The following is a 55816-nucleotide window of genomic DNA, read 5'->3' as shown; positions in this document are numbered from 1 at the left end:
TGAGCCGCTTGCAGCGCTTGCTGTTGTTCCTGCAATTGCTTCTGCAACTCGGCAATCTGCTTGCGCAGTTCTTTCACCGTATCCGATTCATCGCTGCTGGAGCTGCTGTCACCCGACGGTGCAGCACCACCGCCCGCCGCCACTTTGCTGGTGTCGGCCTTCACACCGGTACTGGCCGCTGCTGTGGTCGAGGTGTCATCGCCCGTGTCGGCAATCGAGGTTTTGCTGGTGGGTGTGGTGACGGTCTGATTGATCGAAACAGACGTGATGCTGACCATGGGAAATCTCCAATGACGGTTATGAATAACCGGCCATCGGCGGCGGCCTGCACGAATTGAGATCGACTGTGTACCGACTCGGTAACCGGGCCGGTACACAGTCACTGGCGGGTCAGACGCTCAGGCGAGCGGTGACATCGTTCAGTTGGCCGGACAGACCGTGCAGGTTCTGGCTGGCGCTTTCGGTGCGCTGCACGTTGTCGAGGTTGGTGCTGGCAATCGACGTGATCTCGGTCAGGTTGCGCGAGATGTCTTCGGCCACCGACGTTTGCTCTTCAGCCGCCGTGGCGATTTGGCGGTTCATGTCGCGGATCGCTTCCACCGCATGGGTGATGCGCTCGAGCATGGCGCCGGCCTGGGTCACTTGCTCGACGCTTTCGTCGCTGCGGGTCTGGCCGCTGTCGATGGCGTGGGCCGCATCCACCGCGCCGGTCTGCACGCTCTGGATGATCTGGTTGATCTCGATGATCGACTCCGCCGTACGCTGCGCGAGATTGCGCACCTCATCGGCCACCACCGCAAAACCACGCCCGGCTTCACCGGCCCGGGCCGCTTCGATGGCGGCGTTGAGCGCCAGCAGGTTGGTCTGCTCGGCGATCCCGCGAATCACTTCCAGCACCTTGCCGATGCGACCGCTGTCGGCTTCCAGACGACGGATCACTGTGGCGGTGTTGGCGATTTCGCCGCGCATCTGGGTGATGCTGTGGATGGTGCTCTGCATGACCTTCTCGCCCTGCTGGGCGGACTGGTCGGCATCGTCCGCAGCACGCGCTGCGTCGGCCGCATGACGGGCGACTTCCTGGGCGGTGGCGGACATTTCGTTCATCGCCGTGGCTACCTGATCGGTGCGGTTGAACTGCTCGTTGGTCCCGCCGGCCATCACGGTGGCGATGGCGTTCAACTCGCCGCTGGCGCTGTCCAGATCCTTGGCGCTGCGCTGCAGGTGGTTGAAGGTTTCAGCGAGGAAGTCGCGCAGGGTGTTGGCGGCGGCGGCCAGGTTGCCCAACTCGTCCTGACGGCTGCTGGACACACGCTCGACCAGACGGCCCCTGCTCAACTGGGTGACGTAGTCGATGAGTTTGCGGATCGGCTCGACCAGGTTGCGGTTGACCAGCCACAGGCTCAGCAAACCGATCAACAGGCCGGATGCGAGCATCACCAGAATCCCCAGCAACACGGTGCGATCAGCACTGGCACTGATCAGCGCCGACTGTTCGGTGCCCTGCTTGCGCAGTTCGCCCACCAGTTCGCTCATCTGGTCGCTGGCGGCGCGGTCGACGCCTTTGACGGCGGTGTCGCCCGCGGTCGGATCGGCACCGGCAGCTACGTAGGCATCGCGACCTTTCTGGTAGGCGGCGCCGAGCAGACGGTGTTCTTCACGCAGACGTTCGATGCGGGTTTTCAGCGAAGGCTCGAGGCCTTTCTGATTGGCCAGTTCACCGAGGATGTTCTGCACATCGCGCTGGCGATCTTCGAACTGGCCCCAGTACTTGGCCAGGTCTGCCGGTTGCTTGCCGCGCAGCAGGACGTTTTTCCACTCCTGCACCTGCACCTTGAATTGCAGGTTGGCTTCGTCGATCAGTTGCGACGTGTGCAAGGGGCCGGCAATCAACTGGCTGTAGTTCTGCACGCCGTTGGACAGGAAATGAAAGCAGGCCAGCGCGATCAACAGCATCGCCAACAGACTGCCGCTCAGCAGGGCGAGAATTTGCGCTCTCAGGGATTTTTGCAACATCGCAGGTACTCATGACAGGGATGAGGCACGTCCGGTAAGACGTGAATTGTGGCCGGACATCCGTGTCGGCGAACCTTGGCTCTTGGCCGAAGGCGCGCAACCTAACTCATGCGTGATCGGCGTGCCAGAGGGCTTCTTGAGAAAAATCCGACCGCCGGTAAGGCATTGATTCTGGCGTCATTTAGCTGTCACCAAAACGTCACACTGCATTGCAATGATGCGGCTCAGGTGAATCTGCAAATCCCGCGACAGACGCCCTCCTCCCAGCGAGACTTCATGAACCACAGCCTCGATATCAGCCATCGCGATCCAGACCTGTTCGGTTTGCTCTACGGTTTTCGTTTTCGTCCCGGCGAGCGTGGTCGCGAAGTCGACTCGGCGACTGCCCTGCGCTGCCTGCAAGACGACAGCGATGGCGATGAGTTTCTCTGGCTGCACCTGAACCTGGCCCACGCCGCTTGCGAGCGCTGGATGAAAAGTCATCTGCAATTACCCGAAGAGTTTTTCGAAGCGCTGCATGAAGGCTCGCGCTCGACCCGTATCGAGCATGTCGATTCGGCGTTGCTGGCGGTGGTCAACGACGTGGTGTTCAACCTCAGCAGCATGGTGTCGTCGGACGTGTCGACGCTGTGGGTCTGCGTGCGCAGCAAACTGATCGTCAGTGCGCGCCTGCAACCGCTGCACTCGGTGGACAAGCTGCGTTCGTCGGTGAAGGCCGGCGAGTGCTTTCGCTCACCGTCGGAATTGCTCGTGCACTTGCTGCGCGACCAGGGCGAAGTGCTGACCCAGATCGTGCGCAAGACCAGCATGAGCGTCGATCAGGTCGAGGACGAGTTGCTGTCCTCGCGACTGTCGACCAACCGCGCCGAACTCGGCGCCAACCGTCGGGTGCTGGTGCGCCTGCAACGACTGCTGGCGCTGGAGCCGGGTTCGCTGCTGCGCCTGCTCAATCGGCCGCCACCGTGGTTGCAGAAGGAAGACGTGAAGGAGCTGCGCAAGTCCACCGAGGAGTTCGCGCTGATCATCAACGACCTCACGGCACTCGGTGAGCGGATCAAGCTGTTGCAGGAAGAGATCGCCGCCAACCTCAACGAGCAGAGCAACCGCACGCTGTTCACCCTGACCGTGGTGACGGTGCTGGCGCTGCCGATCAACATCATTGCCGGTTTCTTCGGCATGAACGTCGGCGGTGTGCCGCTGGCCACTGATCCGGAAGGGTTCTGGATTCTGGTGGCGCTGGTGGTGACGTTTACCGTGATTGCCGGGCGCTGGGCGTTTCGCAAGCGCGGGGATTACTGAGCGCTGCCGAGCGCCGACACGCTCGTTCCCACGCTCCGCGTGGGAATGCATCAGGTGACGCTCTGCGTCACAGGGACGCGGAGCGTCCCGGGCGGCGTTCCCACGCAGAGCGTGGGAACGATCAGTCACTATTAAGCAAGACCAGCGGCGCGGCTAATCCGCCAAACACTGATCTGCCGCAGTCTCTCTGTAATATTTAGCAACGATCATGGGCAACACTCCTTCCCCCGCTCAGGATTGTCCTCCCATGGCTACTCCCTCCCTGACCGCCAGCCCGGCCTCCGCCCCCAGCGGCAGGCCGGCGCTCGACAAGAAAACCGGCCCCTTCACTTACGTGGTGTTCTTCGCCGTACTGGCCATGGGGATGCTGTTCACGGCCTACAGCCTGATGCACGACATGCACGAACTCGGCACGGTGGTCACCACCTGGACCCCGTTCCTGCTGCTCGGCGTGGCGCTGTTGATTGCGCTGGGTTTCGAGTTCGTCAACGGTTTCCACGACACCGCCAACGCCGTGGCCACGGTGATCTACACCCACTCGCTGCCACCGAATGTGGCCGTGGTGTGGTCGGGTTTCTTCAACTTCCTCGGCGTGTTGCTTTCGAGTGGCGCGGTGGCGTTCGGCATCATCGCCCTGCTGCCGGTCGAGCTGATTCTGCAAGTCGGCTCGTCCGCCGGTTTCGCGATGATCTTCGCCCTGCTGATCGCCGCGATCCTGTGGAACCTAGGCACCTGGTGGCTGGGCCTGCCGGCCTCGTCGTCGCACACGCTGATCGGTTCGATCATCGGCGTTGGCGTGGCGAATGCCCTGATGCACGGTCGCGACGGTACCAGCGGTGTGGACTGGGCCCAGGCCACCAAGATCGGTTACGCACTGCTGCTGTCGCCGCTGGTGGGTTTCGGTTGCGCGGCGCTGTTGCTGCTGGCATTGCGCGCGTTCGTGAAGAACCGCTCGCTGTACAAGGCCCCGGAAGGCAACACCCCGCCGCCGTGGTGGATTCGCGGTCTGCTGATCCTGACCTGCACCGGCGTGTCGTTCGCTCACGGTTCCAACGACGGCCAGAAAGGCATGGGCCTGATCATGCTGATCCTCGTTGGCACCCTGCCGATGGCTTATGCGCTGAACCGCACCATGCCGGCGGATCAGGCGTTGCAGTTCGCCGCCGTGGCTGAAGTCACCCAACAGGCGCTGGTAAAAAGCGCACCGCTGCCGGCCCCGGCCGATCCGCGTCCGGTGCTCTCGGATTACGTGCGCAGCAAGCAAGCCTCGCCGCAACTGGTTCCGGCCCTCGCCGCACTGACCGGGCACATCGGTGAAGAAGTCAAAGGCTACGGTTCGCTGTCGAAAGTCCCGGCCGAGGCCATGGGCAACGTGCGGAACGACATGTACCTGGCCAGCGAAACCATTCGCCTGATGGACAAGAACAAGGTCGGCACCTTCGACGCCGACACCACCAACAAACTGCAATTGTTCAAACAGCAGATCGACAACGCCACCCGGTTCATCCCGCTGTGGGTGAAGATCGCCGTGGCGATTGCGTTGGGGCTGGGCACCATGGTCGGCTGGAAGCGGATCGTGGTCACGGTCGGCGAGAAGATCGGCAAGACGCACCTGACTTACGCCCAGGGCGCGTCGGCTGAAACGGTGGCGATGCTGACCATCGGCGCCGCCGACATGTTCGGCTTGCCGGTGTCGACCACTCACGTGTTGTCCTCGGGCGTGGCCGGGACCATGGTCGCCAACGGTGGCGGCCTGCAGATGAAGACCATCCGCAATCTGCTGATGGCGTGGGTGCTGACGTTGCCGGCGGCGATTCTGCTGTCGGGCAGCCTGTATTGGTTGTTCACCCAGATCTTCTGATCAACCGAAATCCCCGTGAGAGCCTTTGCTCCCACAGGGATTTGCGGCAGGAATCAGAGCGTCGAACGAATCAACTCCCCCAACCAGTCCATGAACACCCGCACCCGCAACGGCAAATGCCGCTGCCGGGCGTACAGCAGTGAAATGCCCATCGCCGGCGCGGTGTATTGCGGCAACACGGTCACCACCTCACCGGTGTCCAGATAGGTATTCATGCCGGTACGCGGCACCTGAATCAGACCAAATCCACCCAGGCACGCCGATTCGTAGGCATCGGTGCTGTTGACCGTCACACTGCCCGCCATCGGCAAGCGGTAGATCTGTCCGTCCTGCTCATAGACAAACCCTTCCGATCGCGAACCCAGCACACCGACGTAATGCACCAGTCGATGCTGCGCCAGATCCTCAAGGGTCTGCGGCACACCGTAGCGCTGCAGATATGCGGGGCTGGCGCAGTTGATCATGCTGAAATCCCCCAGATGTCGCGCCACCACCGACTGATCGGGTTGCGCGCCGATGCGCACCACGCAATCGAAGCCTTCGGCGAGCAGGTCGACCCGGCGATCGGTGCTGCTGATTTCCAGTTCCAGGTTCGGATGGCGCGCAATGAATTCGGGCAACTTCGGCATGATCAGCCGCCGCGACAGAATGTTCGGCATATCGACCCGGATCCGCCCGGTCAGCGACGCTTCGTCCTGACGGAACAGGTTCTCGATTTCGTCCATGTGCGACAGCAGATCCTTGCTGCGCTCATACAACGCAAGGCCGTCCTGAGTCGCCTGGACCTTGCGCGTGGTGCGTTGCAGCAGACGCGTGCCGAGCAGGGTTTCCAGCGCCTGCACCTGCTCGGACACCGTCGAGCGCGGCAGCCCCAGACTCTCCCCCGCCATCGTAAAACTCGACAATTCGCTGACCCGGACGAAGGTGCGCAGCAGTTCCAGTTTGTTCATGGGCCACCTTTTGATTGTTCGGACATACCGACCAGTGATTCCGGTTTCAGTCTGTTTATCACCCTGCAGCGGATAAATAAACTTTGCTGCATCAACCGTCACTGCTCTCGAGGAAGACCCATGAATCGCAAAATCGCATTGATCACCGGTGCCAGCCGTGGCCTCGGCAAGAACGCCGCCCTGCACCTCGCCGCGCAAGGCGTGGACATCATCGGCACCTACAACAGCCGCGCCGATGAAGCGCAATCGTTGGTCGAGGAATTGAAAACACTCGGCGCCAACGCCGTGATGCTGCAACTGGATGTCGGCCGCAGCGAAGGCTTCGCCGATTTCGCCGTGCGGGTCGGGCAAGCGCTGCAACAGCTCGGACAGTCGCGCTTCGACTTCCTGATCAACAACGCCGGGATTGGTGTGCATGCGTCCTTCGCCGAAACCACGCCGGAGCAGTTCGACCTGCTGATGAACGTGCAGTTGAAAGGGCCGTTCTTCCTGACTCAGCAACTGCTGCCGCTGATCAACGATGGCGGGCGGATCATCAACATCTCCAGCGGTCTGGCCCGTTTCACCCTGCCGGGTTATGCCGCCTACGCGGCGATGAAAGGTGCGATGGAAGTGCTGACCCGTTATCAGGCCAAGGAGCTGGGTGCGCGGCAGATCGCCGTGAATATCCTCGCACCGGGCGCCATCGAAACCGACTTCGGCGGTGGTGCGGTGCGCGACAATTCGGCGCTGAACGCCATGGTCGCCAGCAACACCGCCCTGGGCCGTGCCGGGCAGCCGGATGACATTGGCGGTGCACTGGCGCTGCTGCTGTCGCCGGGCGCGCAGTGGATCAACGGTCAGCGGATTGAAGCGTCGGGCGGGATGTTTCTCTAAACCCGGCAAAAATCCCGGACAAAAAAAATCGCAGCCCTCGCAGGCTGCGATTTTTGTTTTCAGTTCTGGCAGACGCTGCGCATCACCAGCCGCTCGCGCACCACGTCATAACCCCAGTGATAGACGTAGGTGTACGGCAGGAAGAACAGCAGCACGCCAATGTCGAGCAGGAACGCCTGCCACAGGCTGACCGACAGCCACCAGGCAATCAGCGGCACGCCCATCACGATCAACCCGCCCTCGAACAGCAGCGCGTGCACCACCCGCACCCAGGCGTTGTGGGCGATGTTCCAGCGTTTGAGCAGACGGTCGAAGAAGCCGTTGAACACCACGTTCCAGCCCAGGGCCAGCAACGCGATGGCCATGGTGACGGCACCCATTTCGACCAGCGGTTTGCCCATGATCCACGCCAGCAACGGCGTACAGATCAGAATTGCCAGCAGTTCGAAACCGATGGCCTGGAAGATACGTTCAGTGATGGATTTGTTGGCAGTCATGGCCGAGTTCCTCTGTGAAGATGGTTGCCATGTTCCAGCACCACACCGATACTTCATAACCAATAACCATCGATCAAGGCGATAGTTCATGGCCTCTCAGGAAGTGTTGCTCGCGTTTGTCCAGGCCGCCACTCAAGGCTCTTTTTCGGCAGCGGCGCGCAAACTCGGGCGCAGTCAGTCGACGGTGAGTGCGGCGGTGGCCAGTCTTGAGATCGATCTGGACTTGATCCTGTTCGACCGCAGCAGCCGCAAACCGGCCCTGACTCCGGCCGGTCACGTGATGCTGCAACGGGCCGAGGCGATTCTGTCGGCCACCAGCCGCCTGGAAATGACCGCCCGGCAATTGGCCCAGGGCGTCGAGCCGAAACTCACGGTGGCGATTTCCGACACTTATCAGTCCGACCGTTTCGAGGCGGCACTGGTGGGCTTCGAGCAGCGCTATCCGGATCTGGAGCTGGAATGCCTGATCGCCGAGTGCGATGACCTGATCGAACTGGTGCAACGCGGTCGGGCGCACCTGGCATTCGCCGAGATGCAGGACAACTACCCGCCGGACCTGGCGACCTCGACCGTCGCCGAACGCACTGAAATCGCCCTGTTCGTCGGCCGTAATCATCCGTTGGCGACGCAGGAATCCATCGATCAAACAGTCCTTGAACAGCATCGCGAGCTGCGCCTGGCCACCATCGTCAATCCCTATGACAGTCGCGGCAAAGGCCGGGTGTGGTCGGCGCCGAGTTATCTGATGCTGCTGGAGATGGCCGAAAAGGGCTTCGGCTGGGCACCGCTGCCGCGCTGGCTGGTGGAGCGTTTCGGTAACGATCTGCTGGTTGAGCTGAAGGTGCGCGGCTGGCCGAAGCCGGTGTTCGTCGATGCGCTGTGGTCGCGGCTGTACCCGCCGGGGCCGGCGGGGAGCTGGTTGCTGAGCAAGATGCTCGAGTGACGATTCAAGCGGCAATCGCCGGCGGCCGATTGTGTTGAAAGTACTCATGCAACCCGCGCATTGCCGGCAATTCCAGCGCCTGCGCCGCGTAGCACAACCCCACCCGCCGGGTCGGCGCCGGCAGGTGCAGCGCACGTACGACGATGCGTTCATGCCCGCTCACCAACGACTGCGGCAACATCGCCACGCCGACACCCGCCGCCACCATGTGCAACGCCTGTTGCAGTGAACCGGCATGCCCCGCCACCGCTTCCGGCGAGCGTCCGTAAAGCGCCATCAACCGCTGATGGGACGGATGTTGCGGGCAGGTGATCCAGTCCTCGATCGGCGCCCAGCCTGCCTGCGCGTTGGCCATCGGATGGTCGAGTGGCAGCGCCATCACGTAAGACTCTTCCCACAGCGGCAGAAACAGTTCGTCCTCGCAGCACATTTCCTCGACCGCCAACCGGCCATCGCCGTGGCAGCCTTCCTCAAGCGTCAGCAGCAGATTGGGCAACGCCTGATAGGCCATGCGCACAAAGGCTTCGATGTGACTGGCGGCGATGTCACCCTCGATGCCGAGGGTCAGCGGCGCGCGGTTTTCGCGGCCGCGAAACATCCGGCTCAAGGCCTCGGATTCGGCCACCATCCGTCGCGCCTGCGGGTACAGCAGCCGCGCTTCGGCACTGACTTCTACGCCACGGGGCTGACGCACGAACAGCGTCGCGCCGAGTTCTTCTTCCAGCTGTTTGATGGTCACCGACAACGTGGGCTGACTGATGAACAGCCGTTGTGCGGCAGCGGTGATGTTGCGTTCCTCGAACACCGCGAGGAAGGCTTTGAGATGGCGGATATCCATAGGAAATTCCGATAGCAGACAGAGGAATAAGGCATTTTTCAGCCTCCAGCGGGCTAAATATACTGCGCTTCGAATCTGGTCATTTGTTTTTCTTATCTCAGGAGTTCAACCATGAGCAAGCCATTGATCATCATCACCGGCGCCAGCTCGGGCATCGGCGAAGCCACCGCACGGCGCTTGAGCGCTGCCGGTCACCCCCTGCTGTTGCTGGCGCGCCGTATCGAACGCCTCGAAGCGCTGGCACTGCCGAACACCCTCAGCCGCCGCGTCGACATCACCGACCGCGCCGCGTTGCTGGCCGCCGTTGCCGAGGCCGAAGCCCAATTCGGCCCGGCCGATGCGCTGATCAACAACGCCGGGGTGATGCTGTTGGGCGAGATGAGCAAACAGGACCCGGCGCAGTGGGACCAGATGCTCGACGTCAACGTGAAGGGTCTGCTCAACGGCGTGCACGCGGTGGTCGCCGGGATGATCGAGCGCAAGCACGGCACCATCATCAACGTCAGCTCGGTGGCCGGGCGCAAGACGTTCCCGAACCATGTGGCGTATGTCGGCACCAAGTTCGCGGTGCACGGGTTGTCGGAAAACCTGCGCGAAGAGCTGTCGCCGCATAACGTGCGCGTGACCACGATTGCGCCGGGTGCGGTGGAGACCGAGTTGTTGAGCCACACCACGGATGAGGCGATCAAGACCGGGTATCAGGCCTGGAAGCAGGACATGGGTGGGACGGTGTTGAGTGCCGAGGATGTGGCGACGGCAATTGCTTATGCGTATGGGCAGCCGCAGGGGGTTTGTATTCGGGAGATTGTGATGGCGGCTACGCGCCAGCAGGCCTAAAGGCGAAAGGCAAAATCAAAAGTTCCCTCACCCCAGCCCTCTCCCGGAGGGAGAGGGAGCCGACCGAGGTGTCTTGCGTCTTACATCGACCTGAAAAATCGAGTCGATTATGGATTTAGAGCAAATCGCTCACGTCAGCACCGAGGTGTCTTGCGTGATACGCCGACCTGAAAGATCTGGTCGATTATGGATTCACGACGAATCGTTCAGGTCGGCGTATCTCTCCAATATCCCCGGATCGGTCCCCTCTCCCTCCGGGAGAGGGCTAGGGTGAGGGCAAGCGATCCAAAGCCGAAAGCCGCCCTTCAATAAACCGCCGCTCCGGCTCCTGCCGAGTCAATTCCAAGGCCCGCCGATAAGCCGCCCGAGCCTCCTCAACCCGCCCCAACTGCCGACAAAACTCCGCCCGCGCCGAATGCGCCAGGTGGTAGTCCTGCAGCTCCCCACGGTCCAGAATTCCTTCAATCAAGGTCAACCCGGCCAGCGCCCCATCACGCTTGGCCACCGCCACCGCCCGGTTCAACTCGATCACCGGCGACGGCACCGCCCGCAGCAACACCTCATACAGCCCGACAATCTGTTCCCAATCCGTCTCCCCTGCCGTCGGCGCTTCGGCATGCACCGCCGCAATCGCCGCTTGCAGGCAATACGGCCCGAAGCGTCCGGTGGTCAGCGCCCGCTCTACCAGATCGCAGCCTTCGGCAATCAGTTCGGTGTTCCACAATCCGCGATCCTGATCATCCAGCAGAATCAGCTCACCGCTTGGCGTCGACCGCGCCGAACGCCGCGACTCATGCAACAGCATCAGTGCCAGCAAGCCCATGACTTCCGCATCCGGCAATAACTCCAGCAGCAGACGCCCCAGACGAATCGCCTCACGGGTCAAATCCTCGCGGGTCACCTGGGCGCCGCCGGACGCCGAATAACCCTCGTTGAACACCAGGTAAATCACCCGCAGCACACTGTCGAGGCGCTCGGGCAACTCGCTCAGGCTCGGGACTTGATAAGGGATTTTCGCATCGCGAATCTTCGCCTTGGCGCGCACGATGCGCTGGGCAATCGCCGCCGGGGCCGAGAGAAATGCGCGGGCGATTTCCTCGGTGGTGAGATCGCAGACTTCGCGCAGGGTCAGCGGCACTTGCGCGTCCGCCGCCAGTGCCGGGTGGCAGCAGGTGAAGATCAGGCGCAGGCGATCGTCTTCCACGTCTTCAACGTCCCATTCGGACTGTTCCAGCTCCTCCAGTTGCGCCAGCAACAAGGGCTGCGACGCCTTGAACCGTGCGCGCCGACGCAACACATCAATCGCCTTGAAGCGCCCGGTGGACACCAGCCACGCCCGCGGATTGTCCGGCACGCCGTCGCGTTGCCAACGCTCGACCGCGACGAAGAACGCCTCGTGCAAGGCTTCTTCGGCGAGGTCGAAATCGCCGAGCAGACGGATCAGGGTCGCGAGGATCCGCCGCGAGTCTTCGCGATAGACCTGCGCGACCCGAGCAGCGACCTCAGACATTCAACTGCCGCACGGGACGCACTTCGACACTGCCGACCCGGGCCGCCGGAATGTTGCCGGCGACCTGGATCGCTTCGTTGAGGTCCCGCGCGTCGATCAGGTAGAAACCGGCCAACTGCTCCTTGGTCTCGGCGAACGGGCCGTCGGTGATCGACAACTTGCCGTTGCGCATGCGCACCGTGGTGGCGGTCTGCACCGACTCCAGTGCTTCGGCGGCGACCATCCGGCCGCTGCCCTGAATCGACTCGGCGTAGGCCCAGCATTCGGCGTCTTCCGGGCTGTCGGGCGACGAATGCAGCAGGCGCTCATCGCTGTAGACCAGGCATAAATACTTCATGGCGTTCTCCTGAATCGGACGGATCAACTATGGCTGAAGATCAGGGTTTCACATCAAACAGGGTCGAGCCAGTCATCGGATCGAACGGCGCCGACCAGTGTTCGTGGGCGATTTTCCACGCCCCGTCGACCAGCCGATAGCAGGCGGTGGCGCGCATCCAGCAACTCTGGGTTTCGCCTTTTTCATTGGTGCCGCCGCAATTGGCGACCCAGTGGGCGAAGGCGATGTTGTCCCCGGTCTCGATGGCGATTTCGTGGAATTCGAAGATGTGCGGGCCAGGGCACATTTCCATGCAGGCCACCCAGTGGGCGCGGTAGGCCTCCTTGCCCTTGAATTGCAGGGCCTTGATCGCATCGAACGAGAGGATGTCGTCGGCGTACAGGGTCATGACCTTTTCCACGTCCTTGGTCATGACGGCCTGACGGTAGGTGTCGATCACGGCTTGAATCTGCGCTTGCGTACTCATGGGTTTTCTCCCTGGTTTTTGTTGTGAAGACACACTTGGTCGCTTGGCGATTGGCCGGATCGACAGCTGAAACAAAAAAATTCCAGAGAACGCAAAATCGCTAGAATCCGAGGCTCATCTTTGTAGGAAAAAGGAAATTCCCGTGTCAGCCCGACTCGTGCCTTACGAAAGCCTGAACACCACCCAACGCCAACAGGTCGAGGCCATTGAAATCCACGCCGAGCAGATCAAGTTCTCCGGCGACATCCACGGCGCCCTGCACACGCTGCTGTCGAAACCCGGCCCCGGCGTGAAAGGTTTTGCGCTGCTGGCCGAAGACGTACCGGTGGCCTTCCTGCTGCTCAAGCGCCCGCCGGTGTTGCCGGAATGGGCCGATGAGCACAGCGCCACCCTGCATGCGTTGCAGGTCGATCACCGGGCCCAGGGCAAGGGTTATGGCAAGGCTTGCCTGCTGGCGCTGCCGGACGTTGCGCGCCAGGCCTGGCCGGAAATCAAAGGGCTGGAACTGTCGGTGGACGCTGACAACGATGCTGCGATTGCGCTGTATGCCAAGTACGGTTTCGTCGACAGCGGCGAAGCGTACAAGGGGCGCATCGGTTACGAGCGGCGCATGGGCCTGTTCTTTTAATCGTCGAGGGAGCAACGATGATCGATTCAATCGAAGCACTGGAAGCTATTTACGGATTGCCCCACGAACGGGCGGTGCGCAAGCAGATCGGTTTTCTCAACGAGGACTATCAGGCGATGGTCCGGGTTTCGCCGCTGGTAATTGTCAGTTCGGTCGGTGCCGACGGCATCGACGGTTCTCCGCGCGGTGATGCGCCGGGGTTTGTGCGGATTATCGACGAGCGCACCCTGGCCCTGCCGGATCGCCCGGGCAACAACCGCATCGATACCTTGCGCAACGTGCTGCACGATCCACGGGTATCGCTGCTGTTCATCATCCCGGGGATTGGCGAAACGTTGCGGGTCAACGGCACCGCGACCATCAGCGCTGATCCGGAGTTACTGGAAAGCTTCGCGGTCAACGGCAAGCCGGCGCGCACGGTGTTGCTGGTGACGGTGGAGGCGGCGTTCTTTCATTGCTCGAAAGCATTCGTGCGTTCGGATGCGTGGAATCCGCAAACCCACTTGCCGCGCTCGGCGCTGCCAACGGCGGGCGCGTTTCACAAGCGTCTGAATGAAGGTCAGTTCGATGCCGAGGCCTACGACCGTGAGGCCCCGGCGCGGGTGCGTGAAACCCTTTACTGACGCCGCCCATCGATCGTTCCCACGTCGAGGCGTCGAACCGTCTGCGTGGGAATGCAGCCTTTGACGCTCTGCGTCATGACGGTGCCAGGCGTTACATCAGCGGTGCGGCAGGAACGCGGAGCGTCCCGGTATGCATTCCCACGCAGAGCGTGGGAATGATCATGGGTCAGAGGGTCAGAATCATCTCGTGCCACGCCATCCCGCCGTGGTCGGACTCGGACGGTTTGATGTAGGCAAAACCGAATCCGGCGTACAGCGGGATGTGCCGATCCTTGCACATCAGGTGAATCGTCGCCTTGCCCTGAGCGCGCATGCGCTCGATGAATTCGCCCAGCAGACGCTTGGCCAGGCCCAGGCCTTGATAGTCCGGGTGCACCACCACCGACATGATCACCACGTTCGGCCCCGCCGGATCGTGGCCGATCAGTTCCTTGAACGCCTCGTCGGACATCTGCACCTCGAACGCCGCGCCGGAGTTGATGAAGCCGGCCACCTGCCCGTCCACCTCGGCGACGATGAAACCGTCCGGCCAGGTGGCGATGCGCGTGGCGATCTTCTCGCGGGTCGCGGCTTCGTCGCCCTCGTAGGCGAGGGTTTCGATGGCGTAGCAGCGATCCAGGTCGGCGGCGGTGACGTGGCGGATGACGGTGTTCATGGCGGCTCGAAATCAGTGGAAACAGGGCCGCCAAGGATAAAGGAATAAGGTGTTCATATCGATCCGCATGGGCGGCGTAAAGCCTGCGTATAAGCGCTTTTCTTCGGATTCGGGACGGTTTATTCCTGAGCACTGTCTCTGATCACCCGAAGGGGAACAGTTTATGAGCAGCATGGAAATCGGTTTGTTGATGGTGTTGGGTATCAGCTTTTTCGGCTTCATCACCCTGGGCATCGACCTGTTGCGGGCACGACGGATCAAGGGCAAGTAAGGCTTGATCGGCAGCGCGAAGCGGGTTCGCGCTGCCGGTCGTTCATCAGGTTTTCTTTTCCACCGGGACGCAGATTTCCAGCTTGCCGGCATTGGTTTTCGGATTGAAATCGGCGCTGTAGCGTTCCAGCTCCGGGGCGTTGAGGCCCTTGTATTCAGATGCCGGCAGCCAGGTTTTGTAGATGTACTCGATGGTCTGCGGCAGAAGATCCAGCGAACCCTTGTGCTCGAACACCGCGTACTGGCGAGGCAGGATTTCGATCCACGGATACTTTTCCTGCGGGAAGTCATCCAGCTTGCGGATTTCGACCCCGGCCATGTAATCGAAACCGCCGTTGCCGTCGAAATTGCTGCAGACGCCGTAGGTCACTTCGCCCTTCTGCCCCGGAATATTTCCGATGTGCGGGATCAGTTTCTCCCAAAGCGCGGGGATGTCCTGGACGGTCTCTTTGGTGAAACGATCGCGAAAACCTGCAATCAGCAGGAAGTGTCCATGTTCGAAGCGAGGTTCAGCCACTTCGACGCGTTTTTGCTCATCCATGACTCGACTCCTTGGAACGAAAAAAGTGGGTTCGGCTGGGAGTATAGAAGCCAAACCCGATTCGCACATTTACAGCGTGTGCAGGGCCTCGACGGCACCGGAACCGACGAACTCGTTATAACCGGATACGATCACGTAGACCGCGAAATAGCAGAAGATCGCCGCCGATGCCATGTAGGAATAGCGCAGCAGTTTGTCACCCAGCAGTTTGCCGCCATGGCTCGCCGCAAAGCACAGACCCGCCGACCACAACAGCCCGGCACACAGGAAGCCGCCAAGGAACAGCGCCGAACTGAGCGGACCGCCGCCACCGGAACGGGCGATCAACGTGCCGCCCACGGCCGCGAACCACAGGATGGCGCTCGGCGACGACATGGCGAGAAAAATCCCACGGAAGAATTCCTTGCGATGGGAGTTCTGGCCGACCTCCGCCGTCTCCGCCAGCAACGCTTCGTGGTGGATCGCCGAATAGATCATCTTCGCCGCGAAGTAGATCAACAGCGCCGAACCGCCGATCCACAACACCCAGCGCACGGTTTCGTATTGCAGCAGAACGGTCATTCCAGCCAGGGCAAGAACGGCGTAAATCAGGTCGCCGACGCAGGTGCCGAGGCCCAGCGCGAAGCCCTGAAAATAGCCGCGCTGCATGGCCAGGGTGATCATCGCGATGTTGGCCACGCCGATGTCCAGGCACAGCGAAAGGCTCAGCAAGAAGCCGCTGGTGAATTCCATTAACCGTTTTCCTTGGGAAAAAATTGTTGTCGTGCACGCTGGACAGTCTGCCATCGCTGCCCTTATCTTCCGCCACAGGTCACCGCAGTGACCAGCGTCGCTCGGACGGTTCCGGGCGCTTACGTTATCCGAGGCAATAATGGCTGAACAAGGTTCGCCGCGCCGCTTTGCGCGCATAGATCGACTCCCCCCTTACGTTTTCAACATCACTGCCGAGCTGAAGATGGCCGCCCGACGTCGTGGCGAAGACATCATCGACTTGAGCATGGGCAACCCCGACGGCGCCACGCCGCCGCACATCGTTGAAAAACTGGTGCAGGTTGCACAACGCGAAGACACCCACGGTTACTCCACGTCCAAGGGCATTCCGCGCCTGCGCCGGGCGATTTCCAACTGGTACAAGGAACGCTACGAGGTCGATATCGACCCGGAAAGCGAAGCCATCGTCACCATCGGTTCCAAGGAAGGCCTGGCGCACCTGATGCTGGCGACTCTGGATCAGGGTGACACCGTGCTGGTGCCGAACCCGAGCTACCCGATTCACATCTACGGTGCCGTGATTGCCGGCGCCCAGGTGCGGTCGGTGCCGCTGGTGCCGGGCGTGGACTTCTTCGACGAGCTGGAACGGGCGATTCGTGGCTCGATCCCGAAACCGAAGATGATGATCCTCGGCTTCCCGTCCAACCCCACCGCGCAGTGCGTGGAACTGGATTTCTTCGAGCGGGTGATTGCCCTCGCCAAACAGTACGACGTGCTGGTGGTGCACGACCTGGCCTATGCCGACATCGTCTACGACGGCTGGAAAGCCCCGTCGATCATGCAGGTGCCGGGCGCCAAGGACATCGCGGTGGAGTTTTTCACCCTGTCCAAGAGCTACAACATGGCGGGCTGGCGCATCGGTTTCATGGTCGGCAACCCGGAACTGGTCAACGCCCTGGCGCGGATCAAGAGCTACCACGACTACGGCACCTTCACCCCGCTGCAGGTGGCCGCGATTGCTGCGCTGGAAGGCGATCAGCAATGCGTGCGCGACATCGCCGAGCAGTATCGCCAGCGCCGCAACGTGCTGGTCAAAGGCCTGCATGAACTGGGCTGGATGGTCGAAAATCCGAAAGCCTCGATGTACGTCTGGGCGAAGATTCCCGACGCCTACGCGCACCTCGGCTCGCTGGAGTTCGCCAAGAAGCTGCTGGCCGAGGCCAAGGTCTGCGTCTCGCCAGGCGTCGGCTTTGGTGAATACGGCGACGATCACGTGCGTTTCGCACTGATCGAGAACCAGGACCGGATTCGTCAGGCCGTACGCGGGATTCGCGGGATGTTCCGGGCGGATGGCCTGGTCACCAAGTAACAGCCTCCGCAACCTGATCGTTCCCACGCTCCGCGTGGGAATGCCTCAATGGACGCTCTGCGTCCGCTTTGGGACGCAGAGCGTCCCGGGCTGCATTCCCACGCAGAGCGTGGGAACGATCCAGGCACAAAAAAACCGCATCGCTGCGGTTTTTTTGTGTCTGGCGTTCGAGGTTAAACGAACAGCGACAGCAGCAGGATAAAGCCCAGCGCAACCACCGACAGGATGGTTTCCATCGCGGTCCAGGTCTTGAAGGTTTCCGCCACGGTCATGTTGAAGTACTGCTTCACCAGCCAGAAACCGGCGTCGTTGACGTGGGACAGGATCAAGGAACCGGCACCGGTGGCTAGCACCAGCAGCTCACGGTTCACACCCGGGATCATCCCCACTACCGGCACCACGATGCCCGCGCCTGTGATGGTCGCCACGGTGGCCGAACCGGTCGCGATGCGGATCACCGCCGCCACCAGCCACGCCAGCAGGATCGGCGAGATCTGCGCGCTGACCGCCATGTGGCCGATCACGTCGCCCACACCGCTGGTCACCAGCATCTGCTTGAAGCCGCCGCCGGCACCGATGATCAGGATGATCGCGGCGGTTGGCGCCAGGCTCGCATCCAGCCATTTGAGCATCTGCTGAGAACCGATGCCCTGCTTGGCGCCGAAGGTGTACAGCGACAGCAGCAACGCCAGCAGCAGCGCCGAGATCGGGTGACCGATCATGTCCATCCAGGTGCGGAAGAAATGACCGTCCGGCAGCGCCACATCAGCGAAGGTTTTCAGCAGCATCAGGAACACCGGCAGCAGCACGGTGACCAGGGTGATGCCGAAGCTTGGCAGCTTGGCCGAATCGGTTTCACGGGCCAGTTGATCAACCAGTTCCTGGTTCGGATGACCCGGGATGTGCTTGGCGATGAACGTACCGAAGATCGGACCGGCAATGATGGCGGTCGGCAGCGCGACGATCAGACCGTAGAGAATGGTCTTGCCGATGTCGGCACCGAACACGCCAATGGCCAGCAGCGGGCCCGGGTGCGGTGGCACCAGGCCGTGCACGGCGGACAGGCCGGCGAGCAGCGGGATACCGATCTTGATGATCGACACACCGGTGCGGCGGGCAACGATGAACACCAGCGGAATCAGCAGCACGAAGCCGATTTCAAAGAACAGCGGAATGCCCACCAGGAACGCGGCGAACATCATTGCCCACTGCACGCGCTCTTTGCCGAACGCGCGGATCAGGGTCTGGGCGATCTGATCGGCACCGCCGGATTCGGCCATCATTTTGCCGAGCATGGTGCCCAGCGCGAGGATGATGCCGACAAAACCGAGCACGCCACCGAAGCCGTCCTGGAACGCTTTGATGATGGTGCCGATCGGCATGCCGGACGTCAGACCGAGAAACGCGGCGGCGATGGTCAGGGCAATGAAGGGATGGAGCTTGAACTTGGTGATCAGGACGATAAGCCCGATCACCGTGACCACTGCATCGAGCAGCAGGTAGGCGTCATGGGACATGCCAAACATTGGGGGTGTCTCCTGGTTTGTTGTTGTTATTAAAGCGGGTTAATCAGAAGTCGAAAGGACAGCGCTATCTTCGCAATCACACTCATACCGCCTGTTTCAGGCCATGGGCCTGCCACCAGACGTGGGCTTGCGACGCCAGTTCTTCAACGCTGTGGATCGAAGCATTCAGGGCCAGGGTCAACGGCTCGCCCTTGGGCGATTCGAGGGTGGCGAACTGGCTTTCGATCAAGGTGGCCGGCATGAAGTGGCCCGGACGATGGGACACACGTTCGGCGGCAACTTCAGGCGTCAATTCGAGGAACACGAAGCCCAGGCCCGGCAAGGCGCTGCGCAGACGTTCGCGGTAAATGTGCTTGAGGGCCGAGCAGGTCAGCACCGGGCGTTCGCCCAGGGCATCGACGCGACGCAGCTCATCGCACAGGCTGTCGAGCCAGCCGGCACGGTCTTCGTCGTTCAGGGGGATCCCCGCGCTCATCTTTTCGATGTTCGCGGCCGGATGGAAAGTATCGCCTTCAATGGCAGTGGCGCCGCTCAATTGGCACAGGGCCTCGCTGACGCACGTCTTGCCGCAACCGGCAACGCCCATGATGACCAGGGCGGTGATGGGATGATTCATGAAACACCTCAGCGCGCAGACAGCGCTACCTTTGCTAACTATGACTCTAGTGCACAGGCAGAAATTGCCGACGCCTTCTTGTCGTTTTTTTGGGTTGCAGCAGGTTGGGTCCCAACGCCAAAAAGCGAGGATCAGGCAGGACCTCGCTTACGCATTTGCAGCTGCATAAGGACAGCGCTACCTTAGTGCCTTGATTTTTGTTTGGCAAGCCGCCCGATGACCACCCCTAAAAACGATAAAAACACCCGCACCACCGGCCGTCCCACCCTCAATGAAGTCGCCCGACTGGCCGGGGTCAGCCCGATTACCGCCTCCCGCGCCTTGCGCGGGGTCAGCACTGTCGCCACCGAGCTGGTGGAAAAAGTCCAGAAAGCCGCGCTGGAACTCAACTACGTGGTCAACCCCGCCGCCCGCGCCCTGGCCTCGGCCCAGAGCCATTCGGTGGTGGTCCTGGTGCCTTCTTTGGCCAACCTGTTGTTCATCGACACCCTGGAAGCCATTCATCGGGTGCTCACGCCCAAAGGCTTCGAAGTGCTGATCGGCAACTTCCACTATTCCCGCGATGAAGAAGAAAACCTGCTGCGCAACTACATGGCTTATCAGCCACGGGGTTTGCTGCTGACCGGTTTCGACCGCACCGAAACATCGCGGCGGATGATCGAGGCCAGTAACATTCCCTGCGTGTACATGATGGAACTGGACAGCGCCGCCGGGGTGAACTGCGTCGGCTTCTCCCAGCTCAGCGCCGGGGAAACCGCCGCCGAACATTTGCTGTCCCGTGGCCGCAAGCGGCTGGCGTACATCGGCGCACAGCTTGATCAGCGCACCCTGCTGCGCGGTGAAGGTTTTCGCAAAGCGTTGCAGAAGGCCGGTCGCTACGACCCGGATCTGGAAGTGCTGACCCCGCGTTCTTCGTCCGTGGGCCTGGGTGGCGAGTTGTTCCTGCAACTGCTGGCGGCGCATCCGGACGTCGATGCGATCTTCTTCGGCAACGACGACCTGGCCCAGGGCGCCCTGCTCGAGGCCCTGCGCAACGGGATCAAGATCCCCGAGCAAGTGGCGATCCTCGGCTTCAACGACCTGCCGATGTCCGAGCATATGGTGCCGCGCCTGAGCAGCATCAACACCCCGCGTGAGGCCATCGGCCGGCGTGCGGCGGAACAGATGCTGACCCTGATGGCCGGCAACAGCGTGGCGCGACCGGTCGAGGACATGGGCTTCGAACTGAAGATCCGCGAAAGCACCTGACCTCCGCGTTCGGCTCTGGAAGGGACGCGGAGCATCCCGGGCTGCGTTCCCACGCAGAGCGTGGGAACGATCACCGGCCGAGTATTTCAACCAATGCCGCCGCGCCCTTCTGCAACGGCTGGCTCTTGAGCCACACCGCGTGCACCGGCAGCACCAGACCGTTCTCGATGTTGCGGAAGTTCAGCCGTTTCAATCGCCCCGAATCGAGCCACGGCTGCACCACCGACAACGGGAAATTGCCCCAGCCCAACCCCGCCTCGACCATCTCCAGCGCCGTCTCCAGGCTGTCGGTGCGCCAGTGGGATTCGGCCACCAGCGGCCGGGTTTCGCTGATCGGCAAGTCGCGACTGCCGACGACGATCTGCCGCACATGCACCAGATCTTCGAGAAACAGATCCTGCCCCTGCAACAGCGGACTGTCCGCCGCCAGCGTGGCGATCATCCGTTCACTGCCGACAAACTGAAAGCGCTCCAGCACGTTCACGCTCAACCCGGCGAACGCCAGGCACACGCTGACCCGGCCACTGTGAAGCATCGCCAGCACGTCATCCTGCGGCGCGGTCAGCACTTCGATGTCGAGCAGCGGGTGGCGCTCACTGATGTCCTTGATCGCCGCCAACAACCGTCGACGATCGATATCCGCCGCCACGCCGATCGACAACTTGCTCTCCAGCCCCAGCGACAACTGCACCGCATGCACCTGCAATTGCTTGAGCTGATCGGCGATCAGTCGCGCATGGGGCACCAGCGACAGCGCCATCGCCGTGGGTTGCGGTTCGCGGTGACTGCGATCAAACAGCGGGTAGCCGAGTTCGGCCTCCAGATTGCCGATGGCCATGCTCACCGCCGACGGGACTTTGCCCAATGCCCTGGCTGCGGCGGAAAACGAGCCGCGCTCAATCACTGCGAGAAACAGCTCGATGCTTTCGCTGTTGAAATTCACATCATTTACCTATCAATAAAACTGAAAGCTACTGACTTTTTCTGTCATCGCCATTGAAGCTATCTTTCGTCGCCTTCGCCAGCCCCACTGGCCACAAGTCGCAAGAAAGAGGCAATTCCCCATGCAAGGCGTCAAACGCAAACTGGTCTACGTGTCGCTCTATGAAGTGATCGGCATGACCTTCTCGGCCCTCGGCCTGGCTCTGTTGTCCGGCACCTCGCCCGGCAGCACCGGCCCGCTGGCGGTGATCATCACCACCATCGCCGTGACCTGGAACTTCATCTACACCTCGCTGTTCGAGCACTGGGAAAGCCGTCAGGTGTCGCGCACCCGCACAGTCAAACGCCGTATCGCCCACGCGGTCGGCTTTCAATTGACGCTGATCGTGTTCCTGATTCCACTGATCGCCTGGTGGATGAACATCAGCCTGGTGCAGGCCTTCCTGCTGGATCTGGCGCTGATCGTGTTCATCCCTTGCTACACCTTCGCCTTCAACTGGCTGTTCGATAAGGTGTTCGGTTTGCCGGCCTCGGCGCTGCCGGATCCCGTGCCCGCAGCATGAATCGCTAATTGGTAAGTGGATATTGCAAGAAATCGGCGGTTTTCCCGTACCAACCGCCGATATAAACAATCCTTGATTTCCGATAGCAGGCTAAGCTTTTCCATCATAAAAAAATGGATCGGCCCATGACTGCACACGCCCCCGCCCCCGCGCAAAGCGATGGCATCGACCCGATACGCGCCGCACAGGTTTCCGCCCGCATCGACCGTCTTCCGGCGGTCGCCACGATCTGGCGGCTGGTGGCGCTGCTGTCGATCGGTGGTTTCTTCGAACTCTACGACCTGTTCCAGACCGCCTATATCAGCCCCGGCCTGATCCGCGACGGCATCTTCGCCACCGGCAATCAGGGCGTGTTCGCGTTCTCCGATCAAGCCGCGTTCGCCTCGGCGACGTTCCTCGGTCTGTTTCTCGGCGCCAGTCTGCTCAGTCCGTTGGCGGATCGTTTCGGGCGACGGGCGATCTTCACCTTCGCGCTGGTCTGGTACACCGTGGCCACGGTGCTGATGGGCGTGCAGAGTTCGGCGCTGGGGATCATCTGCATGCGTTTTCTGGTGGGCATCGGCCTCGGCATTGAGTTGGTGACCATCGATGCCTACCTCTCGGAACTGGTGCCCAAACGCATGCGCAGTTCGGCGTTCGCCTTCGCGTTTTTCGTGCAGTTCCTGTCGGTGCCGGCGGTGGCGCTGATGTCCTGGTGGCTGGTGCCGCAGGCGCCGTTCGGGGTGTCCGGCTGGCGTTGGGTGGTGCTGGCCAGTGCGGTGTTTGCGCTGTTCATCTGGTGGCTGCGCAAACGGCTGCCGGAGTCGCCGCGCTGGCTGGCCCAGCATGGCCGCTTCGATGAAGCGAACCGGATTCTCGATGACATCGAGGCGCGCTGCGAGAAAGATCACCGTCAACCACTGGGTGCGCCGGAAGCCGTGGCCGTCGACGTCGAAGGCAAGGGCCGTTTCGCCGATATCTGGCAGCCACCGTACCGGCGCCGGGCACTGATGCTGATCGTCTTTCACATTTTCCAGGCCATCGGCTTCTTCGGTTTCGGCAACTGGTTGCCAGCGTTGCTTTCCGGTCAGGGCGTCAGCGTCACCCACAGTCTGATGTACGCGTTCATCATCACCCTCGCCTACCCGCTCGGGCCGCTGCTGTTCGTCAAATTCGCCAACCGTTTCGAGAACAAATGGCAGATCGTCGGCTCGGCGCTGGGCGCCATGACCTTCGGCACCTTGTTCGCGTTGCAGACCAGCGCCTTCGGCCTGATCTTCTGCGGGGTGATGATCACCTTCTGCAACGCGTGGCTGAGCTTCAGTTATCACTCCTATCAGAGCGAACTGTTCCCGACCAACATCCGCGCCCGGGCGGTGGGGTTCTGTTACTCGTTCAGTCGCTTGTCGACGGTGTTCAGCAGCCTGTTGATCGGTCTGTTCCTCGACCACTTCGGCACGCCGGGCGTGCTGGCGTTCATTGTCGTCAGCATGTTGATCGTGATGCTGACCATCGGCTATTTCGGCCCCCGCACCCGCAACCTGGCGCTGGAAAACATCGCCCATCGCTGACGGGCAACGGTCATCTTCTGCCGCCGGACGGCAAAGGATGACCGCTTCCGAAAACTGGAAATTCCTTAACCTGCTGAATTCATGAGACTTATTCTGACGGCACGGTAATTGCTGCTTTACCGCCAACAGCAATTACCACAAGGTCCTCAATCATGTTGGTCAGCTCGAAACAGGCGAATTTGATTCATCTGCCCAAGCGCATCACCGAAGACACCACCGCTTCGGCGGCTGCCGGTCTGCAAGGCGGGCTCCACGGCGCAATGCTGCAATCGCTGCAAAACCAGGCGCAGGGGCAAACCACTGACGCCACCAACCAGATTCAAAGCTCGGCCACGCAACTCGCCACCCAGCAAGTCAGCGAAGCCACACGCATCAGCGACAACGTCGATGAAGCGTTCGCCAAGACCCGCGTCGGCCTGCAGACTTCTGACGCTTCGCAGACCAAGGCCACCGGCACTTCCGCCACCGACGAGTTCAAGGACTACATGAGCAAGTCGCCGGAACAGCGTCTGCGCGACAGCATCCTCAAGGAAATGGGTTTGACCGAGGACGACATCAAAGCCATGCCGCCAGAGAAACAACTGGCCATCGGCAAAGAGATCGCCGATCGCCTGCAGGACAAGATGAAACTGGCCGAAGCCGAAAAGCAGAACAAACAAGACGCCAACTCGGTCAAGATCAGCGACCAGTCGGCAGACAAGTTCCTCGCTTCGCTCTGACTCGCAGCGCAATGAAAAAAGGATCCCAAGGGATCCTTTTTTTTCAGCCGTAAACCGTCAGTTCAACTGCAACGTCTCATTGAACTGGCTGATCGCATCCACCACATGCCGCGAGCCCTGCTGAATCTCGCGGATCGCGTCGCCCGCCTCGTTCGCCAGTTCCACCCCGAGCCCGGTGCGGCTCAGGCTCGACTGCATGCTCGACACCGCACTCAGTGACAACTCATGGTTCTTGCGCACCACATCGACGATCTCCAGGGTCGCCTGACTGGTCCGCGCCGCGAGGCTGCGCACTTCATCCGCCACCACCGCAAAACCGCGTCCGTGCTCACCCGCCCGCGCCGCTTCGATGGCCGCGTTGAGTGCCAGCAGGTTGGTCTGGTCGGCAATCCCGCGAATGGTCTGGACGATGGTGCCGATGATGTCCGACTGCTTGCTCACCGCATCGATGCTCAGCGCCGCTTCGTTGAGGTCGCGGGAAATGTCCTGAATGATCTGCACCGTTTGCTGCACGACCTGTGAGCCTTTTTGCGCGCAGGCGTCGTTTTGTACCGAGGTGCTGTGGGCCGATTCCGCAGCGGTCTGCAAGGTGGTCATCTGGTGGGTGATGTCGCTGGCGAACTTCACCACTTTGTACAATCGGCCCTTGGCATCGAACAACGGGTTATACGAGGCTTCGAGGTAAACGGTCTGCCCGGACTTGTTCTTGCGTTCGAAGCGGTGCGAGTGATATTCGCCGCGATTGAGCGAGGCCCAGAACGCTTTGTATTGCGCGGATTCGGCTTCGGCGCGATGACAGAACAGGCTGTGGTGATGGCCGACAATTTCGTTGAGCGAATACTGCATGGTCTTGAGGAAGTTGTCGTTGGCCGAGATCACATTGCCTTCCGGGGTGAATTCGATCACGGCCATCGAACGGCTGATGGCGGCGAGCATGCTCTCCTCTTCTTTTTCCTTGTTCACGCGCGCCGTGATGTCCGACGCCACTTTGATCACGCTTCTGACTTGTTTGTCCGGGCCATACACCGGCATGTAACTGGCCTCGAGCCAGATCTCCTGACCGCGCTTGTTCAAACGCAGGAAAGTCCCGCTGAGTGGTTCACCACGGGCCAGATCACGCCACAACTTGGCGTATTCCTCGCTGCGGTAAAACGCCTCTTCGCAAAAGACCCGGTGATGTTTGCCACGCACTTCCTCGGCGCTGTAGCCCATGGTCTTGCAGAAGTTCTCATTGGCATCCAGAACGATGCCCTCGGGGGTGAATTCGATCATCGCCATCGAACGGCTGATCGCCTCCAACTTGGCGTTGGCTTCGGTCAGGGCACAACTGAAGCGTTCGATTTCCTGCAGGTCAGCCTTGTGATGTAGGTTGAACATGTCTCTATCACCTTCCGCGCGGTCTTTTGATTTGATGAAAGTTCAGGTCTTTCAGAATCCACCACTACGTTCCACAGAACAGGCACACGCATTCCTCCACAGGAGGAAGTTGTCAGGTGATCAACGATGATTAATCAAAGAGTCCATGCAGCGACGCTCTAATCAAGACATCCTTCTCTTGATAGCCCGCGGGCGGGCCATTCCTAACGTGCAGAAGAACTTCCATTTAAAAACATGCTCCTTGTCGGTTCAGTGTCGGTGCCTTGGATTGCGCACTCTGGCAGCTTTGTTCATGACTAACCGATTGCCGTCGAGGCGCATTGGATGGCGGTCGACATAGTTAGTTACGTGTGAGCATAGACAGCGCAAAGCCTTGCGCAAGGCCACTAGTCGGCCAGTACCACGGGGAGTTTGGACAAAAAACGGACAAGAATCGGTTCAGCGGCGGGGGTGTTGGTTGCCATTGCGACAGACTCGCAATGGCAACTTTTGAAACTACGCAATTATCGGATAAGTACTACAGACTGCCACTGACTTTATTCGCCACTTCACCCGGCACCCACGATTTCCACACTTGCGGTTGATCGCGCAGGAAGGCTTCGGCGACCTGACGTGGCTGCTGACGTTTCTCGCTCATCCCGGCCAGGGTCTGGTTCAGCAGATCGATCGGCAAATCGACCTTTTCAAAGAACGTCACCAGTTCCGGATACTGCGCCTTGAACGGTGCAGACACGCCAATCGCCAGGCTCGCCGGCATCGAGCGGGTGCCTTTCGGATGGGGGTTGTTGGCGTCGGCCAGGGTTTTCCAGGCTTCGGCGTCGAACGGTGGCTCTTCCAGCTTCACCAGTTTGAAGCGACCGAGCAACGGTGTCGGCGACCAGTAGTAGAACAGCACCGGTTTGCCACGCTTGATCGACGACGCCACCTCGGCATCCAGCGCCGCGCCGGAACCGGTGCGGAAGTTGACGAAGCTGTCGTTCAGCGCATAGGCCTTGAGCTTCTGGCTGTTGACGATTTCCGAGGTCCAGCCGGTCGGGCTGTTGAGGAAACGCCCGCGACTCGGGTCTTCCGGGTCCTTGAACACATCCTTGTAGCGCGGCAGGTCGGCCACGGATTTCAGCTCCGGCGCCAGCGGTTTGATCCCGCGCTCGGGGTCGCCCTTGATCACGTATTCCGGCACCCACCAGCCTTCGGTGGCGCCCTTCACCGTGTCGCCGAGCCCGAACACCTTGCCCTCGGCGGCAGCCTTGACCCACGCCGGACTGCGCCCGGCCCACTCTTCACCGATCACTTGAATGTCGTTTTTCGCCAGCGCCGCTTCGAGGCTGACGGTGCTGCCCGGCAGCGTGTCAGTCGGGTAGCCATAACCTTTTTCGACGATCAGGCGCAGCACTTCGGTGATGAAACTGCCGCTTTCCCAGGTGATGTCGCCGAAGTGGATAGGCGCGGTTTTTTCCGCTGCCACGGCGTGGCCGGCCGTCAGGGTCAAGGCCAGCAGCGAACTGCCGAGCAGGGTTTTGATCGATCTCATGCGGACCTCTTGTTCTGGGAGGAAATCAGGGTTTGGTTGGCGCTGTGGCGGTTGCACAGGGCCTGGGAACGGGTCATGTACATGCTTACCGAACGCTGGGAGATGCCCAGTTCGGCAGCGATTTGCGGGTAGGTCAGGCCGTCGATGCGCGCCAGCAGAAAGGTCGAGCGGACTTTGCCCGGCAGGCGCTGGAGCGTCCGGTCCAGATGCTTGAGGCTCTGCGACAGATCTGCCAGATCTTCGGGAGACGGCGCGTGATCGAGGTCACTCTGTTGCAGTTGATGCAGATGCCGACGCTCCAGATCGCCCCGCCGCCAGCGCTCATACAGCAGCCGCTGGGCGATGGTGGTGAGCAACGCGCGGGGTACGCGGATGGCGGTCAGGCCCGGTGCTTCGAGCAGTTGCGCGAAGGTTTCGGCGGCGATGTCTTCGGCGCTGGCTGCATCATTCGATTGCCGGCGCAGACGTGTGCACAACCACTGGTAATGGTCGCGAAACAACGTATTCACATGATTGCGATGGGATGAGTCGGCGCCGGACATGGGGGCTCCTTGGTCAAGGGTCGCTGAATGTCCGGTCGTCCGGTGGTGCGATCCTAGCAAGGTGCCTTATGCGTTAAAAATACTTAAAAAGAATTTTTATATTCCATTAGTGAATTAATGGAAATCGCTAACGCAAGCGGCCGTATCCCAGTTCTTCGGCCTCGCGTTGATAGTCCAGCAGGACGAGGTAATCGCTTTCGCTGGCAGGCAGGACTTCGGGCAGGCCGAGGATGCGGGCAATGTCGGGCAAGTCTTGAAGGCTGCGGTTGATCGCCCGGCGCAGCTGTTCGATCTGCGTGTCCGAAGCACTGGCAACGGTGATGAAGGGCAACGTCGGGCTGAACGCACTGCGCGCCACCACCCGCAAGCCGCTGACTTCTTCGGCGGCGTGCTGCGCCAGGTAGGCAAAGGTCACGCTGTCGATGGCCGCCAGATCGGCGCGGTCTTCGCGCAACCAGCGCAGGCTTTCGCGATGGCCGCCACTGAGGCCGACCGAAGCGAAAAACTGACCGTCCCGCTGCAGTGGCGCCAGTCGCTGGCGCAACAGGTTCATGCCGCTGTTGGAGTCTTCGCTGTTGATCACCCCGCGACTGTCGAAGAACTCCGCCAGACTGCGGCGTGGATCATCGGCGCGGGAAAGGATCAGGCTGCAATGATTGCCTGCAGTGGCGTCCGGCAATTCGTAGCGCGGACGGCCGACAATCCGGACCTGACCACGCAGCGCGGTCATCAGCGGATAGCCACAGGTTTGGGTCAACAGCAACTGCGGCGACAGCCAAAGGTCGGGCAGCGACAAGCCTTCGGCCTTGAGTCGCGAGCGGCCCAGGTGATCGAGAATCCGCGCCAGCCACTGTTCGTTCGCCGCGCGGATCGGCTCGGGGGCGATGTACATCAACAGCTCTGCGTAACCTGACGTCATGGTGGCCTCAAATAAACGGATGCTGCGGACTGTCGATCGGTTTGATGCCGTGCCGACGCCACAGTTGCCCATAACCCTGCACCAGAAATCCACCGCTGCGCGCGACCCATTGCTCCCGACGCATGCGGTAGGCCTTGGGCAAGTCGTACCACGCCAGCTTCGGCAAATCGTGGTGCACCAGATGGAAATTCAGGTTCAGGAACAGCCAGCGCCACGGCCATCCGGCTTCGTTGAGCACCGTGCGCTGTTCCGGTTGTGCGTGTGGCCGGTGTTCATAGTAGGAGCGAACCATCGCGATCGACAGCGCCGGTACGCTGATCAAAAACAGGTAATGCCCCACCGGCAATACGCTGTAGCGGGCAATGAAAAACAGCATCAGTAAGGTCAGGGTTCCGTGGGTCAGCCACATCAGCCAGGCCTGGCGCTCGCCGTTTTTCAGGCGTTGCAGTTGTTCATTGGCCAGCGCCAGCAACGCCAGCGGTGCGCCAAGGATGAATCGGCCGAGCACGGTCTTGTTCAGCCAGTGCAGGCTGCGTTCGAACAGCGAACTGCCCTGCCAGCGCTCGGCGCTCAGGTAACGGCTTTCGGGGTCGACGCCGGGGATCGTCAGGTCCTCATCGCGATGGTGCTGCAAATGGCTGTCGCGATAGAGCGTGTACGGATACCACACCGCAAACGGCGCGTAGCCGAGGACTTTGTTCACCGAAGTCCAGCGCGTCGGATGACCGTGGAGCAATTCGTGCTGCACCGACAGCCACAGCACCAGCAACGGAATCAGCAGCAGCGTGCTCCACCAGAGGCCCAGCCATTCGCTGCCCAACACAATCGCGAACCAACCGGCATACACGCCGATCAGCAACAGCCAGGTCGGCCAGTCGGTGCGGGCGGTGAAGCGTTGGCGCAGGGCTTCGATCTGTTGGCGATGGGCATCGTCGAAATAATGGGGCATGGCGTGGCTCGGAACGAGGGTCTGATCGTTCTGTGCAACACCAGCGGAAAATCTTGCAGATTATTTTTGCGAGGTTTTTACGGGCGAGACAGGAGCCTGGGAACCAGGCTCCTGAAGGAGGTGATCAATGACCGAAGATGTCGACTTTTTTCGCCCTTTTCTCGTGGCGTTTCTCGATGGCGGTCTTGGCCGGTTTCTTCTTCGCGGCTTTCTTCGAATCCATACCTTTGGACATGATGCGTACTCCACTCAGAGGGGATGTGAGATCAGGTATACACCTATCCCGGCGAGCACGTTGTTTTATAATCCGCGGCTTTTGCACCGGCAGTCCGATTCATGACCGACATCCGTTACAGCCAGCTCGACGACCTGTCCTGGCCCTTGATGAACAAGTTCTACCGCCAACATCAATCGTCGATGAAAGCGGTGCGCGAGGCGCAATTGTGGGTGGCAAGGCGCGAGGAAATCGTGGCTGCTTTATGTCTGCGACTGGTGTCAGGCGGGTATTGGCTGACCGGGTTGTTCGTCGACCCGACCTGCCGCGAACAGGGTATTGCCGCGCAATTGATTGCCGAAGCGGTGAAGGACGTCGAGGCGCCTGTCTGGTTGTTCTGCCACCCGGATCTGCGCGGTTTCTACGAACGGCGCGGCTTCACTTTCGACCCCGCCCTGCCCCAGGCGATGGCCGAGCGCTTGAGCCGTTATGCGCGGAGCAAGCCGATGATTGCCATGGAGCTTGCGCCGCGCGCGGACTAGTCAGTCGTCGGCGTTGGGGTCAAGATCCGGGAACATCACTTCGGTGTAACCGAACTTGCTGAAATCGGTAATGCGCGACGGGTACAACCGCCCGATCAGGTGATCGCACTCGTGCTGCACCACCCGTGCATGGAACCCCGAGGCCACGCGCACGATCGGCTGCCCCTTGGGATCGACACCTTCGTAGCGGATCTGCTGATAACGATCTACCGCGCCCCGCAGGCCGGGCACCGACAGGCAGCCTTCGAAGCCCTCTTCCATCAAGGGACTCAACGGCGTGATCAGCGGATTGATCAGGATCGTCTGCGGCACCGCTTCGGCGTCCGGGTAACGTTCGCTGTGCTCGAAGCCGAAGATCACCAGTTGCAGGTCGACGCCGATCTGCGGCGCGGCCAGGCCGACACCGCCGACGCTTTCCATGGTCTGGAACATGTCGTCGATCAGTTGCCACAGCTCAGGGCTGTCGAGCATCTCGGCGGGCACCGGCGGGGCAATGCGCAGCAGGCGTTCATCGCCCATCTTCAAGATTTCACGGATCATGATCAGGCTTCGTCTGTGTTCGGGTTGAGCGAATGATCGCGCCCAAGTCCGGAAACGTGTTGTTTGGGATGCTCATCGAGTTCGCCGGGGACTTTCTCGCCCGGGTCCTTGCCCTCGCTGGACATGTGTTCGATCACGGCATTCATCTCCGCGCCCAGCAACAGCACGGCGGCGGAAATGTAGAAATACAGCAACAGCACGATGATCGCACCGATGCTGCCATACATGGCGTTGTAGTTGGCGAACGTCTTGACGTAAAACGCGAACCCCAGGGACGCGATGATCCACACCACCACCGCCAGCACCGAGCCCGGGGTGATGAAACGGAATTCCTGTTTGACGTCGGGCATCACGTAGTAGATCAAAGCGACGGCGACCATCATCAGGATCACGATCACCGGCCAGCGGGCGATGGTCCATACGGTGACGATGAAGTCTTCCAGCCCGACCTGCCCGGCGATCCAGCCCATCACCTGCGGCCCGAGCACCATCAGCGCGGCGGCGGCCAGCAGCATGCCGGCAATGCCGACGGTGTAAATGATCGACAGCGGGAAGCGCTTCCAGATCGGCCGGCCCTCGACCACGTCGTAGGCCGCGTTCATCGCGCTCATCATCAGGCGCACACCGGCGGACGCGGTGTACAGGGCGACGACGATACCCACGGACAGCAGACCACCCTTGGATTGCTGCAACTGGTCGATCACCGGGTTGACCTGCTCCAGCGCCTGGGGCGGCAACACCAGCTCCGATTGCAGGCGCAGCCAGGAGAAGAAGTCCGGCAGGTGCAGGAAACCGATCAGGGCAATCAGGAACAGAATAAACGGGAACAGCGAGAACAGCATCTGGTAGGCCAGTGCCGAGGCATAGGTCGACATCTCGTCATCCATGAACTCGGTGACGGTGCGCACGATGACCCGGTGCAGGGGCAGGCCTTTCATGTCGGGGAAAATCATTCGCGTCTCCTTTCGCCGCAAAACAGGTTGAAGTCGTGGCGACTCAGGGGCCGTTTTTCTCTCATCAAAGTAGCTTACTTGGCGACTTTGAAACACTGTGATCCGTGACTGTATGTGAACGGGACACGAAAACGGCCATCCTTGGATGGCCGCTTTGTTGTTTCGTTCAAGGCTGGATCAAGCCTTGTCGACGCCTTTCTTGATCGCGTCCTTGGCTTTGCCCACGGCTTGCTGGGCCTCGCCTTTCTTCTCTTGCAGTTTGCCTTCGACTTGCAGTTTGGTGTTGTCGGTGGCTTTACCGATGCCCTGCTTGACGTTGCCGACCGCTTCGTTGGCCATGCCTTTTACTTTATCGCCTGTGCTACTCATGGTGTTTCTCCTTGGTGCATTGAAGGGGAAAAGTCAGTACGTAACGATTGACTGGCCCGGTTTGCGCCAAGTTTCATTTATTTTCAGGGCTTCATTTCGTCGCGGCGTGCAGGTTGCGCTTTATGTTTGCGAGCGTAGCCCCGAGAATGCCCACCATAAGGGCGCCAGGCGCCACAGAACCGATCCCGCAGGAATGTTATGAAACTCGATAAAAAGCAGGCCATCGCCCGTCGCAACCAGGAACTGGGCGGTGCCGTGCTCGGCACCAACAACTGCCACTTCGCCGAACTTAACCGCAACCGTAACATCTGGTGGTTCGATCTGCCGGTGTCGCGTCTGGCCATCGGCCAATACGAGTGGATTCACCTGTTGATGCACACCCCGGCCACCGACGAGCTGCTGCACCTGAAAGTGCCGACCGTGTTTCTGCGCGAGAAGCTCGAAGGCCTGGTGATCCGCAACGAAGGCAAGCGCAAGGCTGCCCTGAGCCTGGAACTGAGCGCCGACAAGGACTCGTACCTGCAGGACATGCGCCCGGCAGGCACCAACGTGAACTTCGCGCCGTTCCGTCAGTAAGCGATTCCTGCACCAACAAAAAGCCCCGCATCTGCGGGGCTTTTTATTTTATGCGGCGTTCTTCGCCTTGATCTTCTTCAGCTCTTCGTCGCGCAACTCGCGACGCAGGATCTTGCCGACATTGGTGGTCGGCAGCGCATCGCGGAATTCCACCGAACGCGGCACCTTGTAGCCGGTGACGTTGGCGCGCATGTGCTCCATCACCGTTTCCTTGGTCAGCGTGACGCCTGGCTTGGCGACGATAAAGATCTTGATCGCCTCGCCCGACTTCTCGTCCGGAATACCGATGGCCGCGCACTGCAACACGCCCGGCAGGGTCGCCAACACGTCTTCCAGTTCGTTCGGGTACACGTTGAAACCGGAGACCAGGATCATGTCTTTCTTGCGATCGACAATGCGCATGTAACCGTCCGGCTGAATCAGCGCGATGTCACCGGTCTTCAGCCAGCCTTCGCTGTCGAGCATCTCGTCGGTGGCTTCCTGACGCTGCCAGTAGCCCTTCATCACTTGCGGGCCCTTGACGCACAGCTCGCCGATTTCACCCAGCGGCTGCTCGACGCCGGCATCGTCGATGACTTTGCACAGGGTCGACGGCACTGGAATGCCGATGGTGCCGATCTGGATGTTCTGGATCGGGTTGACCGTAGCCACCGGGCTGGTTTCGGTCATGCCGTAACCTTCGCAGATCGGGCAACCGGTGACCGCTTTCCAGCGCTCGGCGGCGGCCAGTTGCAACGCCATGCCACCGGACAGGGTGACTTTCAGCGCCGAGAAATCCAGCTTGCGGAAACCTTCGTTGTTGCACAGGGCCACGAACAGCGTATTGAGGCCGACGAAACCGCTGAACTTCCACTTCGACAGTTCCTTGACCATCGCCGGCAGGTCGCGCGGGTTGCTGATCAGGATGTTGTGGTTGCCGATCAGCATCATCGCCATGCAATGAAAGGTGAACGCATAGATGTGGTACAGCGGCAGCGGGGTGATCAGGATCTCGCAACCTTCATTGAGGTTGGAGCCCATCAGCGCCTTGCACTGCAACATGTTGGCGACGAGGTTGCGATGGGTGAGCATCGCGCCCTTGGCCACGCCGGTGGTGCCGCCGGTGTATTGCAGCACCGCGACATCGCCGCTGTCCGGGTTGGCTTCGGCGACCGGCTGACCCTGGCCCTTGCTCAGCACGTCGTTGAACTTGACGGCTTTTGGCAGGTGATAGGCCGGCACCATTTTCTTCACGTACTTGATGACGCTGTTGATCAGCAGACGCTTGATCGGCGGCAGCAGGTCGGCGACTTCGGTGACGATGACGTGTTTGACGCCGGTTTTCGGCACCACGGCTTCGGCCAGGTGCGCCATATTGGCCAGGCACACCAGCGCCTTGGCACCGGAGTCATTGAACTGGTGTTCCATTTCCCGCGCGGTGTACAGCGGGTTGGTGTTGACCACGATCAGCCCGGCACGGATGGCACCGAAGACGGCGACCGGGTACTGCAACACGTTGGGCAGTTGCACGGCGATTCGATCACCGGGCTGCAAATCGGTATGCTGTTGCAGATAAGCGGCAAACGCACCGGACAATTCGTACAGTTCACCGTAGGTGATGGTCTTGCCCAGGTTGCTGAACGCCGGTTTGTCGGCGAAGCGTTGGCAGGATTGCTTCAACACTGCCTGAATATTCGGGTACTCGTCTGGATTGATGTCGGCAGCAATTCCAGCGGGGTACTTATCCTTCCAAAAGTCTTCGATCATGGAAGCCCACTCCTCAGCAACGCGAATTCAGCACCGCATTTGATGCGATTATTATTGGTGTTTGTTTATTGGTGAGTCTGGCTTTTTACAAGGCCGAGAAGTCACAAAGCGCGCCGAGAGTAGCAGCTTTGCCAAGGGTCGACTAGAGCCAAAAGCGGCCCCTACAGTCATTATCATGACTCAAGAACTACTGGCAGTCATTTTAGAGCAAAAATCCTATAACTCTCTAAAAGCCCCGGAATTCCGGGACAAAAAGCAAAAGATCGCAGCCTTCAGCGGCTTCAAGGAAGCCACCAGAGGCTGCGATCTTCAGGCCTCAACGCGAATGCGTCAGGCGCAGTCATTCGGCGATCAGGCGATATCGCGCAACTCACGCCGCAGAATCTTCCCGACAGGCGTCATCGGCAACGACTCACGCAGCACGATGTGTTTGGGCACCTTGTACGCGGTGAAATTCTCTTTGCAGTAGGCCTTCAGTTCTTCCAGGCTCACGCCGGTTTCCCGCGCCACAACAAACAACTTCACCGCTTCCCCGGAGCGTTCGTCCGGCACACCGATCACCGCGCAGTTGGCGACTTTCGGGTGGGCCATCACCACGTCTTCGATCTCGTTCGGGTACACGTTGAAACCGGAGACGATGATCATGTCCTTCTTGCGGTCGACGATGCGCACGAAACCGTCCGGGTCGATCACCGCGATGTCACCAGACTTGAACCAGCCCTCGGCATCCAGCACCTCGGCGGTGGCCTCGGGTTTCTGCCAGTAGCCCTTCATGATCTGCGGGCCCTTGATGCACAGTTCGCCGCGCTCGCCCAAAGGCTGTTCGACGCCGTCGTCATTGATGACTTTCAACCGGGTGCCCGGCACCGGCAGCCCGACCGTGCCGATTCGTGAAAGATCGCCGTAAGGGTTGGTGCAGGCCACCGGCGAGGTTTCGGTCAGGCCGTAGCCTTCGGTGATGCGGCAACCGGTGATCTGCTCCCAGCGCTCGGCGGTGGCCTTGACCAGCGCAGTACCGCCGGAGTTGGTCAGTTTGAGCGTGGAGAAATCCAGGGTCTTGAAGTCCGGATGATCCATCAGCGCGACGAACAGCGTGTTAAGCCCCAGCAACGCCGAGAACTTCCAGTTCTTCAGCTCCTTGATGAAGCCGCCGATGTCTCGCGGATTGGTGATCAGCACGTTGTGGTTGCCCGACACCATCATGCACATGCAATTCGCGGTGAAGGCATAGATGTGGTACAGTGGCAGCGGCGCGATCATCACTTCCTGACCTTCGCGCAGCAGTGGCTGGCCATCGCTGCCGAACTGGGCGAGACAGGCGCGAACCTGCTGCATGTTGGCCACCAGATTGCCGTGGGTGAGCATCGCGCCCTTGGCCAGGCCGGTGGTGCCGCCGGTGTATTGCAGGACGGCGATGTCGTCCAGGCCGACCTTCAGCGGCTTGATGCCCAGGCCCCGACCCATGCGCAACGCGCTCTTGAAGGAAATCGCCTGGGGCAGCGAGTACGCCGGGACCATTTTCTTCACTTTGCTGACCACGGTGTTGACCAGCCAGCCCTTGGCGGTGGGCATCAGGTCGCCCATCTTCGCTTCGATCAGGTACTGGATGTCGGTGTCCGGCAGCACTTCCTGGACCTTCTGGCCGAACATGTTCAGGTACACCAGCGCCCGGGCACCGGAATCCTTGAACTGGTGACGCATCTCCCGCGCGGTGTACAGCGGGTTGGTGTTGACCACGATCAGCCCGGCACGCAGCGCGCCGAACACGGCAATCGGATAATGCAGGACGTTGGGCATCTGCACCGCGATGCGATCCCCCGGCACCAGATCGGTGTGGGCTTGCAGGTAACCGGCGAACGCGGCGCTGTAGCGCTCGAGTTCGGCGTAGGTCAGGGTCACGCCCATGTTGCTGAACGCCGGGCGATCAGCGAATTTCTTGCAGGAACGCTCGAACACCTCGATCACCGACTTGAATTCACCCACGTCGATGTCCAGGGGTACGCCCGCCGGGCGTTTGTCATTCCAGAAATCAGGTTGCATTGTTCTTGTCCTCTTTACCTGAGCCGATCCGGGGCCGCTTCGCTGTCATTTTTCTCTTGTCCTTGAAAAAGCCGAAAGCAAAAAGCGGGGCTCCACGGACACTAGCAGCTATGGTCATTCAGGCAAATATGGGCGACGTCCTCATTGATCGTGTGAATCTTCCAGCCGTGGCGTGAGCTGATCGGACGCGCTATACAATGCAACCTCTGCTGGCCCCTGCAGCAAAAGCATGCAGCAAAAGGAATAGCCATGATCCACGACACTTTCTGGCTGGACGCGAGTGACCGCAGCCGCCTCTTCATCAACCAGTGGCTGCCGAACGCACCGCTGAAGGCGGTGATTCTGCTGGCCCACGGCATGGCCGAGCACAGCGGTCGTTATGCGCGACTGGCAGAATCGTTCTGCGCCGAAGGTTACGGTGTGTATGCGCCCGATCTGCGCGGCCATGGCAAAACGGCCGATCAAGGGACGCTCGGGCATTTCGCCGACGACGATGGCTGGTGCAAGGTGGTCGGCGACCTGGCCAGCCTCAACCAGCACATCGGCCAGCGTCATAGCGACGTACCGATCGTGCTGCTCGGGCACAGCATGGGCAGCTACATCGCGCAGGCTTATTTACTGCATCACAGCGCCAGCCTGCACGGCGCGATTCTCAGCGGCTCGAATTTCCAGCCGGTTGCGCTGTACCGCGCAGCCCGGCAGATCGCCCGGTTCGAAAAGCTGCGCCAGGGCGCCAAGGGCCGCAGCGCGCTGATCGAGTGGCTGTCGTTCGGCTCGTTCAACAATAAATTCAAACCGGTGCGCACTGCGTTTGACTGGCTGAGTCGCGACCCGGCCGAAGTCGACAAGTACGCCACCGATCCGCTGTGCGGCTTTCGCTGCACCAATCAGTTGTGGATCGACCTGCTCGGCGGGTTGCAGCAAATCAGCAAAGCGTCCAATCTCGCCCAGATCGACCCGGGCCTGCCGCTGCTGGTGATTGGCGGCGAATGTGATCCGGTGAGCGAAGGCAAGCGTCTGACTGATCTGGCCAATGCCTTGCGCTCGGCCGGCAGCCAGAACCTGCAACTGAAGATCTACCCGCAGGCGCGGCACGAATTGTTCAACGAGACCAACCGCGACGAAGTGACCGCCGATGTGCTGGCCTGGATCGACCAGGCGCTCAGCCATCGCCGCCCTCACCGCAGCGAATAATTTTTTTTTGGATTCATTTAATCCGTCACAGGAATTCAGACTCATGACCCAGGTTACCAACACCCCTTACGAAGCGCTCGAAGTCGGCCAGACCGCCAGCTACAGCAAGCACGTCGAAGAGCGTGACATCCAGCTGTTCGCCGCGATGTCCGGCGACCACAACCCGGTGCACCTGGACGCCGAGTTTGCCGCCGCCAGCATGTTCAAGGAACGCATCGCCCACGGCATGTTCAGCGGCGCGCTGATCAGTGCGGCCGTGGCGTGCGAGCTGCCAGGGCCTGGCACCATTTATATCGGCCAGCAGATGAGCTTCCAGAAGCCGGTGAAGATCGGCGACACCCTGACCGTGCGCCTGGAAATCCTCGAGAAACTGCCAAAATTCCGCGTGCGCATTGCCACTCGCGTATTCAACCAGCGCGATGAATTGGTCGTGGACGGTGAAGCCGAGATTCTGGCTCCACGTAAACAACAGACCGTTACCCTGCCGACCTTGCCGGCGATCAGCATCGGCTGATCAATCTCGGTTAAATCCGGACACAAAAAAACGCCAGACTAGCTGGCGTTTTTTCTTGGCCCCGAACGCTTAAGAGCGTGCGCGAGCCTGGTTACGCAGGGCTTTCACTTGATCGTGATTGCGTTGCACGCCGTGGTACTGGCGTTCGACCAGATCACGGATGCCCACCAGGTTGTGCTTGTTGATCTTCTCGATCGCTTCACGATAGGCCTTCAGGGCATGGTCTTCACCGCGCTCGGCTTCGTTGAGCACCGCTTCTTCGTCCTTGCCGGTAAACACGGCTTTGACGTCGACCCAGCGACGATGCAGATCGCCGCTGACGCTGGTGGAAGTTTCCGGATCGCCACCCATTGAACGCACGGTCGCCTGCAATTCGGCGGCAGCCGTAGCGCAGTCGGCGGAGCGTTTCACGAACAGGGTTTTCAGTTCAGGGTGTTTGATGTCTTCTGCACAGGTCTTGAACCCTTCCTGACCGTCCTTGCTGGTTTCAATCAGGTCGTTGAGGACGGAGATGGCTTCTTTATTGAGGTCAGTCATTTTTCAATTCCTTGCGTTCGGTGGAAGGTGCAAGGAGTGTTGCAGTGGCCGTGCCAGTTTTTTCTATTGAATTTATTCTTTTATTTTCAACAAGTTACTCATAAAGACGAAATCTGTATGCCTGTTATTTGCATGATCTGTCATTTGGCCTGCATGCAGAATGCCTGTATTTTCCAGACTGTTTTGAACTCAGACGATCCGTGCAATGAATCCCGAAAAACTCGAACTGCTGATTACCCGCGAAATGCCCTTCGGCAAATACAAGGGACGGATCATCGCCGACCTCCCCGGCCCGTACCTGAACTGGTTCGCCCGGGAAGGTTTCCCCCACGGCGAACTCGGCGGCCTGTTGGCGCTGATGCAGGAAATCGATCACAACGGCCTGTCGGAGCTGCTTGAACCGCTGCGCGCCAAACATGGCAAACCCGCCCCGCGCCACTGAGGCGCATCCTGATCCGAGTCGACCATGCCCGATAACACCCGCCGCGCCCGAGACGAAGCCTTCTGGCAAACCTTCGCCGACCGTTACGACCGCCACCCCGGCCCCGTGAACCTGGAAAACGGCTACTTCGGACGCATGTCGCGCACCGTGGTCGAGGACTACCAGCGCCACATCGAGCTGATCAACAACAGCAACTCGATCTACGTGCGCCAACGCTTTGAACAGCACGACAGCCTCGACATCCGCGCGCAACTGGCCGAGTTGATCGGCGTGCGTGCGCAAAGCATCGCCTTCACTCAGAACGCCACCGCTGGCCTGCAGTCGCTGATCCGCAACTACAACCGTCTCGAACCTGGCGATCAGGTGCTGATCTGCGATCTGGAATACGACACGGTCAAGGGCGCCATGCGTTGGCTGGCCCGCCATCGCGGGGTCGAGGTGATCGAGATCGAGCACACGCACCCGGCCAGCTTCGACAGCCTGCTGGCGACCTACCGCGAAGCCTTCACTCGCTATCCGAAGCTCAAGCTGATGGCACTGACCCACGTCACCCACCGCACCGGACTGGTGATGCCGGTGCAGGCCATCGCCTCGCTGGCCAAGGAACATGGCGTCGATATCATCCTCGATGGCGCCCATGCCCTCGGCCAGATCGAGTTCGATCTGGAAGCGCTGGGCATCGCCTTCGCCGGGTACAACCTGCACAAATGGATCGGCTCGCCGCTGACCCTGGGCTTTCTGTATATCGCCCCGCAACGCCTGGCCGACATCGACCCGGACATGGGCGAGATGCATTTCCCGCTCAACGACATCCGCTCGCGCACACCCCACAGCACGCCGAACATTCCGGCGCTGATGACCCTGCCGCTGGTGTTCGAGGAACACCGCTCACTCGGTGGCGCGGCGGCCAAGGGCGCACGGGTCAATTACCTGCGCAACCTGTGGGTCAGCGCCGTGCGCAATCTGCCGGGCATCGAAGTCACGACCCCGGACGATCCACGTCTGTATTGCGGCATCACCTCGATGCGTTTTACCCGGCATGCCGACCAGCAGGCGATGGTCGAACGCCTGCTCAACGACTACAACCTGTTCACCGTCGTGCGCAACGGCGCAGCCTGCGGGCCGTGCATCCGCATCACGCCGTCGTTGACCACGACGGCGGCGGAGATCCAGTCGCTGGTTCTGGCGCTGAATGAACTGCGTTAAACCGTGTACTTGTCGAAGTCCTCGGGCTTGATCTGCGACGACACCGCAAAGGTGTCGATGCCGATCGTGAGGTGGCCGAAGTAACCGTCCTCGTGGGAGTCGCGGCCGATCGGCCACACGGTCAGGGTCGAGGCCTCCCCACCCATGTTGGCGTAATAGACATCGTTGGCATTGCACACAGGCTCCGAGCCGCGCCCGCGATACGCCTTGGCGTTGAGCACCCCGCGAGAAACCACCTCGGGGAAGTACAGCTGTCCGACCCAGGCCACATTGCGCTCGTCCAGGTATTCGTTGCCGGCGACGATGCGCACCGCCACGTGAATGTGCAAGGCACGTCCGGCATAAAACCCCGGATAGATCGTGGTGAAGCGCACCCTGCCCTTGTGATCGCTGAACTGACCGCCGCGCAGGTAGGTATCGTCGTCGGTTCGCGGGATTGAACCGATGTCTTCGACATCGACCTCCTGGTCCGGGTTGACCCGACTCCAGCCGGAATAGGCGCCCCGTGCGTTGCAGTGCCAGATATCCACCAGTGCACCGCTGACCGGTTCGGCGGTCATCGCATCGACAATGGTCAGGCGCAGCAGCAAAGGCAGTCCCTCGGCGCCTTCACTGATGTTGCGGCGCAGCAGTTTGGGATTGCGAAAATACGGCCCGGCGACTTGCTCGGGGGCCAGTTGATAAACCGATGGCGCTGAAGGCTGGTTATCCATGACGCGTTCTCTCTTCCATAAGATGAACGCAGGTTAGCGCCACACACCAAGCCAGGTGCGGTAACTATGTATCTCCAGATAACGTATCTCGAGATAACGAAGGTTTTTTGCGGGCAAAAAAAAACGGTGCACCGACCAAGCGCACCGTTAAAGCCGTAGAACACACAACGAAGTGTCAGGAAAAAACTATTTCAGAAACATCAGTCCAGCAGTGCCAGAGCCTCGGCGGTGCATTCCTGAATGCGCGCCCAGTCGCCGTTCTTGATCCACTCAGGATCCAGCATCCAGCTACCGCCCACGCACATGACGTTTTTCAGCGCCATGTAGCTCTTGATGTTGGCCGGGCCGACGCCGCCAGTCGGGCAGAATTTCACTTCGCCGAACGGGCCGCCGAGAGCCTTGATGGCTGCGACGCCGCCGCTGACTTCAGCCGGGAACAGCTTGAAGCGGCGATAACCCAGGCCATAGCCTTCCATGATGCCGGAGGCGTTGCTGATGCCCGGCAGCAGCGGGATCGGGCTTTCGACGCTGGCTTCCAGCAGGTCACGGGTGATGCCCGGGGTGACGATGAATTGCGAACCGGCCGCTTCGGCCGCGGCCAGCATGTTGCGGTCGAGCACGGTGCCGGCGCCGGTCACCAGCTCCGGGCGCTGTTCGCGCAGGATCTGGATCGCCTTGAGGCCGAACTGCGAACGCAGGGTCACTTCCAGCGCGGTCAGACCACCGGCGGCCAGGGCGTCGGCCAGCGGCAACACGTCCTGTTCACGGGCGATGGTGATCACCGGCAGGATCCGCGCCTTGGCGCAGAGGCTGTCGATCAGGGCAACTTTGTCCGCCATGGAAACGGTCGGGGATGGGGTTGTCATAGCGGCTGTTCCTTGGCTCATGGGCACCAGTAAATCTCTAACGTAGGTTGCAGAAACGCGCGAACCGGCATGGCGGCGACGTCGTTGGATGCCAGTGCGGCATTCAGGGTGGTCAGTTTCGACTGACCGGAAATCGACAGAATCTTGTGCCGCGCCGAGGCCAGCAGCGCCCGGCTCATGGTCAGGCGTTGACGCGGCACGCTTGGCGCCAGCATCGGCCAGCAGCGACGGGTGCCATCGGCTTGCAGGGCTTCAGTCAGGTTCGGGCTGTCCGGGAACAACGACGCGGTGTGACCGTCATCGCCCATGCCCAACACCAGCACGTCGATGGGCGGCAACTCGGCGAGCAACCGATCGGCCTGCTCCGCAGCCTGCTCGACGTTGGCCGCCGCGCTGTAAAGGCTGAGGAACTGCGCCTTGGCCGCCGGGCCCTTGAGCAGATACTGCTTGAGCAGACCGGCGTTGCTGTCGGCGTGTTCGACCGGCACCCAGCGCTCGTCGGCCAGGGTCACGACGACCTTCGACCAGTCCAGCGCCTGCTTGGCCAGGTGCTGGAAAAACGCCACGGGGCTGCGACCGCCGGACACCACCAGCACAGCGTTGCCGCGCGCTGCCAATGCATCGCTCAACTGCTTGGCGACATTCAGCGCCAGACCTTCGGCGAGCAACACCGGGCTCTTGAATTCGTGGGCATTTACGCCCGCGGGCAGTTTCACATCAGATATCGCCATACCACGACCTCCCGTCCCGCGTGATCAATGCAATGGAGCTCATCGGCCCCCACGACCCGGCCGCATACGGCTTGGGCGCGTCACCGGATTTTTTCCACCCGGCGATCAACTGGTCACACCACTTCCACGCGGCTTCGATTTCATCTTTACGGACAAACAGGTTCTGATTGCCGTTCATCACTTCCAGCAACAACCGCTCGTAGGCGTCGGGGATCCGCGCGCTGCGCCAGGTGTCGGAGAAATTCAGTTGCAACGGGCCGCTGCGCAGCTGCATGCCCTTGTCCAGGCCTTGATCCTTGGTCATCACACGCAGGGAAATGCCTTCGTCCGGTTGCAGACGGATGATCAGTTTGTTGCTGATCTGCAGGCGCTGCTCCGGGGCGAAGATGTAGTGCGACGGTTCCTTGAAGTGGATGACGATCTGCGACAGTTTCTGCGGCATGCGCTTGCCGGTGCGCAGGTAGAACGGCACGCCGGCCCAGCGCCAGTTGCGGATATCGGCACGCAGGGCGACGAAGGTTTCGGTGTCGCTCTGGGTGTTGGAATTCGGTTCTTCGAGGTAACCCGGTACGGATTTGCCTTCGCTGTGGCCGGCAATGTACTGGCCGCGCACCACTTGAGTGGTCAGGCCTTCCGGGCTGATCGGCGCCAGCGCCTTGAGCACTTTCACTTTTTCGTCACGGATGCTGTCGGCGGACAGGTCGGCCGGCGGGTCCATGGCGATCAGGCAAAGCAGTTGCAGCAGGTGGTTCTGGATCATGTCGCGCAGCTGGCCGGCCTTGTCGAAATAGCCCCAGCGGCCTTCGATGCCGACCTTCTCGGCCACGGTGATTTCCACGTGGGAGATGTAATGCTGGTTCCATTGGGTTTCGAACAGACTGTTGGCGAAACGCAGGGCGATCAGGTTTTGTACCGTCTCTTTGCCCAGGTAGTGGTCGATGCGGTAGGTGCGGTTCTCCGGGAAGAACTGCGCCACGGCGTCGTTGACCTTGCGCGAGGATTCCAGGTCCGAGCCGATCGGCTTTTCCAGCACCACGCGGGTGTTTTCGGCCAGACCGACTTTCGCCAGGTTCTCGCAGATCGCGCCGTACACCGCCGCCGGGGTGGCGAAGTAGGCAATCATGCGTTGTTTGGTGCCCGCCAGTTCGGCCAGCGCCGCGTAATCTTCAGCCTTCAGGAAGTCGACGTGCAGGTAGGTCAGGCGCGCCAGAAAGCGCTCGGCCACGGCCTCGTCCAGTTCCTTGCCCACGTAGCGGCGCAGTTCGGCGGCAATAAATGCCATGTGCTGCTGTTCGGTGCCTTCTTCACGGGCCAGCGCGATAATACGCGTGTCCTCGTGCAGCAGGCCGGCGCCATCCAGGTGATAAAGGGCAGGAAACAGCTTGCGCAGGGCCAGATCGCCCAAGGCGCCGAACAAGGCGAAGGTGCACGGTTCAACCGTAATCGAAGGCATGATGTTTGTTCTTTTATCAAGTTAAGCTACAAATACCTTTTTTCAAGGCATCACTCAAGGGAAAATGTAGTAATAACCACAACATTTTCGCAAAATACAGATTCCGAGTGGTGGTCGGTCGGAGCCATCAGTAGGATAGGCCACCGTCACGGGCCACATCAAAGGCCCAATTTGCATAGCCGCGCGCTTATCGGCGCCGGTGAATCTAGGAATTCTTATGGACCGCGTGCGAAATTTACTGGAACAAATCCAGAGTCGCCTTGAAGAGCTGAACAAGGCCGAACGCAAAGTCGCCGAAGTGATCCTGCTCAACCCACAGCAGGCCACCCGCTTCAGTATCGCCGCCCTCGCCCAGGCGGCGTCGGTCAGTGAACCGACGGTCAACCGTTTCTGCCGTTCGTTCGGTGTCAGCGGCTACCCCGAACTCAAGCTGCAACTGGCCCAGAGCCTGGCCAGCGGCGCGGCGTATGTCAGCCGTGCAGTGGAAGCTGATGACAATCCTGAAGCCTACACACAGAAAATTTTCGGCAGCGCCATCGCCTCGCTCGACAGCGCCTGCCAGGCGCTGGACCCGAACCTGATCAGCCGCGCCGTCGACCTGTTGATCCAGGCCCGACAGATCCACTTCTTCGGCCTCGGCGCCTCGGCCCCGGTGGCTTTGGATGCGCAGCACAAATTCTTCCGTTTCAACCTGGCGGTGACCGCCCACGCCGATGTGCTGATGCAACGGATGATTGCGTCGGTGGCGCACACTGGCGAGCTGTTCGTGATCATTTCCTACACCGGGCGCACCCGCGAACTGGTGGAAGTGGCGCGCATCGCCCGGGAGAACGGCGCTTCGGTACTGGGCCTGACCGCCGAGAACTCGCCACTGGCCAAGGCCAGTACGCTTAGCCTGAACATTCCGCTGCCGGAAGACACCGACATCTACATGCCGATGACTTCGCGGATCATTCAGTTGACGGTGCTGGATGTGCTGGCGACGGGGATGACGTTGCGTCGCGGGGTGGATTTCCAGCCGCATCTGCGCAAGATCAAAGAGAGCTTGAATGCGAGCCGGTATCCGGTGGGTGACGAGTTCAACTGAAGATCAAAAGCCCCTCACCCCAGCCCTCTCCCGGAGGGAGAGGGAGCCGACCGAGGTGTCTTGCGTTATACATCGACCTGAAAGATTGGGTCGATTATGGATTCGGTACTGCAATTTCACGTCGGCGTAACTCGTCAGCATCCCGCGGTCAGTCCCCTCTCCCTCCGGGAGAGGGCTAGGGTGAGGGCAGCAGTGGAACTGACCCACTCAAGCAGCAGCCCAAGCCTGCAAACTCAAATGCGCCTTCTCCCCCGGCGCCAGATGCAAGCTGTCGGTGCCCCCCGCCGCTGCTTCAACACAGACAAATTCCGAGATCTCATCCCAGGTCACGCCCAACAACGGCCGTGCGCCCGGATGCCAGACCACCGTGTCTGCGCTGTCACCGGTATCGATGCACAACTCGCGCTGCCAGGCGTGATCCTTGAGCTGCAATTCGCCGTCGTGCTGGAACACGCGCTGACAGCCGCCATCGACCCGTAATTCGCCTTCCTGCTGACAAATCTCACGGTTCAACTGATCGTAACCCTGCGCCCCTTCGAGCCCAGACAGCGCTATCTCACTCACATCTCCAATACGCCAGTAAGCGTGCAAAGCCTGGCTCAACTGGCACGGCATGTCGTCCTGATGCTCGGTGCTCAGGCGCAATTCCATGCGTTCACCCAGGTGCGCGTGCAGGTCCACCTGCCAGTCGCACAGCTGCAATTGCCAATGCAGGCGCACGCCGTCATCGCTGGTGCTGCTGTCGAGCAGTTTCCAGTCCAATAGTCGCGCCCAGCCGTGGGACGGCCACGCGTTTTCGCTCGGATGACGGCCATACCACGGCCAGCAAACCGGCACACCGCCACGGATCGCGCCGACATGCGGCCACTTTGCCGCGCACCACAGCCACGGTTTTTGCCCGCGCGGTTGAAAATGCAGCAACTGCGCGCCCTGACGACTGAACACCGCCTGACACAGCGGATGGTCGATCACCAGCACATCGCGCATCTGATAGCGCTCCCAGGCGAACACCGGTCGTTCGCGCAAGGATTTGAAGAAGCGTTGCAGCGGATGCTCATGCATGGGCCACGGTTCCAGATTCAACTTTCATGGGCTGCGACGCCCCTTTGCAAAAAAAAGCGGACAGCCTGGGCTGTCCGCAAATATGCGCACATAGAGAGGAGCTTATCGCAGACGCGTTAGAACGTAGACTGAATTTTCAGGCCAGCGACCAATGCGTTGTCCACTTGATCCACGCCACCCGGGTGAGTGATGTATTGCAGGTTAGGACGCACGGTCAGCCAGTTGGTGACGTGGAAGCCGTAGTTGATCTCGTAGTTGTATTCGGTCTCGCGAATCGGCGAGAACACCGGATTGTCGTAGTCCGAAACACCGTTGGAAGCGTTCAGCAGCTCGGCGTTTTTCTTCACGTCGTCGTTGACATGGATACGCGCGGCACCGATACCGACGTCATCCTTCGGACGTGCATCGAACGGGCCCTTGTAGACAAACATCACCGACTGATAGTTGTCGATGAAGTTGGTGTCCTTGTCGTGGAACGTGGCGTTGGCCGCGATGTTCAGACCACGAGAAGCGTCGCCGTTGTGGCTGGTGAGTTGCTGTTGCGCAACGAACCAGTAGCCGTGTTTGCTGCTGTGGGTGCGGTAGGCGTTACCGGTGGTTGCTGCGTCGTTGCCGTTGATGTCTTCACGGACGTCATTGGCATCAGCCGTGCTCTTGTAGTAACCAACGCGGTATTCGCCCGGCAGGCTGTTGACCTTCGGCGACCAGACCAGCTCGACCGGCAACACGGTACCGGCGGTGCCGCTGCCGCTGAGCTTGAAGCCGTTGCCGTGTTCCAGCTGCGACGGGTTCTGGTTGTACGCGCCGATCTGCGCGTAGAGCTCGTCGTTGATGTTGTACTTCACGCGGATCGCGGCCTGGCTGACGGGCCAGTTGTACCAGATGTTGGTCGCCCAGTTACCCACCTGCGAGCCGCAGAACGCCAGGTTCTGGAATTCGCACGGGAAGGTGTTGAAGTCTTCGCCTTCACCGAAGTAACCGGCCTTGACGTCGAGTTTGTTGTCGAAGAACTGGTGCTGAATCCACAGTTGGGTCAGACGCACCATGTGGCCACGACCGTAGACTTCCTGCGAGGAAGACAGGGTGCCGGCACGCGGATCGCCAACGCGGTCGTTGGAAATGTTCTGACCGTTACGGTTGGTCAGCTGGATCTTGGCCTGAGTGTTGTCCCAGCCCCAGAGTTTTTGCAGGTCCAGTGCCACGCCCAGACCGAACTGGTCGCTGTAGCGGCCGGTCTTGTCGTCGTTGTAGCCGCCATGCAGGTTGGCGCCCATTTCCCCAACGTAGTCGGCCTTGATGTCGATGCCTTGCTCGATCAGCTTGGTCCGCTCACCACCCCAGTCGCCCGTCATCCACTTGGAATCGGAGCTGAATGCATCGGCGGCCATGGCATTGCCGGCCAGAACCAATGCGGCCGCAGCTGACATTTGGCAGATCAACCGGGCATTGACGTGTTTCTTTTTCATCCCTACATCCTCGTCTTTATTGTTATTAACTGTTTTTTTCCAACGCGGTTTACATCCCCTGCAGAAATGAGCCTGTTGCAGGCTCACTCCCACATTGATTTCTTACCGACCTTTGAACTGAGCAACGTTGGCGCTGTGCGCTTCAGACTTCGGCAGACCGGCAACCCCCAGGCGCTCGCCGCTCTTGGCATCGAACAGCAGCACTTTCGACGGATCGAATTGCAGGGTCAGGGTCTCGCCCACCTGCGGCGCCACGTCCGGGGCCAGACGGCAGCAGACCTTGGTGTCGTTGAGGTTGACGAACACCAGGGTGTCCGGACCGGTCGGCTCGGTGACTTGCACTTCAGCCTTGATGCTCGGCAGGCCGTTGCCCTCGCCGTTCGCCAGAACAATCTGCTCCGGACGCAGGCCGAGGATCACTTCGCGGTCTTCGAGACCGGCGTCCTGCATCGCCATCGGCAGCTCGCAACGGGCCTGGCCGCTGTCGAGCAGCGCCACCAGACGACCATCCTTGCGCTGCAGGCGCAGCGGGATGAAGTTCATCGGCGGCGAACCGATGAAGCTCGCCACGAACAGGTTGGCCGGGTCGTTGTAGATCTCTTTCGGCGTACCGAACTGCTGGATGATCCCGTCCTTCATCACCGCCACCTTGTCGCCCAGGGTCATCGCTTCGATCTGGTCGTGGGTCACGTAGACCGTGGTGGTTTTCAGGCGCTGGTGCATCAGTTTCATTTCGGTGCGCATCTCGACGCGCAGCTTGGCGTCGAGGTTGGACAGCGGTTCGTCGAACAGATAGATCTTCGGTCGGCGCGCCAGTGCACGGCCCATCGCCACGCGCTGTTGCTGGCCGCCGGAGAGCTGGCCCGGCTTGCGATTGAGCAGGTGCTCGATCTGCAGCAGCTTGGCCACGCGGGCGACTTCTTCGTCGATGGCCGACTGGCTCATCTTGCGGATCTTCAGACCGAACTCGATGTTCTCGCGCACGCTCATGGTCGGGTACAGCGCGTAGGACTGGAACACCATGGCGATGTCGCGATCTTTCGGGCTCATGCCGCTGACGTCCTGGTCACCGATCATGATCGCGCCGCCGGTGATGGTTTCCAGGCCGGCGATGCAGTTCATCAGGGTCGACTTGCCGCAGCCCGAAGGCCCGACAAGGATCAGGAACTCACCGTCCTTGATCGACAGTTCGATGTTCTTCAGGGTGTCCGGCAGGCCGGCACCGTAAGTCTTGTTTACATTGCGAAGTTCGAGCGTAGCCATGATTACCCCTTGACTGCGCCGGCCGTCAGCCCGCGCACGAAATACTTGCCTGCGACCACATAGACCAGCAGGGTCGGCAGCCCGGCGATCATCGCCGCCGCCATGTCCACGTTGTATTCCTTGGCCCCGGTGCTGGTGTTGACCAGGTTGTTCAGCGCCACCGTGATCGGTTGCGAATCACCGCTGGAGAACACCACGCCGAACAGGAAGTCGTTCCAGATCTGCGTGAACTGCCAGATCAGGCAGACCATGATGATCGGCGTCGACATCGGCAGGATGATCATGCGGAAGATGGTGAAGAACCCTGCACCGTCCAGGCGTGCCGCCTTGATCAGCGCATCCGGAATGCTCACGTAGTAGTTACGGAAAAACAGCGTGGTGAACGCCAGACCGTAGACCACATGGATGAACACAAGGCCCGTGGTGGTACTCGCCAGGCCCATCTTGCCGAGAGTGAACGACGCCGGCAGCAGCACGGTCTGGAACGGCAGGAAGCAGCCGAACAACAGCAGACCGAAGAACAGCTGCGAACCGCGGAAGCGCCAGAACGACAGCACGTAGCCGTTCAACGCACCGATGGCGGTGGAGATGATCACGGCCGGAACGGTGATCTTGATCGAGTTCCAGAAGTAACCGTCAACAGTCGCCCAGGCTTTCACCCAGCCGATGCCGCTGACCACGGTCGGCCAGCTCAGCAGGTTGCCGGTGGAGATGTCTTCCGGGGTCTTGAAGCTGGTCAACAGCATGACCACCAGCGGTACCAGATACAGCAGGACCGCGAGGATCAGCACCGCGTAGATCGCGATGCGGCTCAGGCTGATGGAAGGTTTGGCAGCGAGACTAGTCATGACGCTTGGTCCTCAGCTCGGAGTACAGGTAAGGCACGATGATCGCGAGGATCGCACCGAGCATCAGAATCGCACTGGCCGAGCCCATGCCCATCTGCCCACGACTGAACGTGAACGAATACATGAACATCGCCGGCAGGTCGGAGGAATAACCCGGGCCGCCGGCCGTCATGGCCGCCACCAGGTCGAAGCTCTTGATCGCAATGTGCGCCAGGATCATCACCGCACTGAAGAACACCGGACGCAGGCTTGGCAGCACCACTTTCCAGTAGATGCGCGGCATGCTCGCGCCGTCGATCTGGGCGGCACGGATGATCGACTGATCAACGCCACGCAAACCGGCGAGGAACATCGCCATGATGAAGCCCGAAGCTTGCCAGACCGCCGCGATCACCAGGCAATACACCACGCGATCCGGGTCGATCAGCCAGTCGAGACGGAAGCCTTCCCAGCCCCAGTCCCGCAGCAATTTGTCCAGGCCCATGCCCGGGTTGAGCAGCCATTTCCACGCGGTACCGGTGACGATCATCGAGAGCGCCATCGGGTACAGGTAAATGGTGCGGATGAAGCCTTCACGACGGATTTTCTGGTCGAGGAAAATCGCCAGTGTCACGCCGATCACTAGGGTGATGCCGATGAACATGCCGCCGAACACGGCCAGGTTCTTGCTCGCCACCCACCAGCGATCGTTGTCGAACAGCCGCGCGTATTGCGCCAGCCCTGCCCACTTGTAGTTCGGCAGGAAGGTCGACGTGGTGAACGACAGGACAAACGTCCAGAGGATATAGCCATAGAAGCCCACCAGAACGATGAACATGCTCGGCGCCAGCACCAGTTTCGGTAGCCAGCGCTGCAATGCGTCGAACGGCGAGGCCTTGCTGAACACAGCAACAGAACTCATGGGAAGATCCAGTAAAGAAGATGAGGGACCGCTGCAAGCTGCCAGCCTCAAGCCGATGCGCGACTTGAAGCTGGCGGCTGCTCTACGCTGGTGTTACTTGGCAGCCTTGATGGCGGTGCCGAGTTTCTTCGCAGCGTCGGCCGGGTCGGCTTTCGGGTCGTTGATGTAGTTGGTCACGACATCAAAGAACGCACCCTGTACGGCCAGCGTGGTCGCCATGTTGTGCGCCATGCTCGGCTGCAGGCCACCGTTCTTGGCGTCTGCCAGGAAGTCCTTGGCAGCGGTCTGGGCGCAGGAGTCGAAACCGTACTTGCCCATGTCGGCGAGCATGTCGTTGCGCACCGGGATCGAGCCCTTGTTGATGCTGAAGACTTTCTGGAAGTTTTCACCCAGCACGACTTTGGCGATGTCCTGCTGACCGGCCGCGGTGCCCGCGTCCTTCTGCTTGAACACGGCCAGGGAATCGATGTTGTAGGTGAACGCCTTGTCGGTGCCCGGGAAGGCTACGCACTCGTAATCCTTGCCGGCGACTTTCTTGGCGGCGGTCCATTCGGACTTGGCCCAGTCACCCATGATCTGCATGCCGGCCTTGCCGTTGATGACCTTGGCCGCTTCCAGGTTCCAGTCCTGGCCTTTGCCGTCCTGGTCCATGTAGGTCGCAACTTTCTTCAGCTCGGTCAGGGCCTTGACCATTTCCGGACCGGTCAGGGCTGCGTTGTCCAGGTCGACCAGGGCTTTCTTGTAACCATCAACGCCCATCACCGACAGCACGACCGCTTCGAACACGGTGCTGTCCTGCCAAGGCTGGCCACCGTGGGCCAGCGGGATGAAACCCGCAGCCTTGAGCTTGTCACCGGCAGCGTAGAATTCTGCGAGGGTGGTCGGGGCTTTTTCGATACCGGCTTTCTTGAAGACTTCCGGGTTGATCCACAGCCAGTTCACACGGTGAATGTTCACCGGCACGGCCACGTAATCACCTTCGAACTTCACGGTGTCGGAGACTTTCTTGTCGAGCAGGCTGTCCCACTTCTCGGACTTGGAAACATCCTTCAGCACGTCAGTGCTGAGCAGACCGGTCGACGCCCATTCCTGGATGTCCGGGCCTTTGATCTGGGCAACGCCCGGCGGGTTGCCGGCGACGGCACGGCTTTTCAGCACGGTCATGGCAGTCGCACCGCCACCACCGGCGACAGCGCCGTCTTTCCAGGTGAAACCGTCTTTTTCCACTTGTGCCTTGAGCACATCGACGGCGGCTTTTTCGCCACCGGACGTCCACCAATGCACGACTTCCACCGAACCTTTGGATTCGGCAGCGGAAACACTCAGGGGCAGCACAGCGAGCGGGAACAGGGAGGCGACAGAAATGACAGTAGCGAGGCGAGAAATCGCATTCATCTGAGATGTACCTTTCTTGTTGTTATGCATGCAAGTCTGGTGCTTGCGCTGCACACGAGTTTAAACAGAGCGCTTCCCTTCGCAGGTAACGAAGGGACGCGCAAATGTCACCGCATGGTTACACAGGAACGGGCCGGGACAACTGTGCCAGCGCAGTCGCCATGCTCGGCGCCAGCGGCAGACGCGGGATCAGTACGGCTTGCCAGGCGTGATACAGATCCGGTTTGCCCGCCCAGATATCGGCACTTGGACGGTTTTGCGGATCGAGTTCGTGATGCCAGCTGCCGTCGCAACGGTCGATGAAATTCGCTTCGCAAAATTCCCAGAACAGTCGGTACCAGGTTTCGTACTGCGCATCGCCGGTACGTTTGAGCAAGGCGCTGGCAGCGGCGCTGGCCTCGGCGTGGGTCCAGTGCAGGCGATGGCGCACCACCGCTTTGTTGTCCCAGTCGAGGGTGTAGACGATGCCCGGGGCGCCATCGACGTCCCAGCCATGACGGCAGTTGTTCTCGAACAGCTTTTGCGCATCGGTGGCCAGCCAGCCCGGCGTGAGCATCCCGGCCTGAACCCGCGCCGCTTCGAGGTGCAGCAACAGCCGCGCCCACTCGAAGCCGTGGCCCGGCGTGGTGCCGTACGGGCGGAAACCGTCGGCGGGATTGTCGTGGTTGTATTCGCGCAGCGGCTGCCAGTCGCGGTCGAAATGCTCGATCACCAGGTAATCGTTGGCGGCGGCGTGACCGTGAATCACCCGCTCGACGATGCGCTGCGCACGTACCAGCCAGCGCGGGTCTGCGGTGACATCGGCCAGCGCAAGGAACGCTTCGGTGGCGTGCATGTTGCTGTTGGCGCCGCGATAGGCTTCTTCCTCGCTCCAGTCACGGTTGAAGAACTCGCGCATGGCGCCCTCTTCTTCGCTCCAGAACCAGGTGTCGATGATGTCGATGGCGTCATCCAGCAACGCCTGTGCGCCAGGACGCTGGGCGACCACAGCGGAACTGGCCGCGAGGGCCACAAAAGCATGCAGATAGGCGTTCTTGCCGGTGTTGCCATCACGGTGTTCGGCAACCGCAAACCAGCCGCCATGCAGCGCATCGCGCAACGGGCCGCGCAACGCCTGGATGCCGTGATCGACCAGCTCGGCAAACCCCGGCAGGCCCTGAATATGGGCCATGGCGAAGCTGTGGGTCATGCGCGCGGTGTTCATGGTTTCGGCTTGCGCACCGGCCTGGAGCTGGCCGCGCTCATCGAGATTGCCGAAGCCTTCGGGCAGTCGTGAAGCCTTGGCGAACGCCAGCAGGCGCAGGCCTTCGTCGGCAAGCCATCGCTGGTGGGCAGGGGTGTTCAGCCAACTGCTGAAGCCCGGATTGAAGTGATCCATGGGTGGCCTTTTTTGTTGTTATGACTGCGGGGAGTCTAAACAACGGGCCGGGGTGGGCTTGTAACGAAGGGGGCGGGGTTTGTCACTGGATCGTGACAAAGAGCTCTCCCTCACCCCAGCCCTCTCCCCGAGGGAGAGGGAGCCGAATGGGGAATATTGAAGAATTTCACCGACCTGAACGATTTGCTTTGAATCCATAATCGACTCGGTTTTTCAGGTCGATGTAGAGCGCCGCACACCTCGGTCGGCTCCCTCTCCCTCCGGGAGAGGGCTGGGGTGAGGGAAACGCTTTTGACTCAATCCGCCGAACGCGGCAATTGCAGGGTCACGCGCAATCCACCCTCACGCAGGTTCTGCAACGTCACTTCACCGCCATGGCTATGAGCAATGTTGCGGGCAATCCCCAACCCCAGCCCATACCCCTGCTGCTGCCCCGCCAGCCGGAAATGCGGCTCGAACACCTGCTCCAGCCGCTGCTCCGGCACGCCCGGCCCTTCATCGTCGACATGCAGCACGAACGCACTCTCGTCGTCATCGATATGCAGATGCGCGTTCTGCCCGTACTTCAGCGCATTGTCGATCAAGTTGCCGATGCAGCGCTTAAGCGCCAACGGCTTGCCCGGATACGCCGCCAGCGCCCGCCCCTGCTGGGTGACGCGGCCATTGCCGTTGGGCGCCAGATACGGCTCCACCAGGCAGTCGAGCACATGGTTGAGATCCACCGGCTCGATGTTTTCGTGAATGTCGGTGTCTTTCACGCATTGCAGCGCGCCTTTGACCAGCAGCTCCAGTTCATCCAGGTCGCGGCCGAACTTGGTTTGCAGTTGTTCGTCTTCCAGCAGTTCGACCCGCAGACGCAGACGAGTGATCGGCGTGCGCAGGTCATGGGAAATCGCGCTGAACAATTGGCTACGCTCGGTCAGGTAACGGCTGATGCGCTCGCGCATGGTGTTGAACGCGCGGCCCACTTCCACCACTTCGCTGCCACCGCCCTCGGCCACCGGTTCGACGTCGGCGCCCAGCGACAAGTCCCGCGCGGCCCGCGCCAGACGCTTGAGCGGCCGGCTCTGCCAATGCACCAGCAGGCCGATGAACAACAGCAGAAAGCCGCTGGTGAACACGATAAACCACACCTGCTGGGTCGGCAGGCCTTGCTCTTCGAGACTGGTGTAGGGCTCGGGCAGCAGCGAGGCGATGTACAGCCATTCACCCGGCGCCAACTGGATCTGGGTCACCAGCACCGGCGGATTCACCGGTTCCAGGGTCAGCGCGTAATGCGCCCAGGAGCGCGGCAACTCATCGAGTTTCAACCCGGCATTGAAGATCCGCAGGTCATCGGGGCTGACGAAGGTCACCAGAATATCGGTGTCCTGGCCCAACGACTGACGCAGCACCTCATCCACCGCCTGAAGCACCGCTGCCTTGCGCGGCGTCACCGGCAACACGTCCATGCCCAGCGGTTTGTCATTCAGCGTCACCACAAAACGCGTGCCGCCCATGCTGCGCAACTGATCGAGCACCAGCGGCCGATAGGCCACCGGCAACGAGCGGAAATAGCTGACGCTGGCGGTCATCGAATGGGCGAGGCTGCGGGCACTGGTGACCAGGCCTTCGAGCTGTGTCGCGCGCAATTGGGACACCCAGATCACACTGGACAAGGTCTGGGCAAACAACACCGCCAACAACGTCAGCAGCAGCATCCGCCCAAGCAGCGAACGGGGCATCGGCACTTTGCGTGCGGTGTTGCGCAGGAACTCAGTGACCATTGCCGGCAACCACGTTGGCTGCCAGTTGGTAGCCGCTGCCACGCACGGTGCGGATCAGCCGTGGCGGTTTTTCGGTGTCGCGCAGACGCTGACGCAAGCGGCTGACGGCCATGTCGACGATGCGATCAAGCGGCATCAGGTCGCGGCCACGGGTGGCGTTGCCGATGGTGTCGCGATCGAGGATTTCCTGGGGGTGATCGAGGAACAGTTTCAACAGGGCGAAGTCGGCACCGGACAGAATCACTTCCTCGCCGTCGGTGTGAAACAGCCGATGGCTGACCATGTCCAACCGCCACTCGTCGAACGCC

Annotated in this window: 56 protein-coding genes and 3 pseudogenes (2 of these 59 running past the window's edge); 19 read left to right on the top strand and 40 right to left on the bottom strand. The window is 60.8% G+C overall.

The features are described from left to right. From AC07N4_RS23280 to AC07N4_RS23270, 3 genes and pseudogenes are all read right to left on the bottom strand, one after another. Nucleotides 1–278 carry the 5' portion of a hypothetical protein gene (locus tag AC07N4_RS23280; protein ID WP_493065980.1) on the bottom strand. Its footprint begins 166 nt before the window's first position, so the window shows 278 of its 444 coding nt (coding positions 1–278); its start codon is at nt 276–278; its stop codon lies off the left edge, out of view. A 112-nt stretch (nt 279–390) separates the two neighbouring features. Continuing rightward, nucleotides 391–1095, bottom strand: coding sequence for a methyl-accepting chemotaxis protein (locus AC07N4_RS23275; protein WP_371858321.1), 705 nt, complete (start codon nt 1093–1095; stop codon nt 391–393). A gap of 228 nt (nt 1096–1323) precedes the next feature. After that, a pseudogene (locus AC07N4_RS23270) lies at nt 1324–1434 on the bottom strand (hypothetical protein); the annotation flags it as partial. A gap of 855 nt (nt 1435–2289) precedes the next feature. On the opposite strand from AC07N4_RS23270, the gene AC07N4_RS23265 reads away from it, so the two are divergent. Next, a complete protein-coding gene (locus AC07N4_RS23265) occupies nt 2290–3312 on the top strand; it encodes a transporter (RefSeq protein ID WP_025112871.1) in 1023 nt (340 codons plus the stop codon). 247 nt (nt 3313–3559) lie between these two features. Next, nucleotides 3560–5173 (top strand): inorganic phosphate transporter, encoded by a 1614-nt coding sequence (locus AC07N4_RS23260; protein ID WP_102621319.1) that lies wholly within the window; start codon nt 3560–3562, stop codon nt 5171–5173. A 53-nt stretch (nt 5174–5226) separates the two neighbouring features. Here AC07N4_RS23260 and AC07N4_RS23255 read toward each other — a convergent pair whose 3' ends face one another. Continuing rightward, nucleotides 5227–6123, bottom strand: a complete 897-nt coding sequence (locus AC07N4_RS23255) for a LysR family transcriptional regulator (RefSeq protein WP_493065981.1) — start codon at nt 6121–6123, stop codon at nt 5227–5229. Nucleotides 6124–6243: 120 nt separating this feature from the next. On the opposite strand from AC07N4_RS23255, the gene AC07N4_RS23250 reads away from it, so the two are divergent. Further along, nucleotides 6244–6999 carry an SDR family NAD(P)-dependent oxidoreductase gene (locus AC07N4_RS23250; RefSeq protein ID WP_096818176.1) on the top strand — a complete coding sequence of 252 codons (756 nt, stop codon included), beginning with the start codon at nt 6244–6246 and terminating at the stop codon, nt 6997–6999. Between the two features lie 59 nt (nt 7000–7058). Here the strand turns inward: AC07N4_RS23250 and AC07N4_RS23245 are convergent, their stop codons facing one another. After that, complete coding sequence (locus AC07N4_RS23245) at nt 7059–7496, bottom strand: multidrug/biocide efflux PACE transporter (protein ID WP_273535658.1); 438 nt, start codon at nt 7494–7496, stop codon at nt 7059–7061. Nucleotides 7497–7584: 88 nt separating this feature from the next. Here AC07N4_RS23245 and AC07N4_RS23240 point away from each other — a divergent pair, with 88 nt between their 5' ends. Next, nucleotides 7585–8439 (top strand): LysR family transcriptional regulator, encoded by an 855-nt coding sequence (locus tag AC07N4_RS23240; protein WP_273535660.1) that lies wholly within the window; start codon nt 7585–7587, stop codon nt 8437–8439. 4 nt (nt 8440–8443) lie between these two features. On the opposite strand, the gene AC07N4_RS23235 is transcribed toward AC07N4_RS23240, so the two are convergent. Beyond that, entirely contained in the window at nt 8444–9277 is an 834-nt protein-coding gene (locus tag AC07N4_RS23235; RefSeq protein ID WP_493065982.1) for a LysR family transcriptional regulator, read from the bottom strand. A gap of 111 nt (nt 9278–9388) precedes the next feature. Between AC07N4_RS23235 and AC07N4_RS23230 the strand changes: the two genes are divergently transcribed. Next, on the top strand, nt 9389–10114 hold the full coding sequence (locus AC07N4_RS23230) for an SDR family oxidoreductase (protein ID WP_011335572.1): 726 nt from the start codon (nt 9389–9391) through the stop codon (nt 10112–10114). 265 nt (nt 10115–10379) lie between these two features. Here the strand turns inward: AC07N4_RS23230 and AC07N4_RS23225 are convergent, their stop codons facing one another. From AC07N4_RS23225 to AC07N4_RS23215, 3 genes are read right to left on the bottom strand one after another with little or no spacing between them, the layout of a single operon-like run. Beyond that, complete coding sequence (locus AC07N4_RS23225) at nt 10380–11624, bottom strand: RNA polymerase sigma factor (RefSeq protein ID WP_493065983.1); 1245 nt, start codon at nt 11622–11624, stop codon at nt 10380–10382. Then, nucleotides 11617–11961, bottom strand: a complete 345-nt coding sequence (locus AC07N4_RS23220; RefSeq protein ID WP_007951101.1) for a YciI family protein — start codon at nt 11959–11961, stop codon at nt 11617–11619. The genes AC07N4_RS23225 and AC07N4_RS23220 overlap by 8 nt, the downstream gene beginning before the upstream one ends. 40 nt (nt 11962–12001) lie before the next feature. After that, nucleotides 12002–12427, bottom strand: a complete 426-nt coding sequence (locus tag AC07N4_RS23215) for a YybH family protein (protein WP_102621312.1) — start codon at nt 12425–12427, stop codon at nt 12002–12004. A 142-nt stretch (nt 12428–12569) separates the two neighbouring features. On the opposite strand from AC07N4_RS23215, the gene AC07N4_RS23210 reads away from it, so the two are divergent. Together AC07N4_RS23210 and AC07N4_RS23205 are read left to right on the top strand one after the other, a co-directional pair. Continuing rightward, nucleotides 12570–13055 (top strand): GNAT family N-acetyltransferase, encoded by a 486-nt coding sequence (locus tag AC07N4_RS23210; RefSeq protein WP_493065984.1) that lies wholly within the window; start codon nt 12570–12572, stop codon nt 13053–13055. A 17-nt stretch (nt 13056–13072) separates the two neighbouring features. Next, complete coding sequence (locus AC07N4_RS23205) at nt 13073–13678, top strand: pyridoxamine 5'-phosphate oxidase family protein (RefSeq protein WP_493065985.1); 606 nt, start codon at nt 13073–13075, stop codon at nt 13676–13678. Between the two features lie 166 nt (nt 13679–13844). On the opposite strand, the gene AC07N4_RS23200 is transcribed toward AC07N4_RS23205, so the two are convergent. From AC07N4_RS23200 to AC07N4_RS23190, 3 genes are all read right to left on the bottom strand, one after another. Then, nucleotides 13845–14333, bottom strand: a complete 489-nt coding sequence (locus tag AC07N4_RS23200) for a GNAT family N-acetyltransferase (RefSeq protein WP_096818197.1) — start codon at nt 14331–14333, stop codon at nt 13845–13847. Nucleotides 14334–14649: 316 nt separating this feature from the next. Then, nucleotides 14650–15144 (bottom strand): GyrI-like domain-containing protein, encoded by a 495-nt coding sequence (locus AC07N4_RS23195; protein WP_493065986.1) that lies wholly within the window; start codon nt 15142–15144, stop codon nt 14650–14652. 69 nt (nt 15145–15213) lie between these two features. After that, on the bottom strand, nt 15214–15876 hold the full coding sequence (locus AC07N4_RS23190) for a LysE family translocator (RefSeq protein ID WP_096818201.1): 663 nt from the start codon (nt 15874–15876) through the stop codon (nt 15214–15216). Between the two features lie 139 nt (nt 15877–16015). On the opposite strand from AC07N4_RS23190, the gene alaC reads away from it, so the two are divergent. Next, the gene (alaC, locus tag AC07N4_RS23185) at nt 16016–17224 is read left to right on the top strand and encodes an alanine transaminase (protein WP_102621307.1); all 1209 of its coding nucleotides are present in this window, start codon (nt 16016–16018) and stop codon (nt 17222–17224) included. 173 nt (nt 17225–17397) lie between these two features. Here the strand turns inward: alaC and AC07N4_RS23180 are convergent, their stop codons facing one another. After that, on the bottom strand, nt 17398–18750 hold the full coding sequence (locus AC07N4_RS23180) for a GntP family permease (RefSeq protein ID WP_096818205.1): 1353 nt from the start codon (nt 18748–18750) through the stop codon (nt 17398–17400). 82 nt (nt 18751–18832) lie between these two features. Further along, a complete protein-coding gene (locus AC07N4_RS23175; protein WP_007951121.1) occupies nt 18833–19366 on the bottom strand; it encodes a gluconokinase in 534 nt (177 codons plus the stop codon). A 216-nt stretch (nt 19367–19582) separates the two neighbouring features. Between AC07N4_RS23175 and gntR the strand changes: the two genes are divergently transcribed. After that, nucleotides 19583–20614 carry an HTH-type transcriptional regulator GntR gene (gntR, locus tag AC07N4_RS23170; protein WP_096818207.1) on the top strand — a complete coding sequence of 344 codons (1032 nt, stop codon included), beginning with the start codon at nt 19583–19585 and terminating at the stop codon, nt 20612–20614. A gap of 70 nt (nt 20615–20684) precedes the next feature. Here gntR and AC07N4_RS23165 read toward each other — a convergent pair whose 3' ends face one another. After that, complete coding sequence (locus AC07N4_RS23165) at nt 20685–21557, bottom strand: LysR family transcriptional regulator (protein WP_493065987.1); 873 nt, start codon at nt 21555–21557, stop codon at nt 20685–20687. Nucleotides 21558–21678: 121 nt separating this feature from the next. Between AC07N4_RS23165 and AC07N4_RS23160 the strand changes: the two genes are divergently transcribed. From AC07N4_RS23160 to AC07N4_RS23150, 3 genes are all read left to right on the top strand, one after another. Continuing rightward, complete coding sequence (locus AC07N4_RS23160; protein WP_096818211.1) at nt 21679–22119, top strand: PACE efflux transporter; 441 nt, start codon at nt 21679–21681, stop codon at nt 22117–22119. A 125-nt stretch (nt 22120–22244) separates the two neighbouring features. Then, nucleotides 22245–23669 carry an MFS transporter gene (locus tag AC07N4_RS23155; protein ID WP_493065988.1) on the top strand — a complete coding sequence of 475 codons (1425 nt, stop codon included), beginning with the start codon at nt 22245–22247 and terminating at the stop codon, nt 23667–23669. A gap of 152 nt (nt 23670–23821) precedes the next feature. Beyond that, nucleotides 23822–24388: a hypothetical protein gene (locus AC07N4_RS23150; protein WP_493065989.1), complete on the top strand. Its 567-nt coding sequence runs from the start codon at nt 23822–23824 to the stop codon at nt 24386–24388. A gap of 57 nt (nt 24389–24445) precedes the next feature. Here the strand turns inward: AC07N4_RS23150 and AC07N4_RS23145 are convergent. The 6 genes and pseudogenes from AC07N4_RS23145 to AC07N4_RS23120 all read right to left on the bottom strand — a co-directional run. Then, nucleotides 24446–24874: pseudogene (locus AC07N4_RS23145) on the bottom strand (methyl-accepting chemotaxis protein); the annotation flags it as partial. A 120-nt stretch (nt 24875–24994) separates the two neighbouring features. Then, a pseudogene (locus tag AC07N4_RS23140) lies at nt 24995–25765 on the bottom strand (PAS domain-containing protein); the annotation flags it as partial. 517 nt (nt 25766–26282) lie between these two features. Next, nucleotides 26283–27296 (bottom strand): ABC transporter substrate-binding protein, encoded by a 1014-nt coding sequence (locus AC07N4_RS23135; protein ID WP_096818220.1) that lies wholly within the window; start codon nt 27294–27296, stop codon nt 26283–26285. Then, complete coding sequence (locus tag AC07N4_RS23130; protein WP_493065990.1) at nt 27293–27838, bottom strand: sigma-70 family RNA polymerase sigma factor; 546 nt, start codon at nt 27836–27838, stop codon at nt 27293–27295. The genes AC07N4_RS23135 and AC07N4_RS23130 overlap by 4 nt, the downstream gene beginning before the upstream one ends. A gap of 127 nt (nt 27839–27965) precedes the next feature. Then, entirely contained in the window at nt 27966–28757 is a 792-nt protein-coding gene (locus AC07N4_RS23125; RefSeq protein WP_493065991.1) for a phosphate/phosphite/phosphonate ABC transporter substrate-binding protein, read from the bottom strand. A 7-nt stretch (nt 28758–28764) separates the two neighbouring features. Beyond that, the gene (locus AC07N4_RS23120) at nt 28765–29706 is read right to left on the bottom strand and encodes a fatty acid desaturase (RefSeq protein ID WP_493065992.1); all 942 of its coding nucleotides are present in this window, start codon (nt 29704–29706) and stop codon (nt 28765–28767) included. A 336-nt stretch (nt 29707–30042) separates the two neighbouring features. Between AC07N4_RS23120 and AC07N4_RS23115 the strand changes: the two genes are divergently transcribed. Then, on the top strand, nt 30043–30462 hold the full coding sequence (locus tag AC07N4_RS23115) for a GNAT family N-acetyltransferase (protein WP_102621298.1): 420 nt from the start codon (nt 30043–30045) through the stop codon (nt 30460–30462). Here the strand turns inward: AC07N4_RS23115 and def are convergent, their stop codons facing one another. The 3 genes from def to AC07N4_RS23100 all read right to left on the bottom strand — a co-directional run bounded on the left by def (nt 30463) and on the right by AC07N4_RS23100 (nt 32324). Then, entirely contained in the window at nt 30463–31002 is a 540-nt protein-coding gene (def, locus tag AC07N4_RS23110; protein ID WP_096818225.1) for a peptide deformylase, read from the bottom strand. Between the two features lie 2 nt (nt 31003–31004). After that, nucleotides 31005–31955 (bottom strand): YihY/virulence factor BrkB family protein, encoded by a 951-nt coding sequence (locus AC07N4_RS23105; protein ID WP_096818226.1) that lies wholly within the window; start codon nt 31953–31955, stop codon nt 31005–31007. Between the two features lie 177 nt (nt 31956–32132). Further along, on the bottom strand, nt 32133–32324 hold the full coding sequence (locus AC07N4_RS23100; protein WP_096818227.1) for a CsbD family protein: 192 nt from the start codon (nt 32322–32324) through the stop codon (nt 32133–32135). A 198-nt stretch (nt 32325–32522) separates the two neighbouring features. On the opposite strand from AC07N4_RS23100, the gene AC07N4_RS23095 reads away from it, so the two are divergent. Then, nucleotides 32523–32900 carry a hypothetical protein gene (locus AC07N4_RS23095; protein WP_007951149.1) on the top strand — a complete coding sequence of 126 codons (378 nt, stop codon included), beginning with the start codon at nt 32523–32525 and terminating at the stop codon, nt 32898–32900. 48 nt (nt 32901–32948) lie between these two features. Here AC07N4_RS23095 and fadD1 read toward each other — a convergent pair whose 3' ends face one another. Together fadD1 and fadD2 are read right to left on the bottom strand one after the other, a co-directional pair. Continuing rightward, entirely contained in the window at nt 32949–34646 is a 1698-nt protein-coding gene (gene fadD1 / locus AC07N4_RS23090; RefSeq protein WP_096818229.1) for a long-chain-fatty-acid--CoA ligase FadD1, read from the bottom strand. Between the two features lie 351 nt (nt 34647–34997). Then, the gene (fadD2, locus tag AC07N4_RS23085; RefSeq protein WP_493065993.1) at nt 34998–36686 is read right to left on the bottom strand and encodes a long-chain-fatty-acid--CoA ligase FadD2; all 1689 of its coding nucleotides are present in this window, start codon (nt 36684–36686) and stop codon (nt 34998–35000) included. Between the two features lie 249 nt (nt 36687–36935). Between fadD2 and AC07N4_RS23080 the strand changes: the two genes are divergently transcribed. After that, the gene (locus AC07N4_RS23080; RefSeq protein WP_493065994.1) at nt 36936–37880 is read left to right on the top strand and encodes an alpha/beta hydrolase; all 945 of its coding nucleotides are present in this window, start codon (nt 36936–36938) and stop codon (nt 37878–37880) included. Nucleotides 37881–37923: 43 nt separating this feature from the next. Then, nucleotides 37924–38394 carry a MaoC family dehydratase gene (locus tag AC07N4_RS23075; protein ID WP_044464608.1) on the top strand — a complete coding sequence of 157 codons (471 nt, stop codon included), beginning with the start codon at nt 37924–37926 and terminating at the stop codon, nt 38392–38394. Nucleotides 38395–38463: 69 nt separating this feature from the next. Here the strand turns inward: AC07N4_RS23075 and AC07N4_RS23070 are convergent, their stop codons facing one another. Then, nucleotides 38464–38931 (bottom strand): PA2169 family four-helix-bundle protein, encoded by a 468-nt coding sequence (locus tag AC07N4_RS23070; RefSeq protein WP_096818237.1) that lies wholly within the window; start codon nt 38929–38931, stop codon nt 38464–38466. Between the two features lie 205 nt (nt 38932–39136). Between AC07N4_RS23070 and AC07N4_RS23065 the strand changes: the two genes are divergently transcribed. Next, on the top strand, nt 39137–39373 hold the full coding sequence (locus tag AC07N4_RS23065; RefSeq protein ID WP_003213031.1) for a DUF3820 family protein: 237 nt from the start codon (nt 39137–39139) through the stop codon (nt 39371–39373). A 24-nt stretch (nt 39374–39397) separates the two neighbouring features. Continuing rightward, entirely contained in the window at nt 39398–40579 is a 1182-nt protein-coding gene (locus AC07N4_RS23060) for an aminotransferase class V-fold PLP-dependent enzyme (RefSeq protein WP_493065995.1), read from the top strand. Here the strand turns inward: AC07N4_RS23060 and AC07N4_RS23055 are convergent. The 4 genes from AC07N4_RS23055 to zwf form a co-directional block, all read right to left on the bottom strand. Beyond that, a complete protein-coding gene (locus AC07N4_RS23055; protein WP_493065996.1) occupies nt 40576–41292 on the bottom strand; it encodes an intradiol ring-cleavage dioxygenase in 717 nt (238 codons plus the stop codon). The two genes, AC07N4_RS23060 and AC07N4_RS23055, sit on opposite strands and share 4 nt — an antisense overlap. 200 nt (nt 41293–41492) lie before the next feature. Further along, the gene (locus tag AC07N4_RS23050; RefSeq protein ID WP_011335602.1) at nt 41493–42158 is read right to left on the bottom strand and encodes a bifunctional 4-hydroxy-2-oxoglutarate aldolase/2-dehydro-3-deoxy-phosphogluconate aldolase; all 666 of its coding nucleotides are present in this window, start codon (nt 42156–42158) and stop codon (nt 41493–41495) included. Nucleotides 42159–42175: 17 nt separating this feature from the next. Then, on the bottom strand, nt 42176–42889 hold the full coding sequence (gene pgl, locus AC07N4_RS23045) for a 6-phosphogluconolactonase (RefSeq protein ID WP_096818242.1): 714 nt from the start codon (nt 42887–42889) through the stop codon (nt 42176–42178). Further along, nucleotides 42876–44342: a glucose-6-phosphate dehydrogenase gene (zwf, locus tag AC07N4_RS23040; protein ID WP_085709658.1), complete on the bottom strand. Its 1467-nt coding sequence runs from the start codon at nt 44340–44342 to the stop codon at nt 42876–42878. The genes pgl and zwf overlap by 14 nt, the downstream gene beginning before the upstream one ends. 226 nt (nt 44343–44568) lie before the next feature. Here zwf and AC07N4_RS23035 point away from each other — a divergent pair, with 226 nt between their 5' ends. Further along, nucleotides 44569–45429 (top strand): MurR/RpiR family transcriptional regulator, encoded by an 861-nt coding sequence (locus AC07N4_RS23035; protein ID WP_169842436.1) that lies wholly within the window; start codon nt 44569–44571, stop codon nt 45427–45429. Between the two features lie 207 nt (nt 45430–45636). Here AC07N4_RS23035 and AC07N4_RS23030 read toward each other — a convergent pair whose 3' ends face one another. The 9 genes from AC07N4_RS23030 to AC07N4_RS22990 all read right to left on the bottom strand — a co-directional run. Continuing rightward, nucleotides 45637–46491, bottom strand: a complete 855-nt coding sequence (locus AC07N4_RS23030; protein WP_102621293.1) for a D-hexose-6-phosphate mutarotase — start codon at nt 46489–46491, stop codon at nt 45637–45639. Between the two features lie 116 nt (nt 46492–46607). Continuing rightward, nucleotides 46608–47957 (bottom strand): carbohydrate porin, encoded by a 1350-nt coding sequence (locus AC07N4_RS23025; RefSeq protein WP_102621292.1) that lies wholly within the window; start codon nt 47955–47957, stop codon nt 46608–46610. A gap of 102 nt (nt 47958–48059) precedes the next feature. After that, nucleotides 48060–49220 carry an ABC transporter ATP-binding protein gene (locus AC07N4_RS23020; protein WP_102621291.1) on the bottom strand — a complete coding sequence of 387 codons (1161 nt, stop codon included), beginning with the start codon at nt 49218–49220 and terminating at the stop codon, nt 48060–48062. 2 nt (nt 49221–49222) lie between these two features. Further along, nucleotides 49223–50068, bottom strand: coding sequence for a carbohydrate ABC transporter permease (locus tag AC07N4_RS23015; RefSeq protein WP_096818250.1), 846 nt, complete (start codon nt 50066–50068; stop codon nt 49223–49225). Beyond that, nucleotides 50061–50969, bottom strand: coding sequence for a carbohydrate ABC transporter permease (locus AC07N4_RS23010; protein WP_085697145.1), 909 nt, complete (start codon nt 50967–50969; stop codon nt 50061–50063). The genes AC07N4_RS23015 and AC07N4_RS23010 overlap by 8 nt, the downstream gene beginning before the upstream one ends. Before the next feature lie 93 nt (nt 50970–51062). After that, complete coding sequence (locus AC07N4_RS23005; protein ID WP_102621290.1) at nt 51063–52364, bottom strand: ABC transporter substrate-binding protein; 1302 nt, start codon at nt 52362–52364, stop codon at nt 51063–51065. A 118-nt stretch (nt 52365–52482) separates the two neighbouring features. Beyond that, a complete protein-coding gene (locus tag AC07N4_RS23000; RefSeq protein ID WP_493065997.1) occupies nt 52483–53742 on the bottom strand; it encodes a D-mannose isomerase in 1260 nt (419 codons plus the stop codon). Between the two features lie 296 nt (nt 53743–54038). Beyond that, nucleotides 54039–55466 carry an ATP-binding protein gene (locus tag AC07N4_RS22995; protein ID WP_173861378.1) on the bottom strand — a complete coding sequence of 476 codons (1428 nt, stop codon included), beginning with the start codon at nt 55464–55466 and terminating at the stop codon, nt 54039–54041. A 31-nt stretch (nt 55467–55497) separates the two neighbouring features. Continuing rightward, nucleotides 55498–55816: the final stretch of a response regulator gene (locus AC07N4_RS22990; protein WP_025112821.1), read on the bottom strand. The gene runs 413 nt beyond the window's last position; the window shows 319 of its 732 coding nt (coding positions 414–732); its start codon lies beyond the right edge, outside the window; its stop codon occupies nt 55498–55500.

The sequence above is a fragment of the Pseudomonas sp. GW821-FHT09E04 genome, from assembly GCF_059416185.1.
Note: the sequence above shows the minus strand (reverse complement) of the source record. Positions and strands in the feature narration are given on the sequence as shown.

Coding starts and splice junctions, on each gene's coding strand:
- AC07N4_RS23060 (WP_493065995.1), top strand. CDS start 39,398: ATGCCCGATAACACCCGCCGCGCCCGAGACGAAGCCTTCTGGCAAACC.
- zwf (WP_085709658.1), bottom strand. CDS start 44,342: ATGCCTTCGATTACGGTTGAACCGTGCACCTTCGCCTTGTTCGGCGCC.
- def (WP_096818225.1), bottom strand. CDS start 31,002: ATGATCCGTGAAATCTTGAAGATGGGCGATGAACGCCTGCTGCGCATT.
- alaC (WP_102621307.1), top strand. CDS start 16,016: ATGGCTGAACAAGGTTCGCCGCGCCGCTTTGCGCGCATAGATCGACTC.
- AC07N4_RS23155 (WP_493065988.1), top strand. CDS start 22,245: ATGACTGCACACGCCCCCGCCCCCGCGCAAAGCGATGGCATCGACCCG.
- AC07N4_RS23005 (WP_102621290.1), bottom strand. CDS start 52,364: ATGAATGCGATTTCTCGCCTCGCTACTGTCATTTCTGTCGCCTCCCTG.
- AC07N4_RS23190 (WP_096818201.1), bottom strand. CDS start 15,876: ATGGAATTCACCAGCGGCTTCTTGCTGAGCCTTTCGCTGTGCCTGGAC.
- AC07N4_RS23265 (WP_025112871.1), top strand. CDS start 2,290: ATGAACCACAGCCTCGATATCAGCCATCGCGATCCAGACCTGTTCGGT.
- AC07N4_RS22995 (WP_173861378.1), bottom strand. CDS start 55,466: ATGCCCCGTTCGCTGCTTGGGCGGATGCTGCTGCTGACGTTGTTGGCG.
- AC07N4_RS23240 (WP_273535660.1), top strand. CDS start 7,585: ATGGCCTCTCAGGAAGTGTTGCTCGCGTTTGTCCAGGCCGCCACTCAA.
- AC07N4_RS23250 (WP_096818176.1), top strand. CDS start 6,244: ATGAATCGCAAAATCGCATTGATCACCGGTGCCAGCCGTGGCCTCGGC.
- AC07N4_RS23075 (WP_044464608.1), top strand. CDS start 37,924: ATGACCCAGGTTACCAACACCCCTTACGAAGCGCTCGAAGTCGGCCAG.
- fadD1 (WP_096818229.1), bottom strand. CDS start 34,646: ATGATCGAAGACTTTTGGAAGGATAAGTACCCCGCTGGAATTGCTGCC.
- AC07N4_RS23020 (WP_102621291.1), bottom strand. CDS start 49,220: ATGGCTACGCTCGAACTTCGCAATGTAAACAAGACTTACGGTGCCGGC.
- AC07N4_RS23115 (WP_102621298.1), top strand. CDS start 30,043: ATGACCGACATCCGTTACAGCCAGCTCGACGACCTGTCCTGGCCCTTG.
- AC07N4_RS23030 (WP_102621293.1), bottom strand. CDS start 46,491: ATGCATGAGCATCCGCTGCAACGCTTCTTCAAATCCTTGCGCGAACGA.
- AC07N4_RS23105 (WP_096818226.1), bottom strand. CDS start 31,955: ATGATTTTCCCCGACATGAAAGGCCTGCCCCTGCACCGGGTCATCGTG.
- AC07N4_RS23050 (WP_011335602.1), bottom strand. CDS start 42,158: ATGACAACCCCATCCCCGACCGTTTCCATGGCGGACAAAGTTGCCCTG.
- AC07N4_RS23180 (WP_096818205.1), bottom strand. CDS start 18,750: ATGTTTGGCATGTCCCATGACGCCTACCTGCTGCTCGATGCAGTGGTC.
- AC07N4_RS23095 (WP_007951149.1), top strand. CDS start 32,523: ATGAAACTCGATAAAAAGCAGGCCATCGCCCGTCGCAACCAGGAACTG.
- AC07N4_RS23195 (WP_493065986.1), bottom strand. CDS start 15,144: ATGGATGAGCAAAAACGCGTCGAAGTGGCTGAACCTCGCTTCGAACAT.
- AC07N4_RS23235 (WP_493065982.1), bottom strand. CDS start 9,277: ATGGATATCCGCCATCTCAAAGCCTTCCTCGCGGTGTTCGAGGAACGC.
- AC07N4_RS23200 (WP_096818197.1), bottom strand. CDS start 14,333: ATGAACACCGTCATCCGCCACGTCACCGCCGCCGACCTGGATCGCTGC.
- AC07N4_RS23100 (WP_096818227.1), bottom strand. CDS start 32,324: ATGAGTAGCACAGGCGATAAAGTAAAAGGCATGGCCAACGAAGCGGTC.
- AC07N4_RS23225 (WP_493065983.1), bottom strand. CDS start 11,624: ATGTCTGAGGTCGCTGCTCGGGTCGCGCAGGTCTATCGCGAAGACTCG.
- AC07N4_RS23125 (WP_493065991.1), bottom strand. CDS start 28,757: ATGACGTCAGGTTACGCAGAGCTGTTGATGTACATCGCCCCCGAGCCG.
- gntR (WP_096818207.1), top strand. CDS start 19,583: ATGACCACCCCTAAAAACGATAAAAACACCCGCACCACCGGCCGTCCC.
- AC07N4_RS23080 (WP_493065994.1), top strand. CDS start 36,936: ATGATCCACGACACTTTCTGGCTGGACGCGAGTGACCGCAGCCGCCTC.
- AC07N4_RS23025 (WP_102621292.1), bottom strand. CDS start 47,957: ATGAAAAAGAAACACGTCAATGCCCGGTTGATCTGCCAAATGTCAGCT.
- AC07N4_RS23205 (WP_493065985.1), top strand. CDS start 13,073: ATGATCGATTCAATCGAAGCACTGGAAGCTATTTACGGATTGCCCCAC.
- AC07N4_RS23245 (WP_273535658.1), bottom strand. CDS start 7,496: ATGACTGCCAACAAATCCATCACTGAACGTATCTTCCAGGCCATCGGT.
- AC07N4_RS23065 (WP_003213031.1), top strand. CDS start 39,137: ATGAATCCCGAAAAACTCGAACTGCTGATTACCCGCGAAATGCCCTTC.
- fadD2 (WP_493065993.1), bottom strand. CDS start 36,686: ATGCAACCTGATTTCTGGAATGACAAACGCCCGGCGGGCGTACCCCTG.
- AC07N4_RS23260 (WP_102621319.1), top strand. CDS start 3,560: ATGGCTACTCCCTCCCTGACCGCCAGCCCGGCCTCCGCCCCCAGCGGC.
- AC07N4_RS23150 (WP_493065989.1), top strand. CDS start 23,822: ATGTTGGTCAGCTCGAAACAGGCGAATTTGATTCATCTGCCCAAGCGC.
- AC07N4_RS23175 (WP_007951121.1), bottom strand. CDS start 19,366: ATGAATCATCCCATCACCGCCCTGGTCATCATGGGCGTTGCCGGTTGC.
- AC07N4_RS23010 (WP_085697145.1), bottom strand. CDS start 50,969: ATGAGTTCTGTTGCTGTGTTCAGCAAGGCCTCGCCGTTCGACGCATTG.
- AC07N4_RS23275 (WP_371858321.1), bottom strand. CDS start 1,095: ATGTCCGCCACCGCCCAGGAAGTCGCCCGTCATGCGGCCGACGCAGCG.
- AC07N4_RS23255 (WP_493065981.1), bottom strand. CDS start 6,123: ATGAACAAACTGGAACTGCTGCGCACCTTCGTCCGGGTCAGCGAATTG.
- AC07N4_RS23230 (WP_011335572.1), top strand. CDS start 9,389: ATGAGCAAGCCATTGATCATCATCACCGGCGCCAGCTCGGGCATCGGC.
- AC07N4_RS23135 (WP_096818220.1), bottom strand. CDS start 27,296: ATGAGATCGATCAAAACCCTGCTCGGCAGTTCGCTGCTGGCCTTGACC.
- AC07N4_RS23160 (WP_096818211.1), top strand. CDS start 21,679: ATGCAAGGCGTCAAACGCAAACTGGTCTACGTGTCGCTCTATGAAGTG.
- AC07N4_RS23055 (WP_493065996.1), bottom strand. CDS start 41,292: ATGGATAACCAGCCTTCAGCGCCATCGGTTTATCAACTGGCCCCCGAG.
- AC07N4_RS23215 (WP_102621312.1), bottom strand. CDS start 12,427: ATGAGTACGCAAGCGCAGATTCAAGCCGTGATCGACACCTACCGTCAG.
- AC07N4_RS23000 (WP_493065997.1), bottom strand. CDS start 53,742: ATGGATCACTTCAATCCGGGCTTCAGCAGTTGGCTGAACACCCCTGCC.
- AC07N4_RS23130 (WP_493065990.1), bottom strand. CDS start 27,838: ATGTCCGGCGCCGACTCATCCCATCGCAATCATGTGAATACGTTGTTT.
- AC07N4_RS23070 (WP_096818237.1), bottom strand. CDS start 38,931: ATGACTGACCTCAATAAAGAAGCCATCTCCGTCCTCAACGACCTGATT.
- AC07N4_RS23015 (WP_096818250.1), bottom strand. CDS start 50,068: ATGACTAGTCTCGCTGCCAAACCTTCCATCAGCCTGAGCCGCATCGCG.
- AC07N4_RS23120 (WP_493065992.1), bottom strand. CDS start 29,706: ATGCCCCATTATTTCGACGATGCCCATCGCCAACAGATCGAAGCCCTG.
- pgl (WP_096818242.1), bottom strand. CDS start 42,889: ATGGCGATATCTGATGTGAAACTGCCCGCGGGCGTAAATGCCCACGAA.
- AC07N4_RS23220 (WP_007951101.1), bottom strand. CDS start 11,961: ATGAAGTATTTATGCCTGGTCTACAGCGATGAGCGCCTGCTGCATTCG.